Source organism: Paenarthrobacter sp. YIM B13468, from assembly GCF_042788025.1.
GTDB classification, from domain to species: Bacteria; Actinomycetota; Actinomycetes; order Actinomycetales; family Micrococcaceae; genus Arthrobacter; species Arthrobacter aromaticivorans.
In genome coordinates this window covers 115,343-171,754 of the sequence record NZ_JBHZPI010000011.1, presented here as the reverse complement: position 1 = coordinate 171,754, position 56,412 = coordinate 115,343, and the positions used below count along the sequence as shown (strand labels likewise).

At 61.6% G+C, this 56,412-nt stretch carries 41 protein-coding genes (1 of these 41 running past the window's edge); 20 read left to right on the top strand and 21 right to left on the bottom strand.

What is annotated here, in order from left to right; translation table 11 throughout:
- A partial coding sequence (locus ACFX4T_RS12585; protein ID WP_377652170.1) for an alpha/beta hydrolase occupies positions 1-635 on the bottom strand: 635 nt, incomplete at its 3' end.
- Between the two features lie 1,088 nt (positions 636-1,723).
- On the opposite strand from ACFX4T_RS12585, the gene ACFX4T_RS12580 reads away from it, so the two are divergent.
- Complete coding sequence (locus ACFX4T_RS12580) at positions 1,724-3,169, top strand: APC family permease (protein WP_377652169.1); 1,446 nt, start codon at positions 1,724-1,726, stop codon at positions 3,167-3,169.
- A 221-nt stretch (positions 3,170-3,390) separates the two neighbouring features.
- Here the strand turns inward: ACFX4T_RS12580 and ACFX4T_RS12575 are convergent, their stop codons facing one another.
- Positions 3,391-4,422: a DUF4192 domain-containing protein gene (locus tag ACFX4T_RS12575; protein WP_377652168.1), complete on the bottom strand. Its 1,032-nt coding sequence runs from the start codon at positions 4,420-4,422 to the stop codon at positions 3,391-3,393.
- 306 nt (positions 4,423-4,728) lie between these two features.
- Here ACFX4T_RS12575 and ACFX4T_RS12570 point away from each other — a divergent pair, with 306 nt between their 5' ends.
- Positions 4,729-6,081, top strand: coding sequence for a hypothetical protein (locus ACFX4T_RS12570; protein ID WP_377652167.1), 1,353 nt, complete (start codon positions 4,729-4,731; stop codon positions 6,079-6,081).
- A 321-nt stretch (positions 6,082-6,402) separates the two neighbouring features.
- On the top strand, positions 6,403-6,627 hold the full coding sequence (locus ACFX4T_RS12565; RefSeq protein ID WP_377652166.1) for a hypothetical protein: 225 nt from the start codon (positions 6,403-6,405) through the stop codon (positions 6,625-6,627).
- Positions 6,628-6,939: 312 nt separating this feature from the next.
- On the opposite strand, the gene ACFX4T_RS12560 is transcribed toward ACFX4T_RS12565, so the two are convergent.
- The gene (locus ACFX4T_RS12560) at positions 6,940-7,935 is read right to left on the bottom strand and encodes a LacI family DNA-binding transcriptional regulator (protein ID WP_377652165.1); all 996 of its coding nucleotides are present in this window, start codon (positions 7,933-7,935) and stop codon (positions 6,940-6,942) included.
- 163 nt (positions 7,936-8,098) lie between these two features.
- Here ACFX4T_RS12560 and ACFX4T_RS12555 point away from each other — a divergent pair, with 163 nt between their 5' ends.
- From ACFX4T_RS12555 to ACFX4T_RS12545, 3 genes are read left to right on the top strand one after another with little or no spacing between them, the layout of a single operon-like run.
- On the top strand, positions 8,099-9,565 hold the full coding sequence (locus ACFX4T_RS12555; protein WP_377652164.1) for an amino acid permease: 1,467 nt from the start codon (positions 8,099-8,101) through the stop codon (positions 9,563-9,565).
- A complete protein-coding gene (locus ACFX4T_RS12550) occupies positions 9,565-10,344 on the top strand; it encodes a nitrilase-related carbon-nitrogen hydrolase (protein WP_223949023.1) in 780 nt (259 codons plus the stop codon). The genes ACFX4T_RS12555 and ACFX4T_RS12550 overlap by 1 nt, the downstream gene beginning before the upstream one ends.
- Positions 10,345-10,372: 28 nt before the next feature.
- The gene (locus ACFX4T_RS12545) at positions 10,373-12,070 is read left to right on the top strand and encodes a flavin monoamine oxidase family protein (protein WP_377652163.1); all 1,698 of its coding nucleotides are present in this window, start codon (positions 10,373-10,375) and stop codon (positions 12,068-12,070) included.
- A 55-nt stretch (positions 12,071-12,125) separates the two neighbouring features.
- Here the strand turns inward: ACFX4T_RS12545 and ACFX4T_RS12540 are convergent, their stop codons facing one another.
- Positions 12,126-13,337 carry a PucR family transcriptional regulator gene (locus ACFX4T_RS12540; RefSeq protein ID WP_377652162.1) on the bottom strand — a complete coding sequence of 404 codons (1,212 nt, stop codon included), beginning with the start codon at positions 13,335-13,337 and terminating at the stop codon, positions 12,126-12,128.
- Between the two features lie 136 nt (positions 13,338-13,473).
- Between ACFX4T_RS12540 and ACFX4T_RS12535 the strand changes: the two genes are divergently transcribed.
- From ACFX4T_RS12535 to ACFX4T_RS12515, 5 genes are read left to right on the top strand one after another with little or no spacing between them, the layout of a single operon-like run.
- Entirely contained in the window at positions 13,474-14,808 is a 1,335-nt protein-coding gene (locus ACFX4T_RS12535) for an MFS transporter (protein ID WP_377652161.1), read from the top strand.
- Positions 14,805-16,436 carry a thiamine pyrophosphate-dependent enzyme gene (locus tag ACFX4T_RS12530; protein WP_377652160.1) on the top strand — a complete coding sequence of 544 codons (1,632 nt, stop codon included), beginning with the start codon at positions 14,805-14,807 and terminating at the stop codon, positions 16,434-16,436. The genes ACFX4T_RS12535 and ACFX4T_RS12530 overlap by 4 nt, the downstream gene beginning before the upstream one ends.
- A 12-nt stretch (positions 16,437-16,448) precedes the next feature.
- Positions 16,449-17,855 carry a gamma-aminobutyraldehyde dehydrogenase gene (locus tag ACFX4T_RS12525; RefSeq protein WP_377652159.1) on the top strand — a complete coding sequence of 469 codons (1,407 nt, stop codon included), beginning with the start codon at positions 16,449-16,451 and terminating at the stop codon, positions 17,853-17,855.
- An 8-nt stretch (positions 17,856-17,863) separates the two neighbouring features.
- On the top strand, positions 17,864-19,600 hold the full coding sequence (locus tag ACFX4T_RS12520) for an amidohydrolase (protein WP_377652158.1): 1,737 nt from the start codon (positions 17,864-17,866) through the stop codon (positions 19,598-19,600).
- An 8-nt stretch (positions 19,601-19,608) separates the two neighbouring features.
- A complete protein-coding gene (locus ACFX4T_RS12515; RefSeq protein ID WP_377652157.1) occupies positions 19,609-20,865 on the top strand; it encodes a M20 family metallo-hydrolase in 1,257 nt (418 codons plus the stop codon).
- Positions 20,866-21,543: 678 nt separating this feature from the next.
- On the opposite strand, the gene ACFX4T_RS12510 is transcribed toward ACFX4T_RS12515, so the two are convergent.
- From ACFX4T_RS12510 to ACFX4T_RS12440, 15 genes are all read right to left on the bottom strand, one after another.
- A complete protein-coding gene (locus tag ACFX4T_RS12510; protein ID WP_216923414.1) occupies positions 21,544-22,515 on the bottom strand; it encodes an alpha/beta hydrolase in 972 nt (323 codons plus the stop codon).
- Positions 22,516-22,972: 457 nt separating this feature from the next.
- Positions 22,973-23,737, bottom strand: coding sequence for an SDR family NAD(P)-dependent oxidoreductase (locus tag ACFX4T_RS12505; RefSeq protein ID WP_377652156.1), 765 nt, complete (start codon positions 23,735-23,737; stop codon positions 22,973-22,975).
- Between the two features lie 25 nt (positions 23,738-23,762).
- Positions 23,763-25,160: an MFS transporter gene (locus tag ACFX4T_RS12500; protein WP_377652155.1), complete on the bottom strand. Its 1,398-nt coding sequence runs from the start codon at positions 25,158-25,160 to the stop codon at positions 23,763-23,765.
- An 85-nt stretch (positions 25,161-25,245) separates the two neighbouring features.
- Positions 25,246-26,148, bottom strand: coding sequence for an SDR family NAD(P)-dependent oxidoreductase (locus ACFX4T_RS12495; RefSeq protein ID WP_377652154.1), 903 nt, complete (start codon positions 26,146-26,148; stop codon positions 25,246-25,248).
- A gap of 16 nt (positions 26,149-26,164) precedes the next feature.
- On the bottom strand, positions 26,165-26,341 hold the full coding sequence (locus ACFX4T_RS12490) for a hypothetical protein (RefSeq protein ID WP_377652153.1): 177 nt from the start codon (positions 26,339-26,341) through the stop codon (positions 26,165-26,167).
- A 297-nt stretch (positions 26,342-26,638) separates the two neighbouring features.
- Complete coding sequence (locus ACFX4T_RS12485) at positions 26,639-27,502, bottom strand: alpha/beta fold hydrolase (protein ID WP_377652152.1); 864 nt, start codon at positions 27,500-27,502, stop codon at positions 26,639-26,641.
- Between the two features lie 381 nt (positions 27,503-27,883).
- Positions 27,884-28,297, bottom strand: coding sequence for a tautomerase family protein (locus ACFX4T_RS12480; protein WP_216923424.1), 414 nt, complete (start codon positions 28,295-28,297; stop codon positions 27,884-27,886).
- An 801-nt stretch (positions 28,298-29,098) separates the two neighbouring features.
- A complete protein-coding gene (locus ACFX4T_RS12475) occupies positions 29,099-29,527 on the bottom strand; it encodes a helix-turn-helix domain-containing protein (protein WP_223949034.1) in 429 nt (142 codons plus the stop codon).
- A gap of 2,987 nt (positions 29,528-32,514) precedes the next feature.
- The gene (locus tag ACFX4T_RS12470; RefSeq protein ID WP_377652173.1) at positions 32,515-33,630 is read right to left on the bottom strand and encodes an aspartate aminotransferase family protein; all 1,116 of its coding nucleotides are present in this window, start codon (positions 33,628-33,630) and stop codon (positions 32,515-32,517) included.
- Positions 33,631-33,752: 122 nt separating this feature from the next.
- Positions 33,753-34,151, bottom strand: coding sequence for a RidA family protein (locus ACFX4T_RS12465; protein WP_223948984.1), 399 nt, complete (start codon positions 34,149-34,151; stop codon positions 33,753-33,755).
- Positions 34,148-35,476 carry an aspartate aminotransferase family protein gene (locus ACFX4T_RS12460; RefSeq protein ID WP_377652151.1) on the bottom strand — a complete coding sequence of 443 codons (1,329 nt, stop codon included), beginning with the start codon at positions 35,474-35,476 and terminating at the stop codon, positions 34,148-34,150. Before ACFX4T_RS12460 ends, ACFX4T_RS12465 begins: the two co-directional genes overlap by 4 nt.
- A gap of 51 nt (positions 35,477-35,527) precedes the next feature.
- Positions 35,528-36,868, bottom strand: coding sequence for an MFS transporter (locus ACFX4T_RS12455; RefSeq protein WP_377652150.1), 1,341 nt, complete (start codon positions 36,866-36,868; stop codon positions 35,528-35,530).
- A gap of 60 nt (positions 36,869-36,928) precedes the next feature.
- Positions 36,929-38,575, bottom strand: coding sequence for a hydantoinase B/oxoprolinase family protein (locus ACFX4T_RS12450; protein ID WP_377652149.1), 1,647 nt, complete (start codon positions 38,573-38,575; stop codon positions 36,929-36,931).
- Positions 38,572-40,605 (bottom strand): hydantoinase/oxoprolinase family protein, encoded by a 2,034-nt coding sequence (locus ACFX4T_RS12445; RefSeq protein WP_377652148.1) that lies wholly within the window; start codon positions 40,603-40,605, stop codon positions 38,572-38,574. Before ACFX4T_RS12445 ends, ACFX4T_RS12450 begins: the two co-directional genes overlap by 4 nt.
- A gap of 35 nt (positions 40,606-40,640) precedes the next feature.
- Positions 40,641-41,408: an IclR family transcriptional regulator gene (locus tag ACFX4T_RS12440; protein WP_223948989.1), complete on the bottom strand. Its 768-nt coding sequence runs from the start codon at positions 41,406-41,408 to the stop codon at positions 40,641-40,643.
- A 315-nt stretch (positions 41,409-41,723) separates the two neighbouring features.
- On the opposite strand from ACFX4T_RS12440, the gene ACFX4T_RS12435 reads away from it, so the two are divergent.
- Complete coding sequence (locus ACFX4T_RS12435) at positions 41,724-43,037, top strand: MFS transporter (RefSeq protein ID WP_377652147.1); 1,314 nt, start codon at positions 41,724-41,726, stop codon at positions 43,035-43,037.
- Here ACFX4T_RS12435 and ACFX4T_RS12430 read toward each other — a convergent pair.
- A complete protein-coding gene (locus ACFX4T_RS12430) occupies positions 43,034-43,234 on the bottom strand; it encodes a hypothetical protein (RefSeq protein ID WP_223948991.1) in 201 nt (66 codons plus the stop codon). The genes ACFX4T_RS12435 and ACFX4T_RS12430 overlap by 4 nt on opposite strands.
- Positions 43,235-43,438: 204 nt before the next feature.
- On the bottom strand, positions 43,439-44,101 hold the full coding sequence (locus ACFX4T_RS12425) for a TetR/AcrR family transcriptional regulator (RefSeq protein WP_377652146.1): 663 nt from the start codon (positions 44,099-44,101) through the stop codon (positions 43,439-43,441).
- A gap of 384 nt (positions 44,102-44,485) precedes the next feature.
- Between ACFX4T_RS12425 and ACFX4T_RS12420 the strand changes: the two genes are divergently transcribed.
- The 8 genes from ACFX4T_RS12420 to iolD form a co-directional block, all read left to right on the top strand.
- A complete protein-coding gene (locus tag ACFX4T_RS12420) occupies positions 44,486-46,282 on the top strand; it encodes a sigma-54-dependent Fis family transcriptional regulator (protein ID WP_377652145.1) in 1,797 nt (598 codons plus the stop codon).
- A 282-nt stretch (positions 46,283-46,564) separates the two neighbouring features.
- Positions 46,565-47,512 carry a C-terminal binding protein gene (locus ACFX4T_RS12415; protein ID WP_377652144.1) on the top strand — a complete coding sequence of 316 codons (948 nt, stop codon included), beginning with the start codon at positions 46,565-46,567 and terminating at the stop codon, positions 47,510-47,512.
- Between the two features lie 54 nt (positions 47,513-47,566).
- Positions 47,567-48,862, top strand: coding sequence for an aspartate aminotransferase family protein (locus tag ACFX4T_RS12410; protein ID WP_377652143.1), 1,296 nt, complete (start codon positions 47,567-47,569; stop codon positions 48,860-48,862).
- 2 nt (positions 48,863-48,864) lie between these two features.
- Positions 48,865-49,764 (top strand): fumarylacetoacetate hydrolase family protein, encoded by a 900-nt coding sequence (locus tag ACFX4T_RS12405; protein ID WP_377652142.1) that lies wholly within the window; start codon positions 48,865-48,867, stop codon positions 49,762-49,764.
- Positions 49,765-49,797: 33 nt separating this feature from the next.
- On the top strand, positions 49,798-51,888 hold the full coding sequence (locus ACFX4T_RS12400; protein WP_377652141.1) for a hydantoinase/oxoprolinase family protein: 2,091 nt from the start codon (positions 49,798-49,800) through the stop codon (positions 51,886-51,888).
- 2 nt (positions 51,889-51,890) lie between these two features.
- A complete protein-coding gene (locus tag ACFX4T_RS12395) occupies positions 51,891-53,651 on the top strand; it encodes a hydantoinase B/oxoprolinase family protein (protein WP_377652140.1) in 1,761 nt (586 codons plus the stop codon).
- Between the two features lie 79 nt (positions 53,652-53,730).
- Positions 53,731-54,864 carry a Gfo/Idh/MocA family protein gene (locus tag ACFX4T_RS12390; RefSeq protein ID WP_377652139.1) on the top strand — a complete coding sequence of 378 codons (1,134 nt, stop codon included), beginning with the start codon at positions 53,731-53,733 and terminating at the stop codon, positions 54,862-54,864.
- Positions 54,865-55,049: 185 nt separating this feature from the next.
- Positions 55,050-56,412 carry the 5' portion of a 3D-(3,5/4)-trihydroxycyclohexane-1,2-dione acylhydrolase (decyclizing) gene (gene iolD / locus ACFX4T_RS12385; protein ID WP_377652138.1) on the top strand. It continues 599 nt past the right edge of the window, so the window shows 1,363 of its 1,962 coding nt (coding positions 1-1,363); its start codon is at positions 55,050-55,052; its stop codon lies off the right edge, out of view.

The following is a 56,412-nucleotide window of genomic DNA, read 5'->3' as shown; positions in this document are numbered from 1 at the left end:
CGATGGAAGGCCGCGGTGAAGGCGCCTGCGCCACCGGAGCTGAAGCCGCAGATGACCCGGCCCTTCGGGTCATCCGTAAGCCGGACCTTCGTCCGGATGACCGGAAACAGCTCCTCCACCAAGTAGCGGGCGAAGTCACCGCTGACAGTGTCGTACTCGACAGCACGGTTGGTGTTCCCGCCGTAGATCGGGTAGCCCGGTCCTGTCTCTCCAGGGTTGTGGAACAGGCCCACGGTCATGGGGATCTCGCCAGAGTGCACGAGGTTGTCCAGCACTGTGGTGGCGCGAACCTTCTCTCCGGTGTACTCCAGGCCGTCCAGACAGATCATCAGGTTGACCGATTCGGCTTCTTCGGCGCCATGAGGCAGGTAGAGGTAGATACTGCTCGTCACGCCCGGGTAGACGGTGTGGCTGGTCCAGCGGAAGTGGTAGTACTTCCCTGCGGGAACACCCTCTTGCGGCAACGACTCAGATGTCAGTCGGTACTCAGATACCGTGTCGTTCTCTGACAACTCGTACATGGCTATGTCTTTGAGCGGCAACGTGTTCGCCAAGTCGTCGTCGTTTGTCATCATTCCCCAGTGGTCGAGATCCACCAGTTCGAGCTCGGTTGCAGCTACCTGCGTATGGGCCATGGTGAAACACCCTTTCTTCTTCTCAAGGTGATCGAGATCTTGTCTCGAGGTCGCGTGAACATTGCGCCGTCGTGGTCTGCGCTGAGTTCAATACTTGAAGCCCGGCTCAGCTATGACAAGCACTGAAAACTACCACCAGGCACACTGGCGACGGCTGCTGCCAATCGTAGGATCGGCTTGCGAGCCTCGCTGGCTTCATTTGCTTACGTACCCTCAGGTAGTCTCCTTCGGCCGTAACTATCCGACGGCTGTGAGTTGTGTAGCTCCGGGCCAGATGTCAGAGAGACTGCGGCACTACCCTCTCCACGACGCCTAAACCGTATCTTCAATTCAGCAGCGTGCACTGATTTTGCCGTAAGTGAAATACTTCGGGTAGTGGTGGTTTAACCAATTGGCGAACGAGGATTTGGTCTTGTTTCAATGCCCCTACCCACCCCTTGGATGTAGCCCGGATCACTAGGAACGGATGCTTTTGGCTGGCGAATAGTCGCTGGCAAGAGCGGCGCATCCACCAAGCGCCTTCTCATTTGTCTTCTACCTGGTCGCGGAAGATCTATCGGAGCGTCTCGGGAAACACCGCGCCGGCGTGCGGAGGGTGTGCCCGCGGTTCCGAACACAAACCTCGAATGGTTGCGGATGTACTGCGGCGGCGCGAACCTTCTCTCCGGTGAACTTCGGGCCAGTCGAACGAGTTGACTTTTTCCCAAGTGCAACGCTGCGGGTAGGGGTGACATAACCAATCGACCCAGCAGGAGTTGGCGGTAATCCAGCGCCTATATAGGCGGCGGCGGCAAAGCCTCCTCAGCCGGCAGTGCCCACACCGAGGCGGGGGCAATCTTGATTGGGAGGACGCCAAAGTCCCGACGGCTCGTTGGTAAAACAACTAGTGACGAACAGATGACAAAGCAGCGAACATCGTACTCAGACCATCGGCGTGTGATTCACGTCCCAACACCCGAGCAGGCCACTGTGACCTTAGCGATGCGCGCCTCAGGAGCAGCAGCACTATACGGAGCACGCGAAAAGACGCGGCCGTGTCTCGGGGAAGTCTGTTACTTCTAGGAAGGTACTAATCGAATATGGACGTATTGAGTTCAGTTGATACCAAGGCGCCGCCACGGAGCCAGCCGCACCTCAAAGGCAACATGGGGTTCCTCTCGCTGTTCTTCAGCGTTGTGGCGTACAACGCCCCTTTGGTGGTCGTCGTCGGGGCCATCCCCATCATGGTGAGCAGCGGAGCCGGACTGGGTACGCCAGTGTCCTTCGGCATCGCAGGGGCCATCTTGGGCGCGTTTGCAGTCGGCTTCACTCGTATGTCCAAAATCATGCCGAAGCCAGGCGGCTTTTACTCCATGATTACCGCCGGCCTAGGTCGTGAAATTGGCCTCGGCTCCGGCCTTGTAGCCCTTCTGGGTTACTTCAGCGCCTATGCCGGAAGCGTCGTCTTCGGGGGCGTAGTCATGGGGGAGCTGGTACATGGCACCCTCAACGGGCCCAATCTTCCCTGGTACGTCTGGGCCAGCATTTTCTGGGCGGCCAGCTCCGTCCTGGGCTACTTCAAGGTCGAACTATCAGCGAAGGTGCTTAGTATCTTCCTGTTCCTCGAGGTCGTCATCGTGGTCGCTTACGACGTCCTTGTCTTCGTCAATGGGGGAGCCGGCCATGAGGGCATCTCCGTTGCACCGCTGAGCCCGATGCACTGGTTCGATGGGTCCTTCTCTCTGGGTTTGCTCTTCGCTCTCGGGATGTTTGCAGGCTTCGAGGTGACCGTCCTGTTCCGTGAGGAAGTCCGGGATCCCGGCCGAACTATTCCCCGTGTAACTTATGCTGTAATCGCCCTGGGGACGGTCGTCTACGGCCTTTCCGCACTGTTGTTCCTCAACTCGATCGGTCTTGACAAGGTCGTTGAAGCTGTGGCCGTGGACCCAACCGGTTCAATGACGCATAGCCTCCAGGCTTTCGGCGGTAAAGTCCTCGCGGACGCCGCGACCGTCCTCGTCAATACGAGTACCTTCGCCGTGATCCTCGCAGCGCATAATATTTCGGCCAGATATTCCTTCAATTTGAGTGCCGACGGAATCCTTCCGCGGAAATTGAGCATGGTGCACCCCCGCCACGGCTCTCCGCACATCTCGTCCATGGCCATTAGCGGTGCAGGCTTGGTGGTAAGCCTCGTAGTGATCTTCACGGGTATTGGGGCCATCGACTTCTATACGGCACTGCTCGGCATCACCAGTTTCGTGATCCTAGGCGTGATCTTCGTGACAGGAGTCGCAGTTCCGGTCTACCTGCGTCGCCATGGCCAGGGGCACTCGCTCTGGAGCAGGGTCGTATTCCCGGCCATATCAATTGCCGGCTTGGGGGCAGGACTGATCCTGGCCGGGATCAATTTTCCTCTCCTGGTCGGTGGCTCCCACGTCCTCGCAGCCATTCTCATGGCGCTGATCGTCGGCCTTTTCGTGCTCGGCATTGCTCTCGCGGTGGTTTATCGGCGGACCAAGCCGGCCACCTATGCCCATATCGGTCGCCAATAGGGTCCGACTTCAGTCGGGCAAGAGAAGCCGAAGGCTCAGGCTTCGACGTTTTACAGCCCCTGAGGGGGCGATGTAACTGCTCCCCGTGGGCTGGACGAATCTTCAGTCCGGTTCGCGGGGAGCACTCGCATTCCTGCCGGCATACTTCTTCCGGACCAGCCGTCGACCGGTCATGTGTGGCCATCGGATCAAGCCGGATCCCACTCCATTACGAAAGTCCCTCATGGCATGTCGAGGTTGGTTTTGTAGGCGGTGTTTTTGTTGGTGTTCCAGCCTGCGATGATGCCGGCTCCGAGCATGTGGTCGGTGAGGCGTGCGAAGCGGTAGCCGGGGTCGGTGTCGAGGGCGAGTTGGAGGTATTGGTGTGCTTTGGATCCTCTGCCTTCCCACCAGTTGATGTAGCCGATGGTGGTGAGGATCGGCGCTGCGTGTTCGGGTGCAGTAAGGGTGTAGGTGTGGGTGAGGAGTTGTTTGGCCCATTCGATGCGTGACCAGTTCGGTGCCTGGGTTGTTTGGGCGAAGAGGATGTGTTCGGGTGGTTCGTCGAGGCCGGGGATGTCGGCCATGAGTTGATCGCGGATGTGCGGGAATTGGTAGTAGGCGATGAGCTTCAGGGCGTCCTGGTCGGTGGGGTAGTCCTTGTTCTCCAGCATGGTGGTCCATAGCTGGTGGGCGTCTTGAGTGGCATTGGCAGGCGGCCGGCTGGTGATGGTTTGTTTATGGTGTTCGACGGCGGTCGCGTGTGCTTGCTTGTTGGTCGCCGCCGGGAGGGTGATTTGGTTGGTGGGTTTTATGGTGCTGCCGCGGTAGATGAATTCGGCGTTGACTTGGGAGTATTCGGTGCTGCTGATGGGTATGGCGATGTCGGGCCCGGGTGGGGTGTCGTAGGGGGAGTATGTGGTGTCGGAGACGTAGATTCCGTCCCGGATCGTGATGCCTTCCTGGGCGAGCACTCCGGTGAGGGCTGCGATCGTGGCCCGGCGGGGCCTTGCTTCACCGGGCTCTGGGGTTTCTGAGGTGTAGAGGGCGAAGACGATGCCTGTGGCGTGTTCGTCCGACGTGAGGTAGGCCGCGACAGTGCGGGCGAAGTGGACTTCGAAGCCTGGTTGTTTGGGCAGGTCGATGCGGAGAGTGGCTCCGACTTTGTCCTTGTCGAGGGTGATGCAGACGAGGCTTTCTTGTGGCCAGAAGCCGAGGGTGTGGCCGATGAAGCTGAGCAGGTCAGCGGGGTCCTTGATGGTGAGCGCGTTCATGGTCTTGGCTCCTCGTGCGTTCTTGACTGCTAGTGACGGGCCCGATCTCTTGGGCTTCAGCCATCCATGGACACTTGACATGCCCTGCACCATGACTGGCCTCCACCGACTTGGGGGATGGAGGGCGGTACAACGGGTAGATGGGTTGCTAGCGAACGCCTTCTCCCTTCGCTGGGGTCCTTCTGGGCAGACCGAATCGGGGGAGCGGAGATTCGGACATATGCGCCGTTATCGGTACTTCAGGCGTTCAAATAGCGCTTCGGGCGATGTGTGTTCATGGTCAGGACATGCTGAGAGAAAAGCGGGTTGATCGTGATAAATCGTCAAGTTCTCGTTAACGCTTTCGTGCCTGCGCACGAACTGGAAGTTCCAGATCGTTTTGCGGGACGGCGCAAGCAGGTGCTCGAGCTGTCAGATTGTTTGTACGCGCATGGTGCCACTCCGCTGATTTACGGGGACCGAGGCCTAGGGAAATCAAGTCTGGCGCTTCAATTACAACTTATCGCGATGGGAAATGCTGAGCTGCTGACTAAGCTTGGCGTCACGGATCGAGTCCTTCCCCCGGACAAGCGTTTTCTGACCTTTTTTGTCACCTGTACGGATTCGACGCGGAATTTTGCCGATCTCCTTCAATCCTTGGTTAATCATGCGGAGTCGGTTGAGCATGTGGATACCTCGGCGGGTGCCACCAAACTGATTGATCGCACGACTCGAAAACGGGTAACATTCAAGCTGTTTGAAGCGGAGAGTACAAAGAAGTACGCGGCTGAAAGTGGGCGCCTATCCTTCAAAGATCTTAACCTTGAGGAGAAGTTGGTTCAGCTCTGCGAGCTCCTAACGGACACCTACGGCATGCCAGTTCTGTTCATCATCGACGAGTTGGATCGAATGAAGGACACTGCAGGATTGGCCAGTTTCCTTAAGGCCGTATCAAGCGAAGCTCTGAAGTTTGTACTTGTTGGCATTGCAAGTAATGTGGCCGAGTTGTTGACCGATCATCAATCCATCGAACGGCGCCTTAGGCCGGTGCTTGTGCCCGTGATGGAAGAAGCTGAGCTTGAACAAATTGTTATAAAAGCACAATCCTATTTGAATGCAGAAGGGATACCTCTGGCGTTTTCGATGAGAGCAATCGCACGGCTGGCGGACGTGTCATCCGGCTATCCCTGGTTCGTTCATGTACTTGGGCAGGAGTGTCTCATCGTGGCGGAGTCCAAGAGTAGAACGTTAGTTCAATATAATGACGTCGATCGAGCGATTCGTGGGCTAGCCAGAAACGAGTCAGCCCAGCAATTGTCAGACATGTATCAAGCGGCCGTTCGGGATTCGGAGCCGAGAGAAAAGACACTGCGGGCCTTTGCCCTCTGGAATCACTCGGACATCCCGACGAGGGACGTGTACAAGCTTTTGAGTGAGGAACTTGGCACTCAGGCCGGTTCCACGCACCGGAGTCAACTTTGCAAGGCTGAGTTTGGAGGGATTCTTTTTGTTCCGCCCTTCCAAAAGCGTGGGCTCGTCCGCTTTAGAAATGAAATGTTCAAGGCATATGTCAGAATGAGGCCGTCGATCTACTCTGGGGTTGACAGTGCGGTGAAAGAGGCTTACCTGAAACGGCACTGGCGCCAAGAGCGAGAGTTTGATGAGTACAGCGGAAGATAAATATCTTTCCTCCGGCTGAGCTTTATCCTGTTCGGCTATGCATTGGTCATGGCCACGTGTGCGGACTTCTTCAGGAATAGGATCAGTGGCGTTCGCATTGAAGGGAATCACGTAGGGAAACATGCGGGGGTCGTCAAAGCTGCGGGCGGTACGGTGCTCTGCATGCTTGTGCTGACCGGGTGCATCCAGATCAATGATGCAGCCCCTCAGGGGAAAGGTGAACCACCAGCAGACGGCGGAAAGTATGCATCCGTGGTCGAATTGCGCGATGCAATGGTTAGAGCAGGGCTCGATTGTCCACGTTGGCACGAGCACGACCTGATGATGGATTCTGCTTCCTCAGCGGACTGCAGTGAGAACATCGTCCTTGCCACGTATTCATCCTGGGCTGACAGGGATAAGCAGATGGGCACATACCGCGCCATCGGTGAGTCTATGGAAATCACGGTGCTGCTCGGGACGAACTGGACCATCAACTCCCCTTTGGCCGACAAGGTCAAGGGCAGGCTTGGCGGCTACCTTTTCAAGACGACGGGCAAAGCGTAGCCTGGGGGTGCCCTCGGCGGACTCAAGCACCAGGGCAGCGCGCTGCCTGCAGCGACTTCTGTCAGCCCGTAATCCCGGTCGGGTCGGTCACCAGGATGGACGGGGAGGTGCGCACCACGAAAACCGGGGTTTCCTCAGCGGCCGCGAGCTGGAGCATTGGTGACCGGCACCAACCCTGGGGATTCCCCGAACGGAAATGAGATTTCCGGCGATAACGAACCCTATGTCGTGCAGTCAGCATGACTTGTGATATTCACTGCGCATGCTTTTGGGCATGATGTCTGGTTTTCTGGCACGGGGCCTCCATCCCGGCTACGTCCTGGTGTTGGCACCGCCGTCGGGCTGTATGACCAGCGCTTCGTGAAGTTGATGAGCAGGCGTGGCTGGCGGCGAGGATATGGCCTCTCGGAGGAGAGCGGCGGTTCGTTGCCCGAATTCGTAGGGCTGGAGATCCAGTCCGGCTATATAGGACTCGTTCAGGTTGTCCTTGGAGCTTAGCAAAGAGGCCAACTTCACCTTCCCAAGGCCATGACCGATGCGCGTGAGGGCTGCCTCGGCTCGCTGGGCGACGTCCTGCCACCCGAAGAGCAGCGAATCAACGTCACCGCCAGACAATGCATCAACCAAGGATGCTTCAAGCTGGGCGTTGGTGGGAAAGCTGCTGACCACTTCAATGACCTGCCGGATGTTCTTCCGGACGCACCATTCTTTGTATCCGAGAACGATTTGGCGTACCCAGGAAGACTCATCCCCGGGCTCAGGGCAAATTAGCGCAGGATGTTCGGCTCCCCGCGAGGCCATGGCGTCCAGTATTTCTCCACACATTTTGGTGTGCTCAATCTCGACGATGCCCGAAGAGCGCGCATCGGGGAAGCCTGCGATGCGTCCGGCGGTCACGATCGGCAAGGGGGAGCGGATTAGGGATTGCACAACGGGGTCGCCCATCATGGCGTCCACCAGAATGGCTCCGTCCACGTGTGTCCAGCCGGACCGGTCGGCTGAACGGTCTGAGACGAGCGTGAGGTCGTAGCCATGTTTGGCGGCTTCATCGGCTACCCCGAGGGCGAAGGGCATGTAGAAGGACATGTTGCGCACTCGTTGAGGCACATACAGAGCGATGGCGCCGGTAGAACTTTCGCGAAGCTGGCGGGCTGCCCGATTGGAGACGTAGCCGATTTCTTTGGCGGCCTCCATGACCCTCGCCCGAGTCTCGTGGGCAACCCTGCCGGACCCCTTGAGCGCGTCGGCCACCGTGGTTTTTGAGATCCCAAGGTGCTTTGCGAGATCAATAATTGTCGGTTTGCCCATAAGTGAATGGTATCCACGCGGCGCCGCCCCCTTTGTCCAGCTCCTTGACATGTGACGGCCGACACTGTCATTCTTGTCCAAGCCGGAACGTTCCGGCATGTGACTGAAACTCCATCCTGTCATCGAAGCCGGCGGTGGAGCCGACACTCCAGAGAGACTTTTCATGATCAATCACAACAAACCAAGCAGGGTGGATCTGCAGGAACAGGCTGGATATCACAAGGGTCTGTCCAACCGTCAGGTGCAGATGATTGGTATCGGTGGTGCCATTGGCACCGGCCTGTTCCTCGGCGCCGGCGGCAGGCTGGCCACGGCCGGGCCTGCGTTGTTCGTCGTCTACGCGCTTTGCGGAATCTTTGCGTACATCATCCTCAGGGCGTTGGGGGAGCTGGTCATGCACCGGCCGTCCTCCGGTTCATTCGTCTCTTATGCCAGGGAGTTCTTCGGTGAGAAGGCGGCCTATGTCGCTGGCTGGATCTACGCGCTGACGTGGGGCCTCACGGCGCTGGTGGACATCACCGCTGTCGCTGTTTACCTGCACTATTGGACAGCGTTCACCAGCATCCCGCAGTGGGTGCTTGCTTTTATTGCGTTGGCAATCGTGACGGCCATTAATCTGGTCTCGGTGAAGCTCTTCGGTGAAATGGAGTTCTGGTTTGCGCTGGTCAAGGTCTTGGCGTTGGTGAGCTTCCTGGTCATCGGCACCATTTTCCTGGCTGGATCTTTCCCTGTGGCAGGGCAAGTCCCGGGACTTGGGATTCTGGAGTCCAACGGTGGCCTCCTGCCCAACGGAGCGCTGCCGCTGATCATCACTGTCTCGGGCGTGATGTTTGCCTACGGTGGCATTGAACTGATTGGGACAGCAGCGGGGGAGACCAAGAACCCTGAGAAGGTCATTCCGAAGGCCGTCAACGCCGTCATCTTCCGTATCGCTGTGTTCTATGTTGGCTCGAGTGTCCTGCTAGCCCTGCTGCTTCCCTTTACGTCGTACTCCGCTGGTGTCTCGCCCTTTGTGACGTTCTTTGCCTCGATCGGGGTCTCCGGTGCTGGCGACGCGATGAATCTTGTAGTCATCACGGCAGCAATGTCCAGCCTCAACGCGGGGCTGTACTCCACCGGGCGGATCTACCGCTCCCTGGCGGTGGCTGGGTCGGCGCCGCGCTTCATGAACCGGATGAGCAAGTCTGGTGTTCCCTACGCCGGCGTCCTTTTCACTTCGGCTTTTGCGCTGATCGGTGTGGCTGTCAATGCGATTGTTCCCAAGGAGGCGTTCGAGATCACGTTGAACGCAACGGCGATGGCCATCCTGGCGGTCTGGGCCACTATTATCTTGTGCCAGCTCCGTCTCCAGCGCTGGGCCAAGCAGGGGTTTGTGACCCGGCCGGCCTTCCGTCTTCCGGGTTCACCCTGGACGTCGTATCTCGCCCTGGCATTCTTGTTCTCAGTGCTGGTTGTCATTGCGTTCCAGTACCCGACGGGGACGTACACAGTAGGTACGCTCGTCATTATCGTCCCGGCGCTCGTTCTCGGCTGGTATGCCGTTCGCGGCAGGGTGAGGGAGCTTGCTCGTCAAAAGGAAAGCCAACACGGGGCGGATGACGTTGTCGTTGCGGCGGAGGAACTGCACTGATGAGAATCGCATTGCTTCAGGCCACCGGAATCGTGGGGGCGGCACAGGAAAACCGGGAGACCTTGGAAGGCGCTGCCAGGTCGGCCTCCAGCCGCGGAGCTGACCTGCTTCTCACCCCGGAACTGTTCCTCAGCGGGTACGACCCGCTCCGTGTCCACTTGGAGGATGGCGCCAATCAGCGCGACTGGATTGCGAGGGCCGCCGCTGCGGCGGGGATTGGCATCGTTGCTTCGACAGTCGATCACGACGAAGCCGGTCGCTACATCTGCGCCTCACTCTTCGACAGAACAGGCCAAGAGCTCACCCGCTACCGGAAACAGCATCTCTTTGGCGCGGACGAGAGCGGAGTCTTCAGGCCGGGTACGTCGCAACCGGAATTGGTCAGGATTGGTGACTTCACCGCCGCGCTGGGCATCTGCTTCGACATCGAATTTCCGGAATTTGCCCGCGAACAGGCACTCCGTGGCGCGAACTTACTGCTCATCCCAACCGCCGTCCCGTTGCGTGCCAGCACGGGTGACGAGCCGCATCCCCTGGATACCAGGATTGTGTCCACTGTTCTGGTGCCTGCCCGTGCCTTGGAAAGCCAAGTGTTCGTTGCCTACGCCAACCATGCAGGCCCGAAGTTCTCCGGGACCAGTACTGTCGCAGACCCGTACGGGCGCCGCATCACCACAGCGGGGGACGCAGACGCCGAGATCGTCTTCGCCGATCTGGACCACAACCTCATCCGGCAAGCCCGGACCGATATTGGCTATCTCGCCTACTTCAACAAGTAAAAGCCCTTTAGACCCACCAGGAATCATCATGAAACCCCAGCCTGTCACGATGCTGACCCCCGACTTTCCCTTCCCCTATGACGAATACCTCCAGCACCCTTCCGGACTGGGATCCGTCCCCCCATCAACACACGGCACCGAAGTAGCCGTGATCGGCGCGGGCCTTGCCGGCCTGGTGGCTGCCCTTGAGCTGATGAAAATGGGACTTCGGCCTGTCATCTACGAATCGGGCACCATAGGGGGCAGGCTCCGTGGGGCCACGCTTCCTGGGGCGGATGCACCCGTCGCCGACATGGGAGGCATGCGCTTCCCGGTGTCCAGTCGCGCATTCTGGCACTACGCCGACCTCGCAGGTGTGGGTTCGGCTCCGTTCCCGAACCCGCTGGACTCCGCATCACCGAGCACCGTAGTGGAACTGGGCGGGCAACAGTTCTACGCCAGTGCCAACGAGGCCCTGCCCCCGTTCTTCCAGGAAGTCGCTGACGCGTGGGAGCAATGCCTTGAAGAACGTGCCGAGTATGCCGCCATGCAGCAGGCCATCGCAGACCGGGACTACGCCACCATCAAACGGATCTGGGCGGGCCTGGTCCCGGTCCTTGATGACACGTCGTTCTCGAACTATCTGGCAAGTTCCAAAGCGTTCTCCGGCCTGCCCTACCAGTACCGCGAAGCATTCGGCCAAATTGGCTTTGGCTCCGGTGGTTGGGATGTCAGCTTTCCCAACGCCATCCTGGAGATCCTCCGCGTGGTCTACATGGAATGCGAAAACAACCAACGACGAATTCTGGGCGGGGCCCGCGGGATCACAGACGGATTGTGGAGCCACACACCCGAGAAAATGGAATACTGGCCGGAAGGCACAAGCCTTGCATCCCTCCACGGAGGCATGCCCCGAGGTGCGGTCACCAGCATACGGCGGGCCGCGGGGCCTACTGATCCGGCCGTGACGATCACCGACGCCGAAGTGTCCCGGGAGTACGCGGCAGCCATTGTCACCTGCCACAAATGGCTGCTCTCTACGGAGATACAGGCCGACGAAAGCTTGTTCAGTCCGGAACAGTGGATGGCCATGCGCCGGATCCACTACCTGCAGTCCTCCAAAACCTTCGTGGTTGTTGACCGCCCCTTCTGGCTGGACACAGACCCTGACACCGGACGGCGTGTCATGAGTACAACCTTGACGGACAGAGTCACCCGCGGGACGTACCTTTTCGACAACGGCCCGGACCAGCAAGCGCTGATCTGCCTCTCCTACACGTGGAACGATGACGCACTGAAATGGCTGCCGTTGAATGCGCAGCAGCGCGCCGATGTCATGCTGCGCACTTTGGGGGAGATCTACCCGGACGTAGATATCCGAAGCCACATCGTCGGCGAACCGCTCACGGTCTCGTGGGAAGACGAACCCGGCTTCGCAGGAGCGTTCAAAATCAACCTCCCCGGGCACTACCGCTACCAGCGCAGGCTCTACACCCAGTTCATGGAACACGCCCAAGGTGGACAAGCCCAAGGCATCTACCTGGCAGGAGACGACGTCTCATGGACGGCAGGGTGGGCCGAGGGCGCGGTCACTACCGCTCTGAACGCAACATGGGCAGTGATGGACCAGTTGGGCGGGCACTGCACCCCCGAGAACCCCGGCCCCGGTGACAGGTTCACGGAACTCGCTCCTGTCGTGCTGCCGGAAGCATCCGCATTGCCGACATCGTTCACGATCCCAGTCTAGGAGGAATGGCCGGGAAAGCCTCGGGTCGTCCTGCCATGAACAACAGGACTCGCGTTCAAGCCCAAAGGACCACAAGTCTCGCAGCCTTTGACGGTACCGAAACATCGATTCCCGTCAGCTCCTGGAAACGATTGAGCCGGTTGAGAATGGTGTTGCGATGGCAAAACAGCTGCTCGGAGGTAACGGTGACATTGCCCGTTACCAGGTAGCTCCGGACAGTTTCCAGCAGGCGCTCGCGCTCGCCGCCCCGGCACTCCGCCAAAGCTTCGTCGAGTTCCGCGGCGAGGTCCAAGCCGGCGTCCTGCAGGTTTTGCTGGGCCAGCCGGGCCCACGCGGAATCGGCTGACAACGGACTGGAATCCCAAGGTCGAAGCAAAGCGGCGAGGCTCTCGGCGGTGCGGGCGGCCCCTGGGAGAGCGCGCAGGCCAAGTACTGCGGGCACGTAGCCACAAGGGACATCTACGACGCCGGGCGGCAGCTGCTGGCCTTCTTGTTCAGTGCCGTGCAGGTCGCCTCGGGATTCAGGACCTCGCGTCCGAATGGCCGGAAGAGCCCAGAAAACATAGGTGTTGCCGCCGGACTCGTGCAGAAACAAGCGCTGCCGGGTGTGCTGCCCAGATCCGAACTGGGACGTTGCGGCACGAAGCCGGGCGCCGGGTTCGCCACTTGCTGCCACAAGCGCAAAGCGCGACTCTGGGTTGATGCCCAGTGCCGAAGCTACTTGGGAGGACGTCTCCAGGGAGGGGCTGCTCTGGTTGAACAGGCGGGCAATGAACTCTCGTTGGATGCTGGACTCTTCCTGGGCCATCCTGACGCGCTCAGTCAAGTAGCTGGTGTGCGTCCGGGTGGCGAATTCGTCCACGACGCTCCAAACCTGGTCCACTCGGGTGGCCAGCAGGGCGGCGTCCTCGGTGTGCGCGATCTCCAGCAGCTCGGCCCAGAGAATGCTGAAGTCCAGGCGAACGGCAGAGGTAAGGGACTCTGGCGGAATGCCGGCCCTGGCGCGCTTGGATCCAAGGTCGGAGGCGAAGTCGAGGAGCCCGTCCCGGCTGTCCGACGTGCCGTTCCGTAGCCCGCGGATCAGGCGCCTGAAAGTCTCCCTCGCAGTCTCCTGGATTTCCAGGACCGTCACCTGGCTTTCCCCGTATTCGGGGATCTCGCGAACCCGCGTAGTGAAGGCCTGCGCCAGAGTGTCCAGCCTGCCCTCGAGCTGATCAACCAGCTCGGGCCAACGATCTACGTGCCCAGGAGCTTCAAAATTGTGCATTCACACATTCTAGTCCAATGATTCCGTGGTGAATTGCTAGATATTTTGGGAAAAACTACTGGCACTATGGAACAAGTCACACAAATCGCCCGGGCATCCCCAACGTCCCGGTCCCGTTCGCACTCATGGAGCAACTATGGCAAGCACGGTCAGCGGAGCCCCGGACGCCAGTCCCACGGCAGCACGCATCGTCGATGAAAGCGTCACCAAGAAAGTAGCCTTGGCTGCCCTCGTGGGCACTGCGCTGGAATGGTACGACTTCTTCCTTTTCACCACAGCCGCTGCGCTGGTATTCAACGCACAGTTCTTCGTTTCCCAGGACCCCTTCGTGGCGGCCATGGGGTCCTTTGCCACTCTTGCGGTTGGCTTCGTTGCCCGCCCGATCGGTGGCTTCATCTTCGGCGCCCTGGGCGACAAGGTGGGCCGCAAGAAAATCCTCATGGTCACCATCGTGGGCATCGGCGTTGTTACCGGCCTTATCGGGCTGCTGCCCAACTACATGACCATTGGCCTGGCCGCACCTATCCTCCTGGTGGCGCTGCGCATTGTCCAGGGCCTCGCGGTCGGTGGCGAGTGGAGTGGCGCGGTGATCATCGCCGTCGAAAATGCTCCGGTGGAGAAGCGGGCACGCTACGCGGCGCTGCCGCAGATCGGTTCGCCGATCGGCACCATCCTTTCCTCCGGTGGCTTCTTCGGCATGCTGTTCCTGGTGGGTCAGAGCAACTTTGAGGCCTGGGGTTGGCGCATTCCGTTCATCGCCGCCATTCCGCTCCTCGCTATTTCTATGTGGATCCGCAGCCGTCTTAGCGAGTCGCCCGAATTCGAAGCGCTCATGGAATCCGGCGAGACAGAGCATGCTCCCATCCGCGGCGTCCTAAGGAACAGCTGGCGCCAGATCCTCGTGGGCATGTGCTCGGCGCTGCTCGGTATCGGCGGCTTCTACCTGATCACCAGCTTCGTGGTCTTCTACGGCACCAAGATCCTGAAGATGCCGTTCGAACTCCTGCTCCTGGGCACCCTGCTTGCTGCGGCCCTTGAGATTGGTGCCCTCATCTGGGCAGGCCGCCTGGGCGAGAAGTTCGGCGCCAGCAAGGTTATTCTCTGGGGCGGTGTGGCGTCCGCGCTCGTAGCAGTCCCGGTCTTCCTGGCCATCGATTCCCGCGACCCCGTGCTGGTGGTCCTGGGCATGATGATCGGCGTCGCGGTCCTTTCAATCCCGTATGCAGTGTCCGGCACCGCCCTGACCGCGCTGTTCGCCACGAAGGTCCGCTACACCGGCGTCGCCATCACTTCAAACACTGCGGGCGTCATCTCCGGCTTCGTGCCCTTGATTGCGACTGCCCTGGTAGCAGCTAACGGCAACTCCTTCTGGCCAGGCGCCATCATCCTGTTGGTGGTTTCCGCACTGACCGCGCTCTCCGGCCTGTTCCTCCCAAGCCTTTCCATCGAAGAAGAAGGAATGAAGCATTGAGCACCACCACGGCGGGCCACTTGATCGTCTCCCAACTGGAACGGGCAGGCATCAGGCGTGTCTACACCGTTCCGGGGGAGAGCTTCCTTGATGTCCTCGACGGACTGCACGGCTCGCCGATCACCAACGTAGTGGCACGCCAGGAAGGCGGTGCCGGATTCATGGCACTGGCCGAGGGCCGCCTCACCGAACTGCCGGGCGTCGCCATGGTGACCCGCGGGCCTGGGGCTGCCAACGCCTTCATCGCCATCCACACCGCACACCAAGACGCCACGCCACTGCTCCTCTTCGTTGGCCTGATCCCGGTGGCAGACCGGGGCCGCGAGTCGTTCCAGGAATTCGACATCAACGCCTGGTTCGGCAGCACCGCCAAGAAAGTAGTGACCCTCGACGACGCCGCTTCCGCAGCCCGCGTTGTGGACGACGCCATTTTCACCGCCCTCAGCGGCCGACCGGGCCCCGTCGTGATCGGCCTCCCGGAGGACGTCCTCGTGCATGTCGTCGAGGACGCCACCGTGGAACCCCGCAAGGTTGCCCGTACCCGGCCGGCTGTCGCGGACATGGAAGACCTGAAGCAAAAGCTGGAGAAGGCACGCAAGCCCCTGATCGTCGTCGGCGGAGAAAGCTGGACCCAGGAGTCCGGCGAGCAGCTGGCCGCCTGGGCGACCCGCCACAGCATCCCGGTACTGGCCGACTTCCGCGCCTACGACGCCGTCCCGCACCGCAGCGACGCCTACGCAGGCTTCCTCGGTTACGGCCGCAGCGACGCGAACGCCCAGCGCCTGGACGACGCCGATCTGATCGTCTTTGTCGGATGCGTCCGCGGCGACGTCCTCTCCGATGGCTACAAGCGTGGACTCAATGCCGAAACCGTCGTGGTCAACGCCGACGCCAACCTCCTGGGCCACTTCGGCCGGGTGGACCAGCACATCGTTGCGGATGTCACCGCGTTCGCTGCGTCCCTCCCCACCACGGACGCCGCGGACACCGTGGGCAACCGCGAGGAAGGTTGGTTCGCCAGCGCCCGGGCCGATCAGCTCACGTTCTCCACGCCGCGGCCCGACGGCGGCATCGGCGTCGACCTTGGCGTCGCCATGGAGGTCCTCAAGAAGGAAATGGCCGACGACGCCGTCCTCACCTTCGGCGCCGGAAACCACACCCTGTGGCCCGCCCGGTATCTGGACCACAACTCGGCCAACTCCCTGGCCGCTCCGCGCAACGGCGCCATGGGCATGGGGATTCCCGCAGCCGTGGCAGCATCACTGGCATACCCGGGGCGTCAGGTCATCTCCGTCGCAGGCGATGGCTGCTTCATGATGAACGGCCAGGAAATCGCCACGGCCATGGGCTACGAAGCCGCGTTCATCGTTTTGGTGGTGGACAACGGCATCTTCGCCACCATCCGCGAGCACCAGGAAGCGCATTATCCGGACCGGCCCTCCGGCACGCACATGACCAACCCGGACTTCGCCGCACTCGCCCGTTCCTACGGCGGTTACGGCGAGCGTGTGGACCGCACGGAAGACTTCGCAGCCGCGTTCCGCCGCGCCGTCGACTCCGGTCTCCCGGCCCTGTTGCACCTGCCGCAGGACCCCACCACGCGTTCCCCCAAGACTTCAACGAACTGACCGGAGCCTCCTGTGATTCAGCTTCAGAACATCATTAACGGCGAGTCCGTGGACGCCGCGGCCTGCCTGCCGTTCTTCGACCCCGCCACGGGCCAGCAAATCGGCACCGCCCCGGACAGTGACGCTGCCGCCGTCGACGCCGCTTTTCAGGCCGCTGCCGCAGCGTTCAAGACGTACAAACGCACGACGCCGGGGACGCGCCAGTCGCTGTTGTTGCAGCTGGCCGACCTCATTGAGGCCAATGTTGACCGTCTGCTCGAGGCTGAGGTGGCCTGCACCGGCAAACCTTCCGCCCTTACCAAAGAGCTGGAAATCCTGCGCGGCGCCGACCAGTTGCGCTTCTTCGCCGGAGCGTGCCGGGTGGTTTCCGGCACTGCCCAGACGGAGTACGTGGAAGGTTTCTCTTCCACCATCCGGCGCGAACCCATTGGCGTGGTCGCCCAGATCACGCCGTGGAACTATCCGTTCATGATGGCCATCTGGAAGATCGGTCCAGCCCTCGCCGCGGGGAACACTCTGGTTCTAAAGCCTGCCGACACCACCCCCTGGTCCACCGTGGTGCTGGGCGAACTTGCCCAGCAGGTCTACCCGGCGGGCGTGGTGAACATCGTCTGCGGCGGCCGCGAAGCCGGCGCTGCGATGGTGGAGCACGACATCCCGGAGATGGTCTCCATCACCGGTTCCACCCGTGCGGGTGCGCAGGTCATGTCCGCTGCGGCCAAGACCCTCAAGGACGTCCACCTGGAGCTTGGAGGTAAGGCCCCCGCAGTGGTGTTTGCCGACGTCGATGTCCAGCGAACCGCTGGCGAAATCGCCCTGGCTGCCTTCTTCAATGCCGGCCAGGACTGCACGGCGGTGACCCGCGTGCTGGTCCACCAGGACATCCACACGGAGTTCGCGGCGGCCCTGGCAGCGGCCGCTTCCGCCCTGAAGGTAGGGGGCGACGAGGCTGATCTTGGCCCACTCAACAGTGCCGCCCAGTTGGAGCGAGTGGAGGGGTTCATGTCCCGCCTGCCCGCCAACGCCCGCGTCCTGTCCGGCGGCAAGCGCACCGGAACGGGTTTCCACTTTGAGCCGACCGTCGTCGACGGCGTGTTCCAAACAGACGAAGTGGTGTGCGACGAAATCTTCGGTCCCGTACTGACGGTCCAGCCGTTCGCAAGCGAGGACGAAGCGATCGAGCTGGCCAATGGCACCAAGTACGCCCTCGCCTCCAGCGTGTGGTCCGAGAACCACGGCGTGGTGACCCGCGTTTCCAATGAGCTCGACTTCGGCGCCGTGTGGATCAACTGCCACCAAGTGATCCCGGCTGAAGCACCGCACGGCGGCTTCAAACACTCGGGCACCGGCAAGGACCTCTCCGTCTACGGACTCGAGGACTACACACGCATCAAGTCCGTCACCACTTCCCACCGCTAGAACCTGACATGAAACTCGACCTCCTCCTGCGGAACGCAGACATCATCACCATGGATCCGGCCCGCCCGGTGGCCGGTTCGCTGGGCATCTGGCAGGGCCGCATCGTGGGCCTGGACGACGATCTGGACGGCCTGGATGCCGTTCAGGTACTAGATCTTGGCGGCGCCACCGTCACTCCCGGCTTCATCGACGCCCACTGCCACACCACCTGGTTCGGGCTGGGCTTGGCGGAACTGGACGTCTCCTGTGCTCGCGGTCTGGAGGAACTCTACGAGTTGCTTCGGGGCGCTGTTTCTGAAGCCGGGGCTGACGACGAGGGATGGCTCTTCGCTACCGGTTTCAGCCAGACACAGCACGGCGGGTCCTTTCCGGACATCGCAGAACTGGACCGCATCACGGGGGAGCGGCCGCTGTTCATGCGCCACAACTCCGGGCACATGGCCATTGTCAACACAGCCGCGCTGCGGATGGCAGGTGCCGAGTCGCCGTCGTTCCCGGATCCCGACGGCGGAGCGATCGTCCGCGACGCAGCGGGACGTCCCACGGGACTTGTCCAGGAGACGGCCCAGGAACTGATCCAGCAGCTGATCCTGCCGTATTCGTTGTCTGACATTGAGGCCGCCCTTGAACGGGCCACGCTGTACTACGCCTCGGAGGGCATCACGAGTTTCACCGAAGCCGGGGTGGGCGGCGGGTGGATCGGTCACAGTCCGGCAGAGCTCGCTGCCTACCAGAACGCTGCCGCCAACGGCCGGCTGCACGCGCGGGCTCAGGTGATGCCGGTGCTGGACGTGCTGCATGGCCTTGGCGGTCATTCCTCGGACAGCCCCGGCGCCGCTCCAGCTGGACTGGATCTTGGTATCGCCAGCGGATTCGGGAACGAGTTCCTGTCCCTGGGACCGGCCAAGGTTTTCCTCGATGGCTCGCTCTTGGGCGAAACTGCAGCCGTGAGCCACGAGTTCTGCAGTCATGGCCACAAGGACAACCGCGGCAACACGGGCTACTTTCAAGCGGATCCAGCCCAGCTGCGGGAAAGCATCGAGGCCGCCTACGCCGCCGGGTGGTCCATCGCCGCCCACGCCATCGGCGACCGGGCCGTGGACCTCGCCGTGGACATCATTACGGATTGCCAGGCTGCGTATGGGCCCCGCCGGGTCCCCAACAGGATCGAGCATGCCTCCATGACACGCCCGGAGCAGCTGGCCAAGCTCGCCGAATCCGGCATCGCGGTGACGCCGCAGGCCAGTTTCTTCCGCGACGGCGGGGACGGCATGACCGCCTCCCTCGGACCCGACCGCCTGCCATGGGCGTACCGGGCAGCCAGTTTCCTCGAAGCCGGAGTTGTGGTGGCAGGCAGCTCCGACCGGCCCGTCGCCGACGGAAACGTTCTTCGCGGCATGCAGGCGTTCGTGGACCGCCGGACGGAATCCGGTGCTGTCTTTGGAAACCCCGCGGAACGCCTCACCCCGCAGCAGGCCCTCGCCGCCTACACGTCCGGAGCCGCAGCAGCCACAGGGTCCCTGGGCGAGAAGGGCACCCTGGAACCGGGCAAACTGGCTGACTTTACGGTCCTTTCCGCCTCACCGTTGACGGCACCGGCCATCAGCGAACTGCACGTCCTGGCCACCGCCGTCGGAGGCCGCTTCACCTACCAATCAACCGACTTCCACGCGGCACTTTCCCTGGAAAGTCCGTTCGCGGCCCCTGTTTCAGCGGGCCGTGTTTCAGCGCCAGAGAGCTCATAGGGGAGACCATGACAACAACCACAAGTTTCACCACGCAGGACACCGCGTTCGTCCAGGACTTCCGGACCATGAGCGCCTTCGGTGCCACCGAGAACGGCGGGGTGGACCGCCAAGCGGCAACGATTCCCGACGGCGAACAGCGCCGCTGGCTAGCAGGCCTCCTGGAGGAGCACGGCTTCACGGTGAAGTTCGACCACGCCGGCAACCAGTGGGGCCTCTACGAAGCCGTGCCCGGTGCGCCCTTCGTGGTGGTCGGTTCGCACATGGACTCACAGCCGACGGCGGGCCGTTACGACGGCGCGTATGGCGTCCTCGCGGCTGCCCACGCCGCGTTCCGCCTGGTAGCGCGCTGGGAAGCCGGCGCCACGGCACCCAAGTTCAACCTCGCCGTCGTCAACTGGTTCAACGAGGAAGGCAGTCGCTTCAAGCCGTCCATGATGGGATCGTCCGTGTACACGGGGAAGCTGGACCTGGAGGATGCGCTTAACACCAAGGACGCTGCCGGGATCACTGTCCGTGACGCTCTGGACGCGATCGATTGCCGCGGAACGTTTGAGGGGCCGGAGGCTGCATACTGCGCCGAGATCCACATCGAGCAGGGCCGCAGCATGGAGCGCGAAGGCGTCACCATTGGGCTGGTCAGTTCCAACTGGGCAGCGAACAAATACGAGTTCGTGGTTCACGGCGAGCAGGCACATACGGGTTCCACTGTGATCGCGGACCGCAAGGACGCCCTGCTCGGGGCATCGATGATGGTAGTTGCGGCACGCGAAATCGCCGACCGCTTCTCCGGTGTGCTCCACACTTCGGTGGGCCAGCTCAACGTCTACCCGAACTCGCCCGTTGTGGTCCCGTCCCGGGTGAACCTGCTCCTGGACCTGCGCAGCGCCGATGAAGCGGTCCTGGCCGAGGCCGACGCACTGTTGCACGCCCGCATCACGGAGATTGAACGCTTGGCCAACGTCTCGGTGGAAAAGAACCACTCACACTCCTGGGCCGTCACGCCTTACCAGCCCGAAGGTGTGGAACTCGCAGCCAAGGTCGCCGCCGACCTGGGGTTGTCCAACAAGGAGGTCATGACCCTCGCCGGGCACGATTCCACCAACATGAAGGACCTCGTTCCAACGGTCATGTTGTTCGTGCCCAGCGTTGACGGCATCTCCCACAACGAGCACGAATACACCACGGATGAGGACATCGTCGCCGGGCTGACCATGCTCACCGAGGTCGTTGCCCGCCTGTGTGACGGGGCGTTGAAGGACTAGCAGCAGAGTCCAGGCAGCTTGGTGAGATGGTACTGGAAATGCACAAAGGGCAGCCTCCGGGTGTCCTGGAGCTACGGAGCATGACGGCTACTTGAGGTCCTCGTGCCCTGTTCTACGCGATTTTTCCCCCTGACGGTTGCCACGGACGGAACCACAATCATCTCCTTCTGCTCCCGTACTTTATGCGCCGATAACGGACGATTTGTCGTACTGGCCTGAGCCGGCTCATCCTCGTGTTGCCTTAGTGCAGTCGCTACTCTGGGATGTCTTTCCCGTAGCGGACAAGCCGGCATGCGGAGTGCTAGAGGATAACGTCACGGATTCTTGCTCGATCAGGCAATGATGACCTCCAGCCCCGTGCGGTCGCCCGAGTCGGCGAACGGGGCAGCGAAATGGGCAAAAGAAAGCTGTGCACACTGTGCAGACCTTGGGCTTCGGATCGGGTCCTATATCGGTCTGACTGGGCCGGATTGGGGACGTTTGCGGGAGTTCTCAGCATTGGCGGGGCTGGAGTCCGGTTCGAGTCCCACCTCGGGCACGGCATAACCCCTCGTCAGAGGCGTTTTTGCGTTTAAGTGTGTACAAAGCTTGACGGTTGAGACCTAGGGTTCCGGGCGCAACAGACAGCCTGTACCGGGTTGTAGCGGATCAAGCCAATGTAGCGTCCGGATCCTTCAGTCATGCCGAGCAGTTCTCCTTGCTCGACTTGTCGTGCATTAGGTGTCGGGTGAACCATTGCAGGGCTGCACCCGAGGTTGCTGCGAATTCCCCGAGGTAGGCGTCAAAGTGTCCTCCCGGGAAGAGCAGCAGCTCTTTGGGCTCGAGGGCACGCTGGTAGGCCTGCAGTGCCAAGTCAGTGGGGGTCACGCGATCGTTGTCCCCGACGATCATCAGAAGAGGTGTCGGTGAGACGCGTTCGATATAGATCCCAGGCTCGTATGCCCGGGCCGCTCTTGTTGAGCGTACCGTGACGTTGTTCTCCCAGAGCCCGTCAGGGATTGGCTGCAGGTAGAACGATACGGCTTCCGGATCGGTGTAGCTTGCCGGGACGGACCCGTCGGAGACCAAGGCAATACGGTGCGGTTCCTCGCCTGCGAGTTGTGCCTGGTCATCGGCCGCGAACGAGGCCTCCAATGCTGCCCGTTTTTCCGGGGTCACCCGCCGGAGCCCTTGCTGATAGCCGCTGATGGTAGGCACTTGCGAGACGATCGCCTTCAGCCGGGGCTCGGTTGCGCCGAGGACGAAGGCATGGCCCCCTGCATAGCTTGAGCCCCACAGACCGATCCGTTCCGGATCCGCTTCCGGCCGCGATTCGAGGAAGGTGATGGCCCTGCGCCAATCCTCGATTTGCCGCCAGGGATTGATGTCCTGACGGGGTATTCCACCGCTTTCCCCGAATCCCCGGTGATCGTGGAAGAGCACAACGAAACCGGCGCTGGCAAAGGCTTCAGCATAGGGGAGGGCGCCCTGCTCCTTGACCCCGCCATACCCCATACCCAACGTCAGTGCCGGATACGGGCCATCACCAGTGGTGGGAATATAAAGGTTGCCCCGAAGCTCAACGTTGCCGTCGGCACGAAAGCCGACCCGTTCGATCGTGTATTTGTCCTCGGTTTTCGACCGAAGAGTTTGGTCCTGGCCATTGGACATGGCTGACTCCTTTGTCATTAGCAGTGCAATTGTTGGATTGGGGAATCTATGTAGGGAGTTTTTAAAAACTAGTTCTAACGTTTGCGGCTCAGAAGTCCTACTGCTCCGTACCAAACGGACCCTGTGTTCATTCGCAGGGGCCCCGGAAATAAAAGTGATCGCCAAGGGTGAGGAAACTATCGCTTCGCCGCTGGCAAGTCGCTGCTCCCTGGCGTCCGGAGCGCCCTCCAGCACCAAGACTTCATAGGACAGAGTCGCCATGCATTGTTGTTCCGTCCCTATCAGGGGGTCCTAACTCAATGTTGTAAAAGAGCACCTGGGTGATGCCTCCAACACAAGTCTTCGAGCCTAGTCATATCGCTCCTCAAGAAGACGCCGCAATCGTACCGATGCTCTGTCTGTAATGTTCGACGGCCCAACGCTGAGGGAATCGGCCTTCCCGCTACGACCACCATCACTACGAGGCCATCAGGCCGCCGTCTACGAGCAGGATGTGTCCGGTCACAAAATCGGAGGCGCGCGATGACAGGAAAATCACGGGCCCGATCATGTCCTCGACATCACCGATGCGCCCGAGCGGAGAGAGTCCTTCGAAGAACTTCACCTGGTCCGGTTGATCCGTTAGTGCTTTGATGAACGGTGTGCGCACCAGGGACGGCGCGATAGCGTTGACGCGGACGTTCTGCGGCCCCCATTCAACCGCCAGCGACCGCGTCATGTTCACGACAGCACCCTTGGCGGCCTGGTAAGCCAGGTTCGGGTACCACCCGCCAGACAGCCCCAGCGCCGAGGCAGTATTGACGATCCTGCCACCGCCACCGGTGAACATAATCGCGGCGGCGGCTCGGGCGGCGAGCATCGATCCAGTCATGTTCACCGCGATCACCAACTGCCAGTCCGCCATGGTGAGCTCAGTGGTCTTCACGCGCCGGTTGACGCCGGCGTTGTTGAAGAGCACGTCGAGTTTGCCGTGCTCGTCGGCGATCCGAGCGAAACCGTTGGTTACGGATGCCTCGTTCGTGACATCGATAGCGACCGCAGTTGCGCCATGACCGACTTCGGCGGCGGCCGATTCGGCGGCTTCCTCGTTGGCGTCGGTGATGATGACGGTCGCGCCGACACCGGCATATGCCGCGGCCAACGTTTTGCCGATGCCGCTCCCGCCGCCTGTGACGACGACGACGTCGCCGTCAAGGCGGAAGCGATCGGTTGTCTCGTTCATGGTGTAATTTCCTTATCGACGCGATTTAGTTGAGGGTGTTGTCGGCCAGCGCGCGCGCCTCCCGGCGACGTGACGCGACCCCGAGCAGGATCATTGCGATCGTTCCTATGAGGAGCGGGAAGCCGATTGCGAAGAAGATCTGCCCGGTGCTCCAGCCGAAGGTGAGCATGACGCCGCCGACAATGCCGCTGACAATGGTGCCGATGCGACCGAAGCCGTGCATCCACGAAACGCCCGTACCTCGGGCCCTTGTTGGGTAGACAAGCGCGGCAAGCGCGTTGACGCCCGTGTTCGTCGCTGGGAGGAAGAGTCCCCACGCGAAGGCGGCCACCAAGAGGCCAGACAACCCGAGTGTGAACGCCGCGACAGCCCAGATTGAGAGGGAACCGAGGCTAAACATGACACCGAGCACTCGGAAACTGCCGAGCTTGCCCATGGCGAAACCGACGAGCAGCGAGCCGACCGTGCCGCCCCAGCCGTACATTGCGACGATCACCCCCGCGTCAGCGGCGGTCAGCCCGTAGGCTTTGATAATTAGGGGCAAGTAGTTGACGAGAAGGTAGGTAACCGAAAGTCCAATGAAATAGCAGACCCATAGCAGGATGCTCGAAGCCAGGAACTGCTTGGAGAGCACGACTCGGACGCCGCCCGCCCTTACAGGCTCGGTGCGATCGATGCCGAGGTCAATGTTCTCAACGTCAGCGGAAGGCGAAATTGCCTGGAGAGTGCGCTTGACCGTCTCGGGGGAGTGTTCCTTGAGCGCCAGGAAGGTAAGCGACTCCGGAATCTTCCACGCGAGGACGGGGATGATCGCGAGCGAGAGTATCCCGGCAGTGACCAGGAGCGCCTGCCACCCGAGGGTCGGAACGATTGCAGCTGCCAAGTAGCCGCACAGGATCACACCGAAGGTGAATCCGGAGAAGGCGATGGTGATGAGAGTGGAACGTCGCGCGGCCGGCATAAACTCGGCGACCAGAGTGACGATTGTAGGCAGGACGGCGCCGAGGCCCAGGCAGGCCAACAAGCGGGCTGCGCCAACCATCTCAACAGTCTGCGATGCGGCACCGAGAAGCGTGAAGACTGTGAACCATGCGGTCCCCACCAAGATGATTGTCCGTCGTCCGAAGCGGTCGGCGAGGGGACCGCCGAGAATCGCACCAATGGCCATACCCACTACACCAAAGGTAACCACTGCGGTAATCGCGGGAAGCGGCGTCCCCCACTTGGCCACAATCTGCGGATAGACGAAACTCCACGCCTGGACGTCGATGCCGTCGAGTGTGATCACCAGGAACGCCAGGACAACGATGGCCCAGCGTCTTCTTCCGACGGGTTGCGAGTCGAGGAAGCCCTGAATGTTCTTCTTCTCGGAATTTGTATTAGCGGTAGCCACGATTGGCGAGGCTGGATCAGAGGTAGTCACGATCGGCCTTTCTTGGATCAACATTGACCCTGTAGATGTGTGTGAGGGAACGTCTAACTGGTGGGTGAGGTGCACTGCGGTTCCCTTAGAGGATGGAACGGCCGCCGTCGATCACGAGTGTTTGACCGGTGATGTAGGAGCCGGCCGGCGAGGCGAACAGCATGACAGCACCGACAACCTCTTCCGGTTCTGCGATGCGCCCGAGGGCGGTCTTGCCTGCTGCCACGGCGCCGCGTTCGTCGTCGTCCCAGACGGGAGCGGCGAATGGTGTGCGCACGATCGAGGGGGCGATGCTGTTGATTCGGATGCCGCGACTGCCCCACTCCGCGGCAATGCTTCGTACGAAGGCGTCCGTGGCCGCTTTGCCTGCGCCGTATGCGCCGAGCGAAATGCTGGCGCGGACTGAGGCAATGCTTGAAGTGGTGACGATGGAACCGCCGCCGTTGTTCGACATCATCGGCAGGAAGCCGCGCATCAGCTCGAAGTTGTTGAGGACGCCGCTGAAGAGGCGGTCAAGTTCTTCGCGGGTAGTTTGTTCGATTGGGCCCATTGGCGCAAATGGCGTGGCATGGGCAATCAGGATGTCGATGGGCCCGAATTCGTTGGTCACGGCGGCTGGGAACGAGCGCACGTTATCCGGACTTGAGAGGTCGCATGTGGTGCCCGAGACCTCGATACCGTCGCTGGCCAGCGTATCGACTGTGCTTCGAACATCTGCGGGGTCGAAGCTCGAGATGATGGTGTCTGCCCCGTGCAACGCAAAGGCTCGCGCGATTGCAAGTCCCATGCCGGAGGTTGCTCCGGTGATCACGGCGCGCTTGCCGCGGAGTTCAAAGGGGCTGCCGGACGCAACGGCCCCCTGGTCCAGTGAGTGCATCGGCACAGAGAGTTCCTGTCGTCGTTGGGGGATTGGAGCGGACTTGTGGCCGCTCGCGAAGGCTGGATATCCATTGGCGCTGGATGTTGTAAGTGAGGTGGAAGTCTCCATTGAATTCCAGTCCTGTCTAATGGAGGAAAGTGATGGAAGGGTTTCGACCGGGCGGCCGGTCGGGGTCCGAGATGACGCGGCGACCGCCGTCGACCATCAGGGTGGTGGTGCCGGGGATGTAGGCTTTTGCTGGTGCACGGAACAGCGGGGCGGCCTTACCTGCCCCTACGCTCCCAACAGCGTGTGGCTTCAATGGAGGCCACCTTGGAGGTGACTACGATGCTGCCGCTGCCGTTGGTCGCCATTCCAGGAAGGAATCCACCTATCAGGTCCAAAGTGTCCTGTACCCCAAAGGTCAAAGTTTGATGCCTTCGGCGGCAGTGTCTTCACTGCCTAGTTCCCCGACCGCGGAGTCAAGGTCCTGCTGGATGTTGGGAGATGACCGTGCGGGCGCCGCAGGCGTGAAAGCCCTTGGCGAGGGTCATTCCCATTCCCAGCGTCCGATCCGGTGACGAAGAATGTTCTCCCCGACATGTCCAAGGGGATCGGGTCACGTTAAGCCGCCGTTTTCCTGGTCCCGGAGAAACTTTAGGACATGTTCGCTGAAGGTTTCCGGGTACTGGAACAGTGAGGCGTGTCCGGAGTCGGGGTAGATGATCAGTTGGGCATTGGGAATGCGCTGGGCCATTAGGAAGGAGTTCGGGGTGGGTACCATGACGTCGTTGGAACCGTTGACGACCAGGACCGGGTGCTGGATGTTTTCCAGCTCCGGCAAGGTGGAACCGTTGCCTTCCCACCAGTCAACGATGGCTGCGCGTAGTTTCGCACCGGCCTCGGCAGTGACGTTGGCGCGTTCCGGACGCTCGGGGGTGTATATGCGTTCCAAGTAGGCGCGGGTTGCCGCAATGCCGGTCGGCTTTTTGTTGAACCACAAGGCCTGGAACGTGAGTTCCGGGTCACGTACTGAATTCACCCAGTGTTCGACGTCCGCCCCGGGGTAGGTGGCTCCGTCGCCGCCGCCAGGTCCGGTACCTACGAGGATGACGTTCCGGACCAGCTCCGGCTCGGTCAGGGCGATCCGCTGGGCGATGTACCCGCCCATTGAGAAGCCCAGCAAGTCGGCCTTCTTAGTACCAAGCGTCTTGATGAACTTGACGGCGGTCTTGGCCATCTCGGTAATGCTGGCCCCAACCTCACCGTCGCTGAATCCCACACCGGCGTTGTCGAAGGTGACCACGTGGCGCTCCCGGGAGAGCAGTTCGATGACAGCAGGATCCCAGTCGTCGATGCTTCCGCGGAACCGGCTGAATAAGACCAGCGGAACGCCCGACTGGTCTCCGAATTCGCGGTATGCCAGCTGTGTGCCGTCAACGTCGACGCAACGCACGGGGGCGGCAACGTACAGAGAAGACATGTTTTCCTTTCAGGTTGGAAATGCTTGGGGGTGCCGGGCAGATCGCTTTGGCTTCAGTTCGATAGCTATTCGAATAGTCACTACGTTTTCAGTAGTCAATGGTGATGCGTGCCACGTTATTTCGTCGCAGCGCGGCTGTCAATGGTTGCACATCCCGCAGGTTGGTACTTGGTAGCTAACGGAGTGGAAGACCGCGGGAGGCGCGGCGCGGTGGCAACGGCGCCCCACACGCCACCGAGCGACAACATCCTCGATAGCGCGTTGCTGCGCGGCAGAAGCCTTCGCAGGCCCTGGCGATACGTCGGCGGCGGAGCCGCCGGCCGCATCCCGCCGGCCTGCACCAGATTAACGACGCCCTTGCCGCCATATCCGCGAACTTTTCTACTTATCCACCCAAGGCATCGAAAGGTCGATATCAGAAACCAGGCTACCGCCGCCGAAGCTCATGTTCTCCAGCGGAATGGCATACATAAGCAAAGTTATATCGTCTTGGTTGACACCGACCCGTTCCACTGAATAGCGCGTGACTAACTCGGCGAGCCTGCGCTTCTGCTCGGTCGTCCTACTGTCGCCGAAGGTTACGGTCACGATCAGGCTCCGGTCGGATCTTTCTTGGGCCGGGAACGTCGGGTGGATGAAGAGCTCATCCTCGCGATGCTCGCTGATGATAACAAAGCGATCATCCATGGGCGTTTCCATCGCTTCGTGAAGTGCAAGATTCAAGGCATCGGCGAGAGCTCGCTTCTCCTCGCTTGAGAATTTTTGAGCGGGAATATATGCGTGGAATATGGGCATAAAGTTTTCCTTTGTAGTTGTGCAGCTTGAATAGCTTCGACGGTGGAACGTCTGGCCAATTTACAGTTGACGGGAACATGGCCTTGAGGGCGCCACTGCCGCCGAATATCGTGATTGGGAACGCTCGGGCGACACCAAACAGATGGCCGTGGCTGCATCTCGGTAGAAGCTCGAATGGTCACTACATTTTCAGTAGTAACTGGTGATGCATGTAATAGTATTCCGTGGCAGCGCGGCTGTCAACGGTTCGGGTTCACCATCCCGTAGGTTGGCTTTTGGTGCTTAGCGGAGTGGAAGACCAAGGGGGAGCGGCGCAGGGGCAACGAGTTTTCCGCCGGCATCGCTCCCGATGCTCTGAGCGGAGGTCACCGCTTCCCGGCTTGGATGTCGGCACATGTCAGCACGCCACTGCCCACACCCACGGGGCGCGTTAGTACCTTGAACCAGACGGAGGTGTAGCCCCGGCATTGTGATGTGGTCTGCACAGCCGAAGGACGAGTCCAGCAAGGTGCAGACCGGACTGCTGTGAACGGCGCCGATGGGGGTGGGATTCATAGGAGTAGCAAGTGAAGCCGACCTTGCCCGCTGCCGCCTCGCCCAGTGTCATCTTCAGCTGTTCGCGCATGGGCAGAGGCGCCAGCTCTCTGCCGGTAATTGTCTACAGGCAGCGAGGTAGCTCATTGTCGGCAGGCTGTGCCGATGGCGGGTTCCGCCGCTCGACGAGTCGTTTATGCTCTCCTGTGCCTGTTTTTTCGTTCTGCAATGTCCAACCGCAGATGCTGTTCGGGTGCGGTGCGCCGGCTACCGGCGGGAGGCGCCTGATACTGCGGCTACAGGCTCGCTGAACCACCGGGAAATGACGCTCCGGGCATAGCCTGAGACCGCGATGGGGTCAGCGGCCTCGGGCCTGGGGGCGTGTTCGTATCCCCAGTTATCCAAAACCTTGATCAGCACCTCGAGCTCCTTGCCGGCGGAGGTCAGCTTGTACTCGAACCGCGGCGGCTTTTCGTTGTAAAGGGAGCGCTCGAAAATGCCCGAGTCCACCAGAGTGGCCAGCCTCTTAGACAAGACCGTAGGCGAGATGGAAAGACTTTCAAGGAATTCGTCGTAGCGGCTCTTACCCCTGAAGACGGCGTCCCGGATGATCAGCACGCTCCATTCGTCACCGATGGCATCGAGAGCATGGGCGACGTTGCATTTCATTCCGTCAAAGCTGCTTCGGCTGCGCATTGTCCCACCGCCTTCCGGGGTCGACTCAATCACTGATCTAACTAACTAACTCCTGATTTGATAGTCATCATACCTGAAGGGCCCGAATTCTGTCGGGAGTGAGGTTCTGCCTCAGGATGAGCCTCAATCAAAATCTCGGACCAGCGGCCGGGCGGCGCCGCACCGAGTCCGGCTCTCCGCTCATCTGCAGCCAGTTCCTCAAGGCCCAGATTCGCAAGGTCCCTTGCGCACGAAGGATGCGCTTCCGCGCCCGCTGTCCTGCAGGGATACCCGCATCTGTAGCAAAGCAGGGCTGACCTGAGGACACGTCGGATAGGTCACGGAACGGGAGTTGTCGCAGCTACTTCTACTCCCGTCGTTTCAACACCACAACCGGCGTTCTGTCAACTCGATACTTGAATTCAGGGCGCTGGACGGTGAGGGCCGGTGGGCAGCCCCGTTCCGAAGATGCGTTTCGCCCTTCATCGCTTCTCGGCATTTGGGGGTTTCCTAATCATCTATTAGGGCATGTCGAGGTGGCCTTTGTAGGCAGTGTTGATGTTCCAGCCGGCGATGATGCCGGCGCCGAGCATTTGCTCGCTGAGTTGCCCATTAAAGGCACGGGGATTTTGAATTCTTGGGCGGTTGCCCAGCGTGGCCCCACAATTGCTGACAACCCACCTGCCGCGATCCTGGCCCAAGCCCGCTCGGCATGCCCCTCAACTACGGGAGGCCCTGCCGGGGCAGTGGCGACTTTTCGGGACGCCCGCTGCGCCTCGGGTCACGAATAGGGACCCAATTCATCTTCATTTCCGTCCTCAACTACTGTTCAAGCGGGCTTAACAACACCATCGCGAGGAAGTAGGGGTTGACATCCCCGGATCGTAGCCTCAAGGCAGAATCGCAAGGCTGCGCCTGAAGCCCGGTACTGATCGTTCGACTCATCTGGTCCCTGGTCATGTTGCCTCTGGATCCCGTGACCATGGATCTCTGAAAGGAGGGAATCTGATGAAGGCGTCCTGTTCAGCATTTGCCGGCTCTGGCGGCCTTCGACGGGTGCTTATTGGGTCGTCGCGGTGGGTACCGGGTTTCCGCTGCCAACCCTATCCGGGAAGCCGCCCGCATGGGCAAAAGAGGGTGTGCACAATGTGCACACCGTTGGCTCCGGACCGCCCCGTACAGCCGTCGGACTGGCCCGGATTCCGTATGTTTCCGCTACTTTCCAGTGTTTGCAAGGCCTGGAAATCGCGTTCGAGTCCCACCTCGGGCACGGCATGACCCCTCGTCAGAGGGGTTTTTGCGTTTAAGTGTGTAGAAATTAGGTGGTCAGGTCCCCTGACACTGGCCGCGGGGTGTGCCTGGCGCCGCGGGTCGCCTGATTGGTTGTGGGGACCGGGTTCAAGGTCTTGGCTGGTGGGCCCTCCGCTCGCTCTGAACTGGGGTTATGCGTTCCTCTCTTGGTTCGTTTGGTAGGTCGGGGTTGTCTTACACCTATTCATGGGCGCCGGGACTGACTGCAATTGACTTGGCGATCCTGCCTCAAAGTCCTTTGTTTTGGCTCGTTGCTTGAGTCAAGAGGCTTGACTCAGGAGAGCTTCGTAGGCCAACGGGGTGTGGACATTGTCAACACTTAAAACTTCTTGATTGAGCCTGATCACAGCCATTTCGGTCGGCCTACACTACTCATCGCGTGTAAAGGCCAGAGCGACTGTGACGCCCGTTCGCAATCGCATCATCTGCAGGGCCGCAGCGACGTGAGAGTCCAGCCGGCATTGGCGACCGGGTGCTTTGGGGAGGCCTCTTTGGTGTCGTCGACATCCAACTAAGATTAATGGGGGTTCCGGCGCCGATCAGGGCCGCCGAGCATTTGGAGTTCACACGCTTGTCGGGGTGTGCACGTCGAAGCCGACCAGTTTGCCGATAAGGGCCCATACGTCGCCTAGTTTCAGGGGACGACCATTTCGAGTCCCACTATGACTTGATTGTCCTATCAGAGCAGGCACACCGGTCCTAATCGATTGATCCTGAATGTTTGTGTATGGCAGAGGGTCCGTGCAACGAAGCTTCTCGTTGGCGGCGTGATTCCACAAAGTTGGTTGATCGTCTCCTTATACAGGTCAACGTCGTGCGGGACATGATTGGGGATGTTCACGCCACCGAGGCGCTGTGTTTCATCGAAGCAGACTCGCCGCTGTTTGGGGGAGCGTTCACGACTCGAGAAGTTAAAGTGCTTTTGGCCTAAATGGGTAGCCAAAATTCCTCTCATGCAAGCAGCCGCCGGCGTTAATGTGGCGAAGCTGAGTGAGGCTACTCATTGGTGTGGCCATCGAAACCGCATCCGGCGCCACTCCAGTGACCAGCGGATGCGGTTCCTCGTGGGGTTATAGGGCGTTCACCTTGTTGCCAGCGCCTCGAGTATTGCTGGGGAATTCCCCTTTTTGGAATCTAATGAATCCGGTGGCCCCTCGTCGTCCGGCTGATTAGCTCTGCTGAGACTTCGCTACCGCATTGACGGATCGAAACACGGGCATGGGTATGCCGTCCAGACCCGTAAGCCCCGAAATCAAGGGTGAGGGGCTGTCCGATTTTCAGCTCCTTTACGTCGGTGCCCACCAGCGTGGAGATTAGTAGCGGACCTTCCTCGAGTTAGATCCATGCACATCGTTCCCGGCAGCTGGTCTGCTGTAAGCACCTGCTGCCGACGGTGTCCTTGCTGAAGCCTCTCCCTGCGAAGGCTCCCTTTTCCAAGATCGACTTCGTGCGAGCATGGCAAGGACTCCTCTAGTGAGGGCATTATCGACTTGGGCAAGTGGGCTCGAACGGCGGACTGTCGAAAGAGACGAAGGCATGCCTTCAGAGGGCAATACCAGTTTGCGTGATGGGTCAACTTGCTTGACCGACAACACAATTGCAAGGAACGGTCCCATCGCCGACTGTTGTACATCGACAGGCTCCGACTTCCACCCTTGGCCAGAAAGTCGACTAAGCACAACGCTGGTGGGCACAAATCATGCGCTCGTGGACGCGATAATGGCGCTGCGGATCCTTGATATGTGTTCCTCGGACATTGCGGTTGAGAGGGCCAGGAGTCCGTTGGTTCCTGCGAGTACGCCTTGGTTGTAGAGCTTCCACCACAGGGATTGCATGTCGGATGTCTGGATCCGTAGCAGGGAGCCCATGCCGTTGACGGGTAGGCCTGCGGACTGGAGCTGTGCGCGGAGACGATCCCCGGCAGCGTTCAAAGCCACCACGGAAGCTTCGTCATAAAGTTGCATCGAAGTGAGGCCAGCTGCCATGGTGACGGGGTTTGCCGTGAAGGTGCCACCCCACATGACACTTCGTCCGCCGCCTGGCCGGAAGCTTTTCAGGATCTCGGAACTGCCGCCGATGGCTCCAGCGGGGAAGCCTCCGCCAATGATCTTGCCCGCTGATATCAAGTCCGGTTCCACGCCATAGTGTTTGTGGAAACCTCCCCAGTGGAGCCGGAGGCTGATGACCTCGTCAATGGCCAGGAGGGCGCCGTGCTGATCAGCAAGCTTGCGGAGTTCGTTGACAAATTCAGGCTCGGCCGGACTCAGCCCTGCCCGGTTGGGCATCAGGTCGATCAGGATGGCAGCCGTCTTGTCTCCCACGCGGATCATCGTGTCAGTCAGTGCCTGAAGATCTCCTTGGGGAAGCACGATGACGGACTGACGGCTTGATGCGGGAAGTCCGGGGGAGCGTTGATCGGAGACTTCGTCGCCGGTGCCGTGGTAGCTGCCTTCGAATCGGATGATGAAGTCCCGGCCTGTATAGGCTCTGGCTGCGCGCAGCATCATGAGTACGGCTTCTGTTCCGGAATTGCAGAAGCGCCATTGCTGGATCCCGGTCCGTTCTGCCAGACATTCGGCCATGTCCACTTCGTACCGGGTGGGCAAGCCGAAGGCCGTACCCTGGCGGGCTGCGCCGAAAGCAGCGTCGAGAATCTCAGCGTTGGCATGCCCGTGAATCATTGAAGTGTAGTTGTTGTTGCAGTCGATAACGGAATGTCCGTTTTCATCGACCACCACAGCGCCCTGCCCCGAGGCGGCATATGGGGGATGGGGAGGGACATGTACCGTCGATCTGGTGTTGCCTCCGGGCATGACCTTTGAGGCTCTCAGAGCTAGCGCTGTTTCATTGGCATAGGTAGTTGGCATGTTTGTTTCATTTCATTAAAGGTCGGCGGATGGTGCTGGACCCTGCATGCGGGGCCAGCACCATCCCGTCAGAGGAGGGCTACTGCGTCGATTTCGATGACGGCTCCGTCGGCGGCCAGGCCACTCACTTCGACAAGTGTGCTTGCTGGCCTGATGTCCGGCCATCGTTGTGCCCTCAGCGCGCTGACTGCTGCGCGTTGTTTGATGTCGGTGACGAAGACGGTCAGTTTGATGAGGTCCGCCGGCGATGACCCGGCTGCCTTGAGAATTGATTCCAACGCTTCAAGGATGGTGGTTGTCTGTGCTTCGATGTCGCCTGGGTGCTGGATTGCTCCGCTGTTATCCAAGGCGAGGAGGCCAGAGACGTAGACGAACTGTCCTGCCGTGACGGCATGGGAGAAGTGCCCGCGGGGTGCGGGGACGGATGGGCTGGCTATCTCCGTTCGGATGGCGTCCGTGATTGTCATGCCGTTGCCCTCTCATGGTCGAGTTGGTGCGCTTTGGCCATGGCTGACAGGGTCACCTCAAAGCCGCCGATGGCGGTGTTGAGATCCTCGTCGGTCCAGGCAGCGGTCGGACCGAATGTCCGGCTGGTCAAGCCCAGCCCTTGGTTTGCCAATCCGAGGCACATGAGGCGCCAGAGCCTGTGATCGGCGCGTTCTGCACTCGCGTAGTCCACGATTTCCTCGCTGGAGAAATGCACTCCGGCGCAGGGGCCGTCCCCGGTCACGGCAAGGGAGAAACCGAGCCGTTCGGCGATTTCCCGGAGTCTTTGGCGTAGCTTTTCGCCCTTGGCAGCAGCATCGGCGAAGACGGCGGGGGTGGTGGCCTTCATGGTTGCGACGGCTGCTGCCAGGGCTACGGGGTTTTGCGCGTGGGTGTTGGAGGCGCTGATCGGCTGTTCTATGATGTCAGCCCGGCCGGCGACGACGGCTACTGGCAGACCGCCGCCAAGCATCTTGCCCATGACGATGAGGTCCGGGGCAGCAGATAGCCCGTAGTACTCGGTTGCGCCGCCGACTGCGAAGCGGCAGCCGGTGATGACTTCATCCAGAATCAGCAGGACGCCATGTTTGCGGGTTTCGTCCCGTAGGCCTTGGATGTAGCCGTCCCGTTGGTGGATGGCTCCGGGGATGGTCATCATAGGCTCAGCTATTACGGCCGCGACTGAACCATGGCGACTCTGCAGAACATCCCGGACTGCGGACAGGTCGTTGTAGGGCACGGTGACGATGTTGTCGTGGGCTGTTGGGGAGAGCCCGGTTTTCGAGGATTGTTCGCCAAGCAAAGCGTCGTGCTGGCCGTGGAATCCTCCTGCCACCCGGATGATTATCTGATTCCCGGTGAAGGCCCGCGCCAATCGCAGTGCATACGTGTTGGCTTCGGAGCCTGAGGGGGCGAACACGATCCTTTCAGCTCCGGGGATCCGTGCGCAGAGCAGCTGGGCGAACTCGTCGCGGATGGGGGATGGGTGCATGGCGCCGCCAGGGGCCCCGATATTGCTCATTGCTGTGTGAACGGCTGCTGTTACTGCGGGGTGGGCCCTGCCGATGAAGCTTGCGTTCCATCCGGCGTTGCAGTCCAGGACGGTGTTTCCATCCAGGTCCGTGAAGCGGGATCCGCTTCCGGAGGCGACATAGATGGGGTAGGGCATGCCTGAGTTGAAGCGGGTGCGCTGGCCCTTGGCGATGAGCTGCTGGGCGGTCTTGTTGGCTTCGAGGGAACGTGCGTTGCGTTGGTTGTAGGTTTCAAGCCATTGGACTTCGAGCGCGTCGAGGTGGCTGGTGCTCATGTGGTTTCCTTTGTTGGTTGGGGGGGGCTCGTTTGGAGCCCCCCAACGTCGTTACGTGTGTACGGAGGCCGTTTCGTGGTCGGCGTCGGCTTCGTTCATCTTGATTCCGCGTGTTTCACGGGTGAAGGCCGCGGTGATCGCAACGATCGCCAAGGCAGCCGCCGCGTAGACGGTGATAGCTCTGGTTGTCCCGAAGATTTGAAGCAGTGCGATGGCGATGGTTGGGGCGAGGCTGCCTCCGACGATTCCGGCGAGCTGGTAGCCAAGGGATGCGCCGCTGTAGCGGTGTTTGGCGTCGAAGAGTTCGCAGATCCATACGGCCTGGACTCCGTACATGGCTGAGTGGAACACGAGGCCAACGAGGACCGCTGCGATGATCAGGGCCACTGATTTGGTGTCAACCAGCGGGAAGAAGAAGAACAGCATCCAGATGGTCGCCCCAATGGCGCCGATGATGGTGATCGGCCTGCGGCCAAACCTGTCGCTCAGCGCTGCTGAGAGTGGGTAGGTGATCAGCTGCATGCCGGCCCCGAGCATTGCTGCGGTGAGACCGATGCTGCCGGGCAGGCCGAGGGTCTGCGACACATAGGTGAGCAGGAACGTAATCAGGAGGTAGAACATGATGTCGGCGCCGGCCCGGATCCCAATGACCCGCAGGATGTCCAGCGGTTGACGCCGGAACAGTTCCAGGACAGGCGAGCGGCTGACTTTCCCCTCTTGCTGAAGGGCGTTGAAGGTCGGTGTTTCGGTGACTTTCAGGCGGATGTAGATTCCGACTATCACGACGATCGCGGAGAGCAGGAACGGTACCCGCCAGCCCCAGGCCACGAACTCTTCACGGCTGAGCTGCGCGGACATGAGGAGCAGGATGCCTGTGCTGAGAAGGTTTCCGATGGAGGCCCCGACTTGAACGAAACTCGTCAGGAAGCCCCGTCGGGCCGCTGGTGCGCGTTCTGCGATCATGAGTGCACCCCCGGCCCATTCTCCGCCCAGGGCGAGTCCTTGAATGAGCCGGATAATGACGAGGAGGATGGGCGCGAGGATGCCTGCGGTGGCATAGCTGGGCAACACTCCGATGGCGATTGTGGAGGTTCCCATCAGCATGATCGTTGCAAGGAGGACTTTCTTGCGGCCTATTCTGTCCCCGAAGTGTCCGGCGATTGCGGCGCCGACAGGTCGCGCCGCGAAGCCCACGGCAAAGGTGATGAAGGATAGCAGGGTTCCGGTCAACCGGTCATAGGACGGAAAGAAGACCTCTCCGAAGACCAGAGCGGCGGCAGTGCCGTAGAGAAAGAAGTCGTACCATTCGAGTGACGTGCCTACCAGACTTCCGGTGATGGCCCGTCGAAGTGCTTTTGTTTCCCCCAGATTGTGTTGCTCGGTGCTAGGCATGGTGCCTCCATAGTGGATCCGAAGTGCATGAGGTTGTTTGGATTTGTCGGGTTGACCCGTTCAGTCGGAGGTGGCGTAACCGGCTTCGATGTCTCCGGCGATGGCCTGTTTGGATCGTCGCGCCGGGTCCCCGTAGCCGCCCCCGCCCGGGGTGAGCATGCAGATAATGTCGCCCTGGGTGATTCTGACGTTTTCGCCCTTGCTGACCATGGGAAGAGTGACCTTCTCTCCCCGCAGCCGGAACCAGGGGGCGGATGTCGCACCGGGTTGGCCGCCCATGCGGCCGACCGGGGCTGTCTTGGATTGGTCGCCGAGCAGGCTGGCGCGGCCGTGCTTGCCGAGGTATTCAAACTCGAAGTGGACGCCGAGTCCGCCCCGGAATGTGCCGGCGCCGGCGGATTCGTCCCTGAGGGAGTATTGGCGTACGAGGATGGGGTAGCGCTGTTCCAGCGTTTCAACCGACTGGATCAGGCCGATGCTCATCAGGGAGCAGCCGTTGGACAAACCATCGCCCGATTGGTGTCCGCCATATCCGCCACCAAGGAAGGTGTACATGACGAATTGCTCGCCGTCCTCGTCCACGCCTCCGATGGAAAGATTGTTGGAGGTGGCGGAGGACCCGGCCGGGACGCGGTCCGGCAATGCACCAGCGAGGGCCCCCATAACGGCTGTGATGATGCGTTGGCTGGTTTCAGCTGCGCAGCCTGCGACGGGGCGTGGTGGCTTGGCGTTGAGGAAGACGGACTCGGGGATGACGAAGGACAGGGGCTCGAAAATCCCCGAGTTGATCGGGATGTCCGGGAAGACGTGCTTTATGGCCACGATGGCGCTGGAGACGGAGGCCGCGTAGACGGAGTTCATTGGTCCTTCGCACGGTGGGGAGGACTCGCTGAAATCGATGGTCATTTCGTCGCCGCTGATGGTGAGGCGGACCGCTACGTCCAGGAGGGCCTCGTTGATGCCGTCGTTGTCCATCCGCTCGGAGAAGCTGTACGAGCCATCCGGTATGTCACGGATATAGCTGCGCATTTGGAGGGCGGAGCGTTCCCGGAGGAGGTCAATGACATTGGAGACGAGTTCTGGTCCGTATTCGTCGAGCAGCTCCGTGAGGCGTTCATCGCCGACCCGCAGTGCAGTGGCCTGGGCCTCGACATCGCCCATGATGTCGTCGGGCAGCCGGGAATTGGTTTGCAGTATCGCCAGGATGTCGGTGTTCAGGGTGTCCTGGGTGAACAGGCGAACGGGCGGAATCCGCAGGCCCTCCTGGTAGCAGTCGCTGGCCTGGGCAGCGAATCCACCGGGGACGCGGCCGCCAAGGTCTGTCCAGTGGCCGGTGTTGGCCAGCATGGCGAACAGTTTCCCGTTGTAGAAGTAAGGCCTGACGAGCTTGGTGTCCATGATGTGGGTTCCGCCGGCAAAGGGGTCGTTGACGAGGTAGGTATCCCCGGGTCGTGGTTCCTTCACGATGTTCAAGACGCTGGCGACCGTGTACTGCATGGTGCCTACGAAGATGGGCAGACCCCTGATGCCTTGGACGATCATGGATCCGTCCTTGGCGGAGTAGATTCCGTCGGCGCGGTCCCATGCGTCCGAAATGACGGGGGAGAAGGCCATTCGTTCGAAGACCGTGTCCATCTCATCGGCGATCTGTTCGAGACGTCCGCGGATCACGGCCAAGGAGAGCGGATCAACATCGGGGCGGCTCATCGTGCCACCTCCACGATGATCGAGCCGCTGTCATGGACGATGGACCGGGTTCCCGGGGGCAGGATGATGGTGGTATCGATTTGTTCGATCACGAGGGGTCCTTCCAGTGATTGACCGGCTACCAGGGAATCCCGTGACAGGACATCGACCATTTGTGGTTCGCCGGTGAAGTTGATGCTCCGTTTGGTTTGCTGATGCGTGGTTTTGGTCTGGGTTGGTGCCAGCGACGGAAGGGATCGTCGTCCGGTAGTGACGGTTCGGAGGTTGATCAGCTTGATGTTTCGTGCCGGGTGCCTGCCGCCGTAGGTTTTGGCGTGTTCGCGCAGGAAGGCATCGGCGAGCCCGTCGGAAGTCCAGCCCTGCTGCCGGTCCCCGAGCGGGATACGCAGCGTGTAACGCTGTTTGCTGAAACTCATGTCTGCGAAGTGTTCCACGGCAATGCTTTCGGACGTGAAACCGTCGGAGGTGAGCAGTCCTGTGCCCTCGGAGGCGTGCTGGCTCAGGATGTCCTGGACCTTCTGGCTTAGCTCAGTGCCTTCAACGTTGATGTTGAGGGCGCTGACGTAGTCGTACTTGGCATCGGCGATGAGGCATCCGTAGGCGCTCAGGGCGCCTGGGTGGGGTGGGATGAGGACGGTGGTCGCTCCGACTGTTCTTGCCAGTTCGGCGATGTGCATTGGTCCGGCACCACCGTAGCCAACCAGGGCAAATTTTCGGGGGTCGTGGCCTTTGTCCACGCTGACGCTGCGGATCGCGCCGGCCATCTTTTCGTTGGCTATCCGGATGATGGCCAAGGCTGCGGCCTCGATGCTGAGGCCCAGGGGGTCCGCGATTTCAGTTCGGATGGCGTTCCTGGCGGCGTCGACGTCGATGGTGAATCCGTCTTCGGTTCCGAGTTGCTGGTCTGGGGCTATACGACCCAGGACAGCATTGGCGTCGGTGACTGTGGGTTTTGTGCCACCTCGGGCGTAGCAGGCGGGTCCCGGTGTTGAGCCGGCGCTCTCGGGTCCTACCTGGAGGATTCCTGCCCGGTCGAGGGAGGCCAGCGAGCCGCCGCCGGCAGCGATGGTGGTGATGTCGATCATTGGCAGTTTGATGGGCATGCCATAGTCGATGTTCTTTTCGGAGGTGATGGATGGGGCGCCGCCGGGTATCAGTGCGACGTCGAAGCTGGTACCGCCCATATCGCAGGAGATGACGTCGGCGAGGCCGGCTGCCGCGCCGAAGTCAGCTGCCGCCACCGTTCCTGCGGCCGGCCCGGACAGCAGTGTCCGTGCACCCAGCCGTCCTGCGCGCCGGGCAGGGATGAGCCCGCCGTTGGACTGCATCACCTGGACCTCATGCTTGAAGCCTTTTGCTTCAAGCCGGTCTTGGACGCTGTGAAGGTAGCGGCCCATGGTGGCGCTGACGAAGGCGTTGACAGCCGTTGTGTTTGCTCGCTCGAACTCTCCTGACTCGGGGCACAGTTCATGTGAGGCGCTGAAGCTGACACCGGGGAGCAGGGTGGCGAGCCTCTCGATGAGGAGCTGTTCATGGGCCGGATTTGCGTAGCTGTTGAGAAGGCAGACAGCGACGCTCTCAACGTTCAGGTCCCGCAGTTTGTCCGCGACGCGAATGATGGCGTCATCGGTCAATGCCGTCAGGATCCGGCCCTGGGAGTCAATGCGTTCATCGACTTCGATTGATCGGCTCCGCGGAATAATCGGTGTGTAGCCTGTTGTCAGCCCGTAGGTGGTGGGCCGGTCCCGTCGGCGCAGCTCGAGGACGTCCCGGAATCCTTTTGTGGTCACCAGCGCACAGCGGTCTCCCTTACGTTCAAGAACGGCGTTGGTGGCCACGGTCGTGCCGTGGACGACTGCGTCCATCCCGGCGACGGGTACCGGTAGTTGCTCCAGTCCCGCGACGAGCCCTTCCGCTTGCTGGCCCGTGGTCGAGAAGACCTTCGCTATGCGGAGACGGTTTTCTTTGGTGTCGTGCAGCACCACGTCTGTGAATGTGCCGCCAACATCGATTCCTGCGATGACTTCCATGTGTTTTCCTAACGTTGTTTTTGTGCTCACATGAGCTACGAACTGTTCCTCGACAGCAATTGCGCCATGGCAGTCGCGGCCGTGAGAACGGGCTCCACCCACTGGTCGATGACGAAGCGGCTGCTGGGACCGGCAACACTGAGTGCACCGACGAGAACCCCGCTTGGGGCGGCGATCCCGGCTGCAACACCGTCGATGCCCTCGGCATATTCGCCCTCTGTGATGGCATAACCCTGTCGCCGGACTTCCGGGAGGATCCTGCACTTGAGTACGGTCTTGGAGCGGACACTGAGGCTGGTCACCTCTGGCAGCTCCTCGTCCGGGTAGAGGTTGTCGATCTCTGCTTCAGACATCGACGCCAGCAAGACCTTTCCGGATGCGCAACTGACCAAGGGCATCCTGGTCCCCACCCGAATGTCCATCCTCAAGACATGCTTCGTCTCGAATCGTTGAACAATGATGGCGTCCCGGTTGCGCGGTATCGCCAGCGAGACTGCTTCACCGCTCAGGTCCGCCAGTGACCTCATGGGTCCCAGCAGAGCGCCTCCGAACCGGGCAACATCCGGGACGGCCGCGCCCACCTCGAAGGCACCCAGGCCAAGGAAGTACATGCTGTCCTCGTCCTGAAAAGCGAAGTCCTGTTGCAGGAGCGTGGACAGAAGCATGTGTGCAGTACTTCGTCCCACGCCGAGTTGTCGCGACATCTCACTGACGCCAATCCCTTTTGGGTGTTCGCTGAGAATTCGGAGCACACGGAGTGCGGTGGCAACCGTGCTGGAAGTCCTTGATGAACTGTTTGACATATGCGAACATCCTTCGTAAATTGCGAATGCGGATAAATGATGCAGTGATTAGCCTCACGCGTCAAGAGTCGATTTTGGGCCGTCTGAATTGGCGGAAATTCCGCAAGATCCACCATCTGTGCCAATCTGAGACAAATAATCCCATCCTCTTGACCTTCGCGGGGTGTGGGTACAGGATTCAATCTGCTTCTGATCAACCATTCAGATATTCGTATATTCCGAACACTGGCGACCTTCATGACTTGCGCATTTCGGGTACAGCGGACCACACTCCACGTCGATAAAGCCAAACAATGAGCGCCATAGGAGAAATTCTTGGTCATCAAAATAGACAATGTCCTGTCCGACGTCGCTGTTCGAACAAAGCGCAAAGTATTCCGGCGACTGATGCCTATACTGATGTTGGGGTACATCGTGGGATATCTCGACCGGACCAGCATTTCGTTCGCCAGCCAAGGGCTCAGCCAGGAGTTTGGCATGAATGCCACCGCATTCGGGTTTGCCGTCGGCATTTTCTTCCTGGGCTATGTGCTTTTTGAAATTCCCAGTAATGTCTTGCTGCATCGAGTGGGAGCCCGGATCTGGATCACGAGGATCATGATCAGTTGGGGGATCATCACCGTGCTTATCGGATTCACGACGGGCGCAGCCGGCGTCTACATCCTGCGGTTCCTCCTCGGTGTCGCTGAAGCCGGATTCTTCCCCGGCATAATCCTCTATCTCACATACTGGTTTCCCAATGCCGTTCGGGCCCGCATGTTGTCCGTCTTCATGCTCTCTGTTTCCATCGCCCTGGCGACCGGAAGCCTCCTGAACGGTCAGATCCTTCAGCATTTTGATGGCCTGCTTGGTTTTTCGGGCTGGCGATGGATCTTCTTCGTCGGCGGCCTCCTGGCGGTCATCCTCGGCGTCCTCAGCTTCTTTCTGTTGACGGATTCTCCACAGAAGGCGCGTTGGCTCGACGAACCTGAACGCCAGTGGCTGATCGAGACCCTGGCGCGGGAGGGCGAGGAGCGTGCGGCGGGCCGTTCAAACCACGGCATTTGGGCAGGCTTGCGTGATAAAAGGGTCATCCTTCTGGCGGTCGTCTTCTTTCTGATCCAGTTCGGAAACTACCCCTTGGCTTTTTGGCTGCCGCAACTGGTCAAGAAGATCGGACCGGAATTATCGGCAGTTCAAGTCAGCCTGGTAACAGCCATTCCTTATGCATGCGCTGCAATAGTTCTGTTTCTGATGGCGATGCGCTTCGCGCGGCGCGACGCCGAAGTTGCACACATCAGCGTTCCGCTGATCTTTGCTCCGGGTGCCTTCGCAGTAATCACAGCGGCCCTGGGCCAGCCGATCATTGCTCTTATCGCAATCACAGTGGCAACGATGTGCGTCCTCCCGGCAACAGCAATGTTTTGGTCGCTGCCCACCCATTATCTGACCGGCGCAGCAGCCGCGAGCGGAATCGCATTAATTAACTCCGTGGGTAACATCGCCGGCTTTGTAAGCCCTTATAGTTACGGTTTTCTCAGGGACGCCACCGGCAGCGACAGCGTGGCGCTTGCAATGCTCGGCGCCGCAGTGATTACGGCGGCTGTAATACTCATTATCTGGAGGAATAAAACCCGCAGCGGGAGCTAATACCCCAAGGGCTCAATGGCCCACGCGATGCGATGAAGGCGGGTAGCAACCCGTCCCCGCAACGCCAGCCATCGCCGTCGTAATTCCTGCTTCCCGTCAGGAAGCGTAGGTGCCATGGGGGCGGCGCTGTGCGCATGGCTCAAGGTGGCTTGCTCCTGGCGCGCAAGCAAGAGGGCAAGTGGATAGTAGCTGTTCATCAGTTCTCCCAAGCAGTTCGCCAAGGCAGCAGTCAGCGTTGCTCACTGGCCGCGGCGGATCCGGTCTACTTTCAGTACTTTGTAGTAGGAAGAGTAAGGGGAGGGACTCCTGCCGCACTGTGCCACTCTGGGCCACGTTGGAAGAGGGGCAGGCCGGATCGGCGAGGCGCCGGCCCGTGCTCGGGGGTGACTGACCGCCGTCGCCTATTGTGTTCCTGACCCGAAGTCGACGCCCAAAATCGCCCGGGACAGGGTAACGGCACGGTCCGCCAACTCTTCAAGCTCGGCGTCGGTGCAGTCGCGGGAGGCCCAGCGCGTGGCACCCTCGAGGAGGGTGACAACCACCTTCACGTGTTCCGCGGGATCGGCATACCCCATGTCACGGGCCGCCGCCTCATACATCTGCTCGTGGAGCGCCACCCATTCGTCCACTTGCGCGCGGAGGTCCTTTGGCAGGACTTCCGCCATCCTGTCGGTGGCTACAAGCAAGTCCCAGAGGTTGCTTTCCGGGAGCCGCACCTGCCGCGTGAAGTGAAGCCTGACCATGGCGTCCCAGAACTCTTCCGCATTTGTGGCTGGCGCTACCGCCTCAAGAAGGGCGACGCCGAAGCGGTGGAAATGCCAGCGGAGCGATTCGGCAACAATTTCGTCCCGGCCGTCGGGGAAGTGGGAGTAGAGGCTGGGTGGCTTGATGTTGACGGCATTCGCGATGGTCCGCATCGAAACGGAGTTGAATCCATTGGCGATGGCGAGTTCCAGGAAGGCCTCAAGGATGTTCTGGCGGGCCGTTTTCTGGCCGGCCCAGTTCCACTCCTCCAGCTTGGTCTGGAAGCCTGTCATCGCGGCTTGGTAGGACGTCACGCTCATAATCCGCCATCCTAACAGTCGTTAGGTAAATCGGGGCAGACGCTTCCCTAACGTCTGTTAGTTAGGTATTCTGGAAGTGGCGCGGAGCACATGCCCCCACCAACCTGAATGGTTTGAGCGGAAGAGCAAACAAATGGTCACCGAAAACACGAGCCTGGGGGCCACTCGGAACAACAACGTCATTCTCGGAAGCGGCCTTTCCGGAATGGTTGCCGCGTACATCGGCGCAAGGGCGCTGGAGGACAACGCGTCACTGAATGAGAACTGGAGCGCCCGGCAGGCATTCCGTCCTAAGCTGCCGAGGTGGCGGCCACGAAAGATCAGGCCGGGGGGACCTGGCCCGGCGTTGGCGTCCTGAACCGCATACCCAGAGAGAACCTCCACATGTCTGCAGAAGTACTATCACCGTTGCCCCACGAGACCCCACGCGAAACCAACAGGCTCCGTGAGCTCTTCCTGATGCAACCCCATGCCGACCTCAGTGGGATCCGTCCCATGGTGGCCCGCTCGTGGTACCGGAGCCGTGCTGCGGGCGTTGACGCCTTCGCCGACCGCGGGTTCTACGACGAAGGGCGGGTAGACGAGTACACGATCGCAGCGGCCGGCCCGCACCTGCAGAAACTGGACGAGGTGGCCGCCGACCTGGGGGGCTACGTCAACATCACCGCCCCCAACGGTGTCCTGGTCAAGGCCAACTTTTTGCGGGATGACGGGTTCCCTGCCGGGTACTCCCTGCTGGAGGAGAGCTGTGGCAGCAATGGCGAAGGCCTGGCACTGGAAGAGGGGCGTGGTGTCTGGCTGGCTCCGGAGGAACACTTCCGGGAGGACATGCGCGGCAACTGGTGCTTTGCCTCCTTGGTCCGCGACCCATTCCATAACCGTGTACGGGCTGTCATCGGGCTGACTCTCCCGGCAAACCGGGTCAGCACGCTGGAACCGTCATCCACCCTGCTCATGTTGGAGGGAGTTGCTTCCCGCATTGAGAGGGACATCGAGGTCCGGACCTCATCCAAGGAGCGGGCACTTCTGAGCGAATACCTCAGAATCTCGCGCCGCAGGGGCAACCGGGCTGTCATCGCCGTCGACGGTAAAAACTCGCTCCAGAACGCTTCGGCGACGGCGACGCTGGTGGACAGCGATTTCTCGATCGTCTTCGGCTACGCCAAAGCGGTCATGGCTTCCGGCCGCGACATGAACTGCGAAGTCATGCTGCAGGGGCCGGGGCGTTCCACGCTGGAAATATCACCGGTAACGCTTTCGTCGGCGAACGTCGGAGCAATTGTGGTGGTCCGGCCGCATGCACCCGCCATGGAGCGGGCGAACGCTTCCGCAAGCGCGGCAATAACCCTGGAATTGGCACCGCAAGGGACCGCTGAACGGTTGCTGAAGTACGTGGATGGCACCAGCACAGAGTTCAAACGCACACTCAACCTGGCGCGGAAAGCCGTGGACCAGGACAGGTCCGTGGTGATGATCGGTGAACTCGGCAGCGGGAAACTACGGCTTGCCGGTGCCATCGCATCCCTGCGTGGTGGGCAGATGGTTGTGGATGCCCGCAACGGAGACCTCAGGAATGCCAACTTCAGGGATGTCGTGCACCGGGTGGACACCGAGCTCCCAGCCACGTTGATCGTTGAACACGCCGATGAACTATCCCAGAACGAAGCCAGTGAGATTGCCCGCAACCTCCGCAACAACGCCACCACCAAGCTGATCTTCACCGTCACCCGCCCCACGGATGCCACGCTCCTGCTTTCGGAGGCCTTCGATGTCCTTGAGGTCTCCGTGGCGCCCTTGCGCAACAGGCGCGAAGACATCCCCCACCTGGCCAACGCCATCGCAGGAGAGCTGGGGGAGCGGCGCTTGTCCCGCAGGCTCATCACCACCCTCACCCATGCAGACTGGCCACGGAACATCGACCAGCTGCGGGCCGTGGTTTCCAACGCCGTCGAACGTGCGGAGGGTGCCGAGGTGACAGTTGACGACCTGCCCCAGGGATTCCACCGTGTCCTGACGAAGGGCAGGCTATCCCGCCTCGAGGATGCAGAACTCAGCGAGTTGCGCACGGCCCTTCAGGAGGCGAAGGGCAACCGCAGCCTGGCCGCTGAAACGCTGCAGATCGGGCGCTCCACGCTGTACCGGCGCATGGACTACTTCCGCAGCCGCGGCTTCGATCTCTGATTCCAGGCAGGGAGCGGCAGCCGACCTCCTAAAGGGGGCCGGCTGCTCCGTGCTGCCCCGGCGGCGAAAAGCCCGACGGCGATTGGTGAGTTGTGCTGCCCGGGCGGCGGAAGGCCTGGCTCTCCCCAGGCGGTGGGACACGGTGTCCCACCGTGGTGTCTCGATATGGCACGGATGGCCGTCCCGATATCGCGTTGTACTGGAAATCACCCGACGCCGGCACCCGTCCCAAGGACTGTCCGGCGGCGACCGAGGATACGAACACGAACAGGACGACTGACTATGACCCGCGATGCCCAGGGAACCATTCTTGTGGCCCCTCATCATTTCCCGGACCTGGACCGCGAGCACGCGCTCGCCGAGGAGTTCGGTTACACACTCAACGCCGCGGCAGACACCGATGCCTTCCGTGACGGGCTTCCCGAAGCCGACATCGTGATGATCACACCCTATGCCAAGCTCACTGCCGCCGATTTCCCGTTGATGACCAAGTGCCGGGCAGTGATCCGGTACGGAATCGGCTACGACAACATCGACGTCGCCGCAGCCACCGAAGCGGGCATCCCGGTCTCGATCGTTCCCGGCACGGCGTCGGAGGAAGTCGCCTCCCATGCCTTCGCGATGGGCCTGGCGCTGGCCCGCCGCCTGCCTGCCGGAAACGCCGCCATCGACAACCTTGGCTGGGCCGGAACCATCGGCTACGACACCCCTGTCCTCTCCGAGCTTGAGGTCGGCGTCCTGGGCATGGGCCGCATCGGGCAGCATGTGGCCCGCATGTATTCGGCTGTAGGAGCCCGCGTCCGCGCCTATGATCCCTTTGTCACGGAGAGTTTCGTGGAGATGACCGGGCTGCAGGACATCCTGGAGAATTCCGACGTCGTTTCCCTCCACCTGCCGCTGAACGACGAAACGGCGAACCTCATCTCCACCGAAGTGCTCGCGAAAATGCGCAAAGGCACGGTGATCGTCAACGTGTCCCGCGGCGGCCTCATCGATGAAGCCGCGCTCGCCGAGGCACTGGCCTCCGGACACATTGCAGGCGCCGGCATCGATACCTTCGCCCAGGAGCCGCTCGGTGCTGATCACCCGCTGCGGACGGCACCAAACGCCATCCTCACGCCGCACATCGCTTGGCGTTCCAACCGGTCGACAGGTGCCCTGCAGGACGGTGCCGTGGAGCGCGTACGCCTCGCGCTAACCGGGCAGCCGCTCATCGACCTCGTGAACTGAAACGACTCGTGAACTGAAACGACTTGTGAACTGAAAAGACTGGAGAAACCCGACTTGGCTACCACCAATCATTTGGAAGACCTCGCTGCATTGCAGAACCCTGCAGAGGATCCGCACCTGCGCCGCGGTCCGCGCGGCTTCCCGCTGCTGCCTGGCGGCTACGGCCGGTCAACCTACTACACCGGCGCTCCGAGCCCGTACGCCATCAAGGGCGAGGGCTATCGGGTGTGGGATGACCGCGGCCGTGAACTGATCGACGCGAACAACAACTTCACCTCCCTGATCCACGGCAACGCCCACCCGGAAATCACCGAAGCTGCAACCAAGGCCCTCACCATGGGTGCAAGCTGGGGCATCCCGAACCTCTACGAATGGGAACTCGCCGAACTCCTCCTCGGCCGCCTTCCCGAACTGGACCAGGTCCGTTTCGCGAACTCCGGCACCGAAGCCGTCATGTCCGCGATCCGCATCGCCCGTGCCAGCACCGGCCGTGAGCGCGTCATCGTCACCAAGGGTGGATATCACGGAACGTCCGAGGTTGCCCTGGTTCCCGGTGGACCGTCCTACCAGCGCGGCGTCACCCGCGGCGTGATCGACGACGTCACAGCGGTTCCGTTGAACGACGTCGAATTCCTTCGCCAGGCGGTTGAGGCCGCTCCGGACGCGTACGCAGCCATCATCCTGGATCTGCTGCCCAACCGTGCCGGCCTCCTCACCATCAACGGGGAGTTCGTCCGGACTGCCCGGGAGCTGGCCACCCGATACGGCATTGTCCTGATCATCGACGAGGTCATTAGCCTTCGCCTTGGCTACAGCGGCTTCAGCGGCGAATACGGGGTTACCCCGGATCTGCTAACCACGGGCAAGCTCATCGGCGGCGGATTCCCCGTCGGAGCAGTCTGCGGCAAGGCCGAGCTGATGGCCGAGGTGGACCCGACGCGCCCCGGCAGCCTGCCGCATGGTGGCACCTTCTCCGGCAACCCCGTCAGCATGGCAGCCGGTTCCGTCGCCCTGCGCCTCTACACCGAAGATGAGGTCAAGCGCCTGAACCAGTTGGGCGACACCGCCCGCGACACGGTCAACGCCAGGGTTGCCGAAGCCGGCTGGGAGATCCGCGGCCGCGGCTCGCTCCTCCGCGCGGTTCCGGCCGGCGCGGAGAAGGTAGACGAGCACACCCAGCACAAGCTGTGGTGGGCCTCCTACGAGCGCGGCCTGCTCGGCTCCCCGGCCAACCTGCTATCCCTGTCCACGCCCATGGACGAAAAGGTGGTCGCTGACATAACCGACCGCCTGGCCGAGGCCGTCCTGGCAGTCGCCTCGGAGGCTCCCACCACGGAAGGCGCAAAGTAACCATGAAGATCGTTTCCTACGAACACGAGTCCGGCGTTCGCGGCGGCGTCCTGATCGACGACACTATCTATGACCTGGAGCTGCTGCTGCAGGGTTCCCGCCAGGCGGTGCACGGAGCCACCTCGTCCGTCCGGGAATTCCTGGAATTCTACGGCGACAGGCTTGAAGCCATTTCGGCCGAGCTCAGCGCATTGGCCGGTCAGGACCCCGAAGCCCATGTGGGTGCCCGGGCCGATATCCGCTTGACCACACCTGTGCCCAACCCTTCCAAGGTGCTGTGCATCGGACTGAACTACAAGGACCACGTTGCCGAGACCGGCCGCGCGTTCCCGGAGTACCCGGACGTTTTCGCCAAGTTCTCCTCCACCATGGTTGGACCCGAAGACGAGATCGGCGGTGCGAAGGTCAGCGAAAACCTCGACTTCGAAGGTGAACTCGCCGTAGTCATCGGGCGCAAGGCCAGCGAGGTCAGCGAAGAAGAAGCACTCGGATACGTGGCCGCGCTTGCCCCGCTGAACGATGTCACCGCCCGCGACCTGCAGTACCGCGGAACACAGTGGCTGGCAGGCAAGGCCGTGGACGGATCAACCCCGTGGGGCCCGGCCTTGGTCACCTTGGACGAAGTGGGCGATCCCCAAAACCTGGACCTCGCAACCCGCGTGAACGGCATCGAAGTGCAGCGCTCCAACACGAGCTACCAGATCTTCCCGATCGCACGCATCGTCTCCTACCTCTCAAGCTTCCTAACCCTGGAACCCGGCGACGTCATTGCCACAGGGACCCCGCAAGGCATTGGTGCCAAGCGGAATCCGCCCGTCTGGCTGGAACCGGGAGACACGGTGGAAATCGAGATCGAGAAGGTGGGGCTGCTCCGCAACACCGTGGGCAAGCCCCAGCTCTAACCCCCTGCAAGCTCTACGAAAGTAATGAAGACCATGAGTGATGTACAAACACAAGCAAGTGAGGCCAGGTACCGCATCGCCGTCGACACCGGCGGTACCTTCACCGACGTCGTAGTCGGGTCCAACAGCGGTGACATGGCGGTCGGCAAGGCGTTGACCACCTACGACCGCGTGTTCACCGGCTTCGAAGCGTCCGTACGCCGCGCAGCCGAGTCCGTTGGCTGGAGCGGCGACGATGTTCTGCGCAACGCAGACGTCATTGTCTACGGCACCACCCACGCCACCAATGCAGTGCTCACCGGCAAGGTCGCCAAAACTGCGCTGCTGACCACGGACGGTTTTGCCGACACCCTGCTGCTGCGCGAAGGTGGCCGCCGCGACGCGTTCGATTCCAAGGCCGCCTACCCGCCGCCGTATGTTCCCCGCCAGCTGACCTTCGAAATCACCGAACGCATCACTGCCGAAGGCGACGTCCTGGTGCCGTTGGACGAGGAGCACGTGCGCGAGGTCCTCGGTTCCTTCAAGGAACTGGGCATCGAGGCCGTTGCGGTTTCCTTCCTGTGGTCGATCATCAACGACGCCCACGAGAAGCGCGTTGCCGAGCTGATCCAGGAGATTCTCCCCGGCGTTCCGTACACGCTCTCCAACGAGGCCAACCCGACCATCCGCGAATACCGCCGCTCCTCGGCAGCCTCGATCGACGCTTCCCTGAAGCCGCTCATGGCCGACCACCTGGGCAAGCTCCGCTCCGACCTGCAGGAATACGGCTTCGCCGGGGACCTGCTGGTGGTCACCTCCGAAGGTGCCGTGCTCGACGTCGCCGATGTCCTTGACCGTCCCGTCCTGCTGCTGAACTCCGGCCCGTCCATGGCGCCGCTGGTGGGCGCTGCGGCTGCTCCGGACCGGGACACCGTGGTTGTCTGCGACATGGGCGGCACCACCTTCGACGTCTCCCTGGTGGAGGAAGGCGTGGTCCGCCACACCCGTGAAGCCTGGCTGGGCGAGCCTTTCGTGGGGCACCTCACCGGTCTGTCCTCCGTTGCGGTGTCCAGCATCGGCGCCGGTGGCGGCAGCATCGCATGGATCGACGGCGGTGGGCTGCTTCGAGTGGGTCCGCAGAGTGCGCGCAGCACTCCCGGCCCGGCAGCGTACGGCCGCGGCGGCGAAGAACCCACCGTCACCGACGCCTGCGTAGCCCTTGGCTACCTCGACACAGAGGGCTTCGAAGGCGGGTTCACCCTGAACCGCGAAGCCGCCATCAGGGCCATCGACACCCGCATCGCCGGGCCGTTGAAGATGGATACCCTGCAGGCTGCCCAGGCAATCCTGGATGTCTCCGCCAACCACATGGCCACTGCCATCCGCCAGGCTTCGTTGGAGCAGGGCGTGGACCCGCGCGGTGCCCTCATTGTTGCCGGTGGCGGCGCCGGTGCCATGGTTGCCGCGGCGATCGGCAAACTTCTGGAAGCCGACACCATCCTCATCCCGGCGACCGCCGGCGTCCTGGCCGCCTACGGCGCCCACCGCGCCCCGATCGCCACCGAGTTCCTCTCGCCGCTGCACAACGACACCCGCAGTTTCGACGCCGGTTCGGCCTCCCGCGCAGTGGAGGACCTGACAGCCAAGGCTGAAGTCTTCATCAAGCGTTTCGACGGCGTGGGCGAGACGCCCAACGTCACGTACTTCGTGGATGCCCGATACCCCGGCCAGGCCTGGGACCTCCGGGTCTACCTCGACGCCGCCCCAGACACGTCCGGTGACGCGGCAGGCATCATTGAGCGCGCTTTCCACGAAGAGCACGATCGCCGCAACGGCACCCACGATCCGGACAGCCGCGTGGAGATCATCACCTGGGGTGTCCGCGTGGAAATTCCGCGGCCGGAACATCTCAAGTCCGAGAGCGAACTCAGCCGCACCGCGGAGATCCACCGCACTGACAGCATTGTTTTTGGCGGCGAACCGTTCAGCACCCAACGCTACCGCGGCGTGACGCTGGCCCCGCGCGACAAGATCGTCGGGCCGGCCGTCATCGACCAGCCAACCACCACCATCGTCGTGCCGCCGGAGTGGGATGCCACGCTCGATGAACGATCCAACATCTACCTCACCCGTAAGGAGGCGTAACCGTGACCCGCGAATTCGATCCCGTAAAGCTCTCGGTCCTTGCCAACGCATTCGACGGCATTGTCCGCGAGATGACCAGCGGCCTGCTCCGCTCCGCCCGCTCATCCGTCATCAACACCGCCCGCGACTTCTCCTGTGCCGTACTTACCGCGGACAACCAGTTGCTCGCCGCGGCCGAAGGTGTCCCGGTACACGTCTTCGGTGCTGGACCCCTGGGCGAGGACATGGTGGAACTACATAAGGACATCCGCGAAGGCGACGCGTTCCTGCACAACGACCCCTACATGGGTAACTCGCACGCTGCAGACCACGTGATCCTGGTGCCTATCTTCATCCAGGGACGCCACCTCTTCACTGCCGTGACCAAGGCCCACCAGGCCGACTGCGGCAACTCGCTTCCCACCACCTTCTTCGCCACAGCGCGGGACGTGTACGAGGAAGGCGCGCTGATCTTCCCCTGCGTCCGGATCCAGCGCGACTACACGGACATCGACGACATCATCCGCATGTGCCGGTCCCGCATCCGGGTTCCCGACCAGTGGTACGGCGACTACCTCGCATCCGTCGGTGCTTCCCGCATCGCCGAGCGCCGCATCCACGAGCTCGCAGAAAAGTTCGGAGTGGATGACCTGGTGGACTTCGTGGACGCCTGGTTCGACTACTCCGAGCGGCTGACCGCCAGCGCAATCGAGAAGCTGCCTGAGTATGTCCTCCATGGCACCTCTGCCCACGATCCCTTCCCTGGCACCGGACCGGACGGCGTGCAGCTGCAGGCGACCCTCGAGGTCAAGCCCAAGCAGGGCAAGATTGTGATCGACCTGCGCGACAACCCGGACAACCTTCCCAACGGCTTGAACCTCACCAAGGCAACGGCCACCGGCGCCGCCTTGGCCGGCATTCTTTCCGGCATCCCGGAGAACCTGCCCAGCAACGCCGGAACCTTCCGCCGGGTGGAGGTGCTGTTGCGTGATGGTTGTGCCGTCGGCGTTCCCAAGCACCCCTACTCCTGCTCCTCGGGAACCACCAACCTCGCCGACCGCGTGGTGAACATCGTCCAGGCCGCGTTCTCCCAGATCGACGACGGATACGGCACCGCCGAGGGCGCGGCCGGCCAGGCGCCGGCCAAGTCGGTCATTTCCGGAACGGACGAACGCAACGGCAACGCCTACGTGAACCAAATCCTGGTAGGCGGCGTCGGGGGTCCGGCTACCCCGTTCGTTGACGGATGGCCTACCTACCAGCGTCCTGTGTGCGGCGCCCTGTTGTACCACGACAGCGTGGAAGTGGACGAGCAGCGCTACCCGATCCTGGTCCACGAACGCACCCTGGTAGCCGACACCGGCGGAGCCGGCCGCCAGCGCGGCGGACTCGCAACACGCGTCACCATGGAGCCCCGCGGGGAGAGCGTGACTCTCACCTACGGCATCGAAGGCAAGATCAACCCGCCCAAGGGTGTCCGTGGCGGCCACGACGGGGCAGAACCTTCCGCCTGGGTGGAAGACCTTAAGACCGGCGAACGCCGCGAGATCCCGGTGGTGGGCCGCTACGACCTGCAATCGGGAGAGAAGGTCGTCTCCATCACCCCCGGCGGTGGTGGCTACGGCGACCCGCTGGAGCGCGACGTCCTGGCAGTCCTCGACGACTACCGCGAGTCCCGCGTCACTCTCGAGGCAGCAGCAGCCGATTACGGCGTGGTCATCACCGACGGCGCCGTGGACGAGGCAGCTACGGCCAAGATCCGCCAGGAACGCCTGGCCGGCTAGCACCGGGCTATCGCAACCCATCCCGGGGCGGGGTATCCTCGCCCCGGGATGTTCCAACAATCATTTAACGGAGATTCACATGGAACCCATTCGAGTCGGCATCATCGGCGTCGGAAACGTCCTCAACCAATACCTGGACAAGATCGGCGTCCACCCCGACGTCAACATCGTGGCGCTCGCGGATGTGAACCCCGAGGCAGTGCGGAAGCGCGCTGCGGAGTACGACGTTCCCAAGGCCCTCACACCCGACGAGCTGCTGGCAGATAAGGACGTGGAGTTGGTCCTCAACCTCACGCCGCCCAAGCTCCATGCACCAGTCACCCTCCAGGCGATTGCGGCCGGCAAGCACGTACTCTCCGAGAAGCCCTTCGCAACCTCCCTTGAGGAAGCCAAGCAGATTCTGGACGCAGCACGGGAAGCCGGCGTCAAAGTAGGCTCCGCGCCCACCACGTTCCTGGGTTCCGGCATGCAGACCAGCCGTAAGCTCATCGACGACGGCTGGATCGGCGAGCCCGTGGCAGCCTTCGCATCGTTCGCGTGCCGGGGCTATGAGCACTGGCACCCGAACGTGGACCCTTTTTACAGCCCCGGGGCTGGCCCGATGCTGGACATCGGACCGTACTTGATCACCAACTTGGTGAACTTCTTCGGCCCGGTGAAGCGGGTCTCCGCGACCACGCCGCGTTCCTCCGAGACTCGTCCCCGCCCGGGCAAGGAGGGTGAAGTCATCCAGATCCAGACTCCCACGCACGTCACGGGCACCCTCGACTTCGAGTCCGGCGCTGCTGCCACCGTGATCGTCAGCTGGGACATCTGGAACCACAACCTGCCGCACCTGGAGATCTACGGCACCGGAGGATCCCTCGCTGCACCCAACCCGGATCACTTCTCCGGCGCTCCCGTGCTGCGCCGCGGCGAGCCGGGTGACCTCGCGCTGGACATGACGCCCCCGGGCGGTGGCGACTGGCGCGAAACTCCGATCACCCACCGTGACGACGCCTACCGCGGCATCGGTCTGGCCGAGTTCGGCTACGCCATCCGCAACGGCCTGGAACCCCGGACGGGCGGCGACTTCGCCTACCACGTGCTGGAGGTCCTCCTGGCCTTCGAGGCATCCTCGGAGCAGGGCAAGCACATCGAAATCGAAAGCACCTGCGAACGTCCCCGGCCGCTGCCATCGGTAGGGCCGCAGGAGCCATACCGCTTCGACTAAGACAACCACCAAACAGCAGCCGACGTTGGTACTTGCGTGCCGCCGTCGGCTGCTGTTTTTGCGTGTCCGGGGAGGGTAGGTGGCGTCCCAAACTGGGACACAACTTTGCTTCCCCAAGGTGAAAACCTGATGTTCGGGCGAATCGGTTTGCAAATGCCGACGCACCTACGAATTTAGGAGAACGCATGACTAGCACAGCCGCTGCTGATATCGGCACCGAAGTCAATATCGCAGCCGATAAAAAGGCCGTCCGCCGCCGCACTGTCGCACAAGCGATCGTTGAGTATTTGCAAGTCCAGTACAGCGAACTCGATGGTGAAAAACGGCGTCTGATCGCCGGCATGTACGGCATCTTTGGCCACGGCAACTCCGTTGGCCTGGCTCAAGGCATCGACGAATACGGCGTGGACTTCCCGCACTACCAGGGCAAGAACGAGCAATCCATGGTCCACGCGGCCATTGGCTTCGCAAAGGCTTCCAACCGTGCCGCCACCCTGGCCTGCACGGCCTCCGCCGGCCCGGGATCCACCAACATGGTCTCCGGTGCGGCCACGGCCACCACCAACCGCCTCCCCGTGCTGTTGTTCCCTGCGGACATCATCAACAACCGGTTCGGCGACCCCGTGTTGCAGCAGATCGAACACCCCGTTGAGCGCGATGTCTCCGCCAACGACTGCTTCCGTCCCGTTAGCCGCTACTTCGACCGGATCACCCACCCCGCACAGTTGCTGTCCACGCTCCCGGAGGCCATGCGCGTCCTCACCGACCCGGTGGAAACCGGTGCCGTGGTGGTGTGCCTTCCGCAGGACATCCAAGGTGCCGAGTTCGACTTCCCCGAGTCCTTCTTCACCCCGCGCGTCTGGCACATCCGCCGTCGCCCGGCTGTTGAGGACGAGTTGCGCGACGCCGCCGAAATCATCCGCAACGCCAAGCGTCCCCTGCTGATCTCCGGTGGCGGTGTCCGCTACTCCAAGGCACAGGACGAGCTGGCACGCTTCAGCGCGGAGTTCGGCATCCCGGTGTCAGAGACCTACGCAGGCAAGGGCAGCGGACCCATCACCGACCTCAACCTCGGTGCACTGGGTGTGACCGGAACCGTGGGCGCCAACGAGATCGCAGATGGCGCCGATGTGGTGGTGACCGTGGGTTCACGCCTCCAGGACTTCATCACCGCATCCCACTCGCTTTTCCAGAACCCGGACGTGAAGTTCGTGAACCTCAACGTGGGTTCGTTCGACGCACACAAGATGGGCTCGTTCCCGGTGATCGGCGACGCCAAGCTGAACCTGGCCGCCCTGCGGGAGCGCCTGGCCGCCGTCGGATACTCGACGTCGGACGAGTTCCGCAGCGACATCGCAGATGCCCGCAAAGCCACGCTGGAGGTGCGCAAGCACGACCTCCAGGATTTCGCCGGCGAACTGATGAGCCAGGCCCAGGTGATTGACGTACTCAACCAGCGCACCACCAGTGACGACGCCCTGATTTTGGGCTCCGGCGGCGTGGTTGAAGGCATCCACAAGGCGTGGGATCCCTCCAACGGCACCGAAA

What these genes read in the sequence shown, in the direction of transcription:
- ACFX4T_RS12575 (WP_377652168.1), bottom strand. Translation starts at nt 4,422, where the DNA reads ATGAACGCGCTCACCATCAAGGACCCCGCTGACCTGCTCAGCTTCATC.
- ACFX4T_RS12565 (WP_377652166.1), top strand. Translation starts at nt 6,403, where the DNA reads ATGATGGATTCTGCTTCCTCAGCGGACTGCAGTGAGAACATCGTCCTT.
- ACFX4T_RS12560 (WP_377652165.1), bottom strand. Translation starts at nt 7,935, where the DNA reads ATGGGCAAACCGACAATTATTGATCTCGCAAAGCACCTTGGGATCTCA.
- ACFX4T_RS12555 (WP_377652164.1), top strand. Translation starts at nt 8,099, where the DNA reads ATGATCAATCACAACAAACCAAGCAGGGTGGATCTGCAGGAACAGGCT.
- ACFX4T_RS12550 (WP_223949023.1), top strand. Translation starts at nt 9,565, where the DNA reads ATGAGAATCGCATTGCTTCAGGCCACCGGAATCGTGGGGGCGGCACAG.
- ACFX4T_RS12545 (WP_377652163.1), top strand. Translation starts at nt 10,373, where the DNA reads ATGAAACCCCAGCCTGTCACGATGCTGACCCCCGACTTTCCCTTCCCC.
- ACFX4T_RS12540 (WP_377652162.1), bottom strand. Translation starts at nt 13,337, where the DNA reads ATGCACAATTTTGAAGCTCCTGGGCACGTAGATCGTTGGCCCGAGCTG.
- ACFX4T_RS12535 (WP_377652161.1), top strand. Translation starts at nt 13,474, where the DNA reads ATGGCAAGCACGGTCAGCGGAGCCCCGGACGCCAGTCCCACGGCAGCA.
- ACFX4T_RS12520 (WP_377652158.1), top strand. Translation starts at nt 17,864, where the DNA reads ATGAAACTCGACCTCCTCCTGCGGAACGCAGACATCATCACCATGGAT.
- ACFX4T_RS12515 (WP_377652157.1), top strand. Translation starts at nt 19,609, where the DNA reads ATGACAACAACCACAAGTTTCACCACGCAGGACACCGCGTTCGTCCAG.
- ACFX4T_RS12510 (WP_216923414.1), bottom strand. Translation starts at nt 22,515, where the DNA reads ATGTCCAATGGCCAGGACCAAACTCTTCGGTCGAAAACCGAGGACAAA.
- ACFX4T_RS12505 (WP_377652156.1), bottom strand. Translation starts at nt 23,737, where the DNA reads ATGAACGAGACAACCGATCGCTTCCGCCTTGACGGCGACGTCGTCGTC.
- ACFX4T_RS12495 (WP_377652154.1), bottom strand. Translation starts at nt 26,148, where the DNA reads ATGGAGACTTCCACCTCACTTACAACATCCAGCGCCAATGGATATCCA.
- ACFX4T_RS12485 (WP_377652152.1), bottom strand. Translation starts at nt 27,502, where the DNA reads ATGTCTTCTCTGTACGTTGCCGCCCCCGTGCGTTGCGTCGACGTTGAC.
- ACFX4T_RS12480 (WP_216923424.1), bottom strand. Translation starts at nt 28,297, where the DNA reads ATGCCCATATTCCACGCATATATTCCCGCTCAAAAATTCTCAAGCGAG.
- ACFX4T_RS12475 (WP_223949034.1), bottom strand. Translation starts at nt 29,527, where the DNA reads ATGCGCAGCCGAAGCAGCTTTGACGGAATGAAATGCAACGTCGCCCAT.
- ACFX4T_RS12470 (WP_377652173.1), bottom strand. Translation starts at nt 33,630, where the DNA reads ATGCCCGGAGGCAACACCAGATCGACGGTACATGTCCCTCCCCATCCC.
- ACFX4T_RS12465 (WP_223948984.1), bottom strand. Translation starts at nt 34,151, where the DNA reads ATGACAATCACGGACGCCATCCGAACGGAGATAGCCAGCCCATCCGTC.
- ACFX4T_RS12460 (WP_377652151.1), bottom strand. Translation starts at nt 35,476, where the DNA reads ATGAGCACCAGCCACCTCGACGCGCTCGAAGTCCAATGGCTTGAAACC.
- ACFX4T_RS12455 (WP_377652150.1), bottom strand. Translation starts at nt 36,868, where the DNA reads ATGCCTAGCACCGAGCAACACAATCTGGGGGAAACAAAAGCACTTCGA.
- ACFX4T_RS12450 (WP_377652149.1), bottom strand. Translation starts at nt 38,575, where the DNA reads ATGAGCCGCCCCGATGTTGATCCGCTCTCCTTGGCCGTGATCCGCGGA.
- ACFX4T_RS12445 (WP_377652148.1), bottom strand. Translation starts at nt 40,605, where the DNA reads ATGGAAGTCATCGCAGGAATCGATGTTGGCGGCACATTCACAGACGTG.
- ACFX4T_RS12440 (WP_223948989.1), bottom strand. Translation starts at nt 41,408, where the DNA reads ATGTCAAACAGTTCATCAAGGACTTCCAGCACGGTTGCCACCGCACTC.
- ACFX4T_RS12430 (WP_223948991.1), bottom strand. Translation starts at nt 43,234, where the DNA reads ATGAACAGCTACTATCCACTTGCCCTCTTGCTTGCGCGCCAGGAGCAA.
- ACFX4T_RS12425 (WP_377652146.1), bottom strand. Translation starts at nt 44,101, where the DNA reads ATGAGCGTGACGTCCTACCAAGCCGCGATGACAGGCTTCCAGACCAAG.
- ACFX4T_RS12420 (WP_377652145.1), top strand. Translation starts at nt 44,486, where the DNA reads ATGTCTGCAGAAGTACTATCACCGTTGCCCCACGAGACCCCACGCGAA.
- ACFX4T_RS12415 (WP_377652144.1), top strand. Translation starts at nt 46,565, where the DNA reads ATGACCCGCGATGCCCAGGGAACCATTCTTGTGGCCCCTCATCATTTC.
- ACFX4T_RS12405 (WP_377652142.1), top strand. Translation starts at nt 48,865, where the DNA reads ATGAAGATCGTTTCCTACGAACACGAGTCCGGCGTTCGCGGCGGCGTC.
- ACFX4T_RS12400 (WP_377652141.1), top strand. Translation starts at nt 49,798, where the DNA reads ATGAGTGATGTACAAACACAAGCAAGTGAGGCCAGGTACCGCATCGCC.
- ACFX4T_RS12390 (WP_377652139.1), top strand. Translation starts at nt 53,731, where the DNA reads ATGGAACCCATTCGAGTCGGCATCATCGGCGTCGGAAACGTCCTCAAC.